The sequence below is a fragment of the Streptomyces sp. NPDC026062 genome, assembly GCF_055568375.1.
Map to the genome: position 1 here is coordinate 343510 of NZ_JBVHOQ010000001.1, position 57071 is coordinate 400580.

The 57071-nt window shown below is 71.0% G+C and carries 46 protein-coding genes (2 of these 46 only partly in view); 16 read left to right on the top strand and 30 right to left on the bottom strand.

Annotation, left to right across the window (positions count from 1 at the left end; all coding sequences use genetic code 11):
- The 5 genes in view from ACZ4LX_RS01445 to ACZ4LX_RS01465 are tightly spaced (each overlapping or abutting the next) and all read right to left on the bottom strand, a layout consistent with a single transcriptional unit that may run on beyond the window.
- Nucleotides 1-934, bottom strand: the 5' portion of a protein-coding gene (locus ACZ4LX_RS01445) for an ABC transporter substrate-binding protein (RefSeq protein ID WP_467636667.1). The gene continues 320 nt to the left of window position 1, outside the view; the window shows 934 of its 1254 coding nt (coding positions 1-934); it begins with the start codon at nt 932-934; the stop codon falls past the left edge of the window.
- Nucleotides 931-2052, bottom strand: a complete 1122-nt coding sequence (locus tag ACZ4LX_RS01450; protein ID WP_467636670.1) for a branched-chain amino acid ABC transporter permease — start codon at nt 2050-2052, stop codon at nt 931-933. Before ACZ4LX_RS01450 ends, ACZ4LX_RS01445 begins: the two co-directional genes overlap by 4 nt.
- Nucleotides 2045-2935, bottom strand: coding sequence for a branched-chain amino acid ABC transporter permease (locus tag ACZ4LX_RS01455; RefSeq protein WP_467636673.1), 891 nt, complete (start codon nt 2933-2935; stop codon nt 2045-2047). The genes ACZ4LX_RS01450 and ACZ4LX_RS01455 overlap by 8 nt, the downstream gene beginning before the upstream one ends.
- On the bottom strand, nt 2932-3735 hold the full coding sequence (locus ACZ4LX_RS01460) for an ABC transporter ATP-binding protein (RefSeq protein WP_467636675.1): 804 nt from the start codon (nt 3733-3735) through the stop codon (nt 2932-2934). Before ACZ4LX_RS01460 ends, ACZ4LX_RS01455 begins: the two co-directional genes overlap by 4 nt.
- Nucleotides 3732-4529 carry an ABC transporter ATP-binding protein gene (locus ACZ4LX_RS01465; RefSeq protein ID WP_467636678.1) on the bottom strand — a complete coding sequence of 266 codons (798 nt, stop codon included), beginning with the start codon at nt 4527-4529 and terminating at the stop codon, nt 3732-3734. Before ACZ4LX_RS01465 ends, ACZ4LX_RS01460 begins: the two co-directional genes overlap by 4 nt.
- Before the next feature lie 340 nt (nt 4530-4869).
- Between ACZ4LX_RS01465 and ACZ4LX_RS01470 the strand changes: the two genes are divergently transcribed.
- Nucleotides 4870-5604 (top strand): PucR family transcriptional regulator, encoded by a 735-nt coding sequence (locus tag ACZ4LX_RS01470; RefSeq protein ID WP_467636681.1) that lies wholly within the window; start codon nt 4870-4872, stop codon nt 5602-5604.
- Nucleotides 5605-5719: 115 nt separating this feature from the next.
- Here the strand turns inward: ACZ4LX_RS01470 and ACZ4LX_RS01475 are convergent, their stop codons facing one another.
- On the bottom strand, nt 5720-6835 hold the full coding sequence (locus tag ACZ4LX_RS01475; protein ID WP_467636684.1) for a glycerate kinase: 1116 nt from the start codon (nt 6833-6835) through the stop codon (nt 5720-5722).
- 142 nt (nt 6836-6977) lie between these two features.
- Here ACZ4LX_RS01475 and ACZ4LX_RS01480 point away from each other — a divergent pair, with 142 nt between their 5' ends.
- The 4 genes from ACZ4LX_RS01480 (at nt 6978) to ACZ4LX_RS01495 (ending at nt 10075) form a co-directional block, all read left to right on the top strand.
- Nucleotides 6978-7469: an NUDIX domain-containing protein gene (locus ACZ4LX_RS01480; protein WP_467636690.1), complete on the top strand. Its 492-nt coding sequence runs from the start codon at nt 6978-6980 to the stop codon at nt 7467-7469.
- Between the two features lie 225 nt (nt 7470-7694).
- Complete coding sequence (locus tag ACZ4LX_RS01485) at nt 7695-8450, top strand: SIR2 family NAD-dependent protein deacylase (RefSeq protein WP_467636694.1); 756 nt, start codon at nt 7695-7697, stop codon at nt 8448-8450.
- Nucleotides 8451-8478: 28 nt separating this feature from the next.
- Nucleotides 8479-9126 (top strand): class I SAM-dependent DNA methyltransferase, encoded by a 648-nt coding sequence (locus ACZ4LX_RS01490; RefSeq protein ID WP_467636696.1) that lies wholly within the window; start codon nt 8479-8481, stop codon nt 9124-9126.
- Nucleotides 9127-9490: 364 nt separating this feature from the next.
- Entirely contained in the window at nt 9491-10075 is a 585-nt protein-coding gene (locus ACZ4LX_RS01495) for a TMEM165/GDT1 family protein (RefSeq protein ID WP_467636698.1), read from the top strand.
- A gap of 81 nt (nt 10076-10156) precedes the next feature.
- Here ACZ4LX_RS01495 and ACZ4LX_RS01500 read toward each other — a convergent pair whose 3' ends face one another.
- Together ACZ4LX_RS01500 and ACZ4LX_RS01505 are read right to left on the bottom strand one after the other, a co-directional pair.
- Entirely contained in the window at nt 10157-10639 is a 483-nt protein-coding gene (locus ACZ4LX_RS01500; protein ID WP_467636899.1) for a methylated-DNA--[protein]-cysteine S-methyltransferase, read from the bottom strand.
- A 128-nt stretch (nt 10640-10767) separates the two neighbouring features.
- Complete coding sequence (locus ACZ4LX_RS01505) at nt 10768-12255, bottom strand: AlkA N-terminal domain-containing protein (protein WP_467636702.1); 1488 nt, start codon at nt 12253-12255, stop codon at nt 10768-10770.
- A 663-nt stretch (nt 12256-12918) separates the two neighbouring features.
- Here ACZ4LX_RS01505 and ACZ4LX_RS01510 point away from each other — a divergent pair.
- Nucleotides 12919-13227, top strand: coding sequence for a UBP-type zinc finger domain-containing protein (locus ACZ4LX_RS01510; protein WP_467636705.1), 309 nt, complete (start codon nt 12919-12921; stop codon nt 13225-13227).
- Nucleotides 13228-13305: 78 nt separating this feature from the next.
- Here ACZ4LX_RS01510 and ACZ4LX_RS01515 read toward each other — a convergent pair whose 3' ends face one another.
- Complete coding sequence (locus tag ACZ4LX_RS01515) at nt 13306-13845, bottom strand: O-acetyl-ADP-ribose deacetylase (protein ID WP_467636708.1); 540 nt, start codon at nt 13843-13845, stop codon at nt 13306-13308.
- Nucleotides 13846-14141: 296 nt separating this feature from the next.
- Between ACZ4LX_RS01515 and ACZ4LX_RS01520 the strand changes: the two genes are divergently transcribed.
- The gene (locus ACZ4LX_RS01520) at nt 14142-15893 is read left to right on the top strand and encodes a glycoside hydrolase family 35 protein (protein ID WP_467636711.1); all 1752 of its coding nucleotides are present in this window, start codon (nt 14142-14144) and stop codon (nt 15891-15893) included.
- Between the two features lie 235 nt (nt 15894-16128).
- Here the strand turns inward: ACZ4LX_RS01520 and ACZ4LX_RS01525 are convergent, their stop codons facing one another.
- Nucleotides 16129-17220 carry a LacI family DNA-binding transcriptional regulator gene (locus ACZ4LX_RS01525; protein ID WP_467721038.1) on the bottom strand — a complete coding sequence of 364 codons (1092 nt, stop codon included), beginning with the start codon at nt 17218-17220 and terminating at the stop codon, nt 16129-16131.
- A gap of 168 nt (nt 17221-17388) precedes the next feature.
- On the opposite strand from ACZ4LX_RS01525, the gene ACZ4LX_RS01530 reads away from it, so the two are divergent.
- The 3 genes from ACZ4LX_RS01530 to ACZ4LX_RS01540 are packed head-to-tail and all read left to right on the top strand — an operon-like array spanning nt 17389 to nt 20671.
- Complete coding sequence (locus ACZ4LX_RS01530) at nt 17389-18315, top strand: carbohydrate ABC transporter permease (RefSeq protein ID WP_467636714.1); 927 nt, start codon at nt 17389-17391, stop codon at nt 18313-18315.
- A 3-nt stretch (nt 18316-18318) separates the two neighbouring features.
- Entirely contained in the window at nt 18319-19281 is a 963-nt protein-coding gene (locus ACZ4LX_RS01535) for a carbohydrate ABC transporter permease (RefSeq protein WP_467636718.1), read from the top strand.
- Between the two features lie 55 nt (nt 19282-19336).
- The gene (locus ACZ4LX_RS01540) at nt 19337-20671 is read left to right on the top strand and encodes an ABC transporter substrate-binding protein (RefSeq protein ID WP_467636722.1); all 1335 of its coding nucleotides are present in this window, start codon (nt 19337-19339) and stop codon (nt 20669-20671) included.
- Nucleotides 20672-20747: 76 nt separating this feature from the next.
- Here ACZ4LX_RS01540 and ACZ4LX_RS01545 read toward each other — a convergent pair whose 3' ends face one another.
- The 3 genes from ACZ4LX_RS01545 to ACZ4LX_RS01555 all read right to left on the bottom strand — a co-directional run bounded on the left by ACZ4LX_RS01545 (nt 20748) and on the right by ACZ4LX_RS01555 (nt 25123).
- Nucleotides 20748-22181 (bottom strand): phytoene desaturase family protein, encoded by a 1434-nt coding sequence (locus ACZ4LX_RS01545; RefSeq protein ID WP_467636725.1) that lies wholly within the window; start codon nt 22179-22181, stop codon nt 20748-20750.
- Nucleotides 22182-22325: 144 nt separating this feature from the next.
- The gene (locus tag ACZ4LX_RS01550; RefSeq protein ID WP_467636730.1) at nt 22326-23153 is read right to left on the bottom strand and encodes an inositol monophosphatase family protein; all 828 of its coding nucleotides are present in this window, start codon (nt 23151-23153) and stop codon (nt 22326-22328) included.
- Between the two features lie 74 nt (nt 23154-23227).
- Nucleotides 23228-25123, bottom strand: a complete 1896-nt coding sequence (locus ACZ4LX_RS01555; RefSeq protein WP_467636734.1) for a gamma-glutamyltransferase family protein — start codon at nt 25121-25123, stop codon at nt 23228-23230.
- A gap of 791 nt (nt 25124-25914) precedes the next feature.
- Between ACZ4LX_RS01555 and ACZ4LX_RS01560 the strand changes: the two genes are divergently transcribed.
- On the top strand, nt 25915-28782 hold the full coding sequence (locus ACZ4LX_RS01560) for a DUF7507 domain-containing protein (RefSeq protein ID WP_467636907.1): 2868 nt from the start codon (nt 25915-25917) through the stop codon (nt 28780-28782).
- A 244-nt stretch (nt 28783-29026) separates the two neighbouring features.
- On the opposite strand, the gene ACZ4LX_RS01565 is transcribed toward ACZ4LX_RS01560, so the two are convergent.
- From ACZ4LX_RS01565 to ACZ4LX_RS01585, 5 genes are all read right to left on the bottom strand, one after another.
- A complete protein-coding gene (locus ACZ4LX_RS01565; protein ID WP_467636737.1) occupies nt 29027-30304 on the bottom strand; it encodes a ricin-type beta-trefoil lectin domain protein in 1278 nt (425 codons plus the stop codon).
- Nucleotides 30305-30725: 421 nt separating this feature from the next.
- Nucleotides 30726-32408, bottom strand: coding sequence for an ABC transporter family substrate-binding protein (locus ACZ4LX_RS01570; protein WP_467636740.1), 1683 nt, complete (start codon nt 32406-32408; stop codon nt 30726-30728).
- A gap of 108 nt (nt 32409-32516) precedes the next feature.
- A complete protein-coding gene (locus tag ACZ4LX_RS01575) occupies nt 32517-34601 on the bottom strand; it encodes a dipeptide ABC transporter ATP-binding protein (RefSeq protein ID WP_467636743.1) in 2085 nt (694 codons plus the stop codon).
- A complete protein-coding gene (locus ACZ4LX_RS01580; RefSeq protein WP_467636746.1) occupies nt 34598-35539 on the bottom strand; it encodes an ABC transporter permease in 942 nt (313 codons plus the stop codon). The genes ACZ4LX_RS01575 and ACZ4LX_RS01580 overlap by 4 nt, the downstream gene beginning before the upstream one ends.
- Before the next feature lies 1 nt (nt 35540).
- Nucleotides 35541-36524: an ABC transporter permease gene (locus ACZ4LX_RS01585; protein WP_467636749.1), complete on the bottom strand. Its 984-nt coding sequence runs from the start codon at nt 36522-36524 to the stop codon at nt 35541-35543.
- Between the two features lie 385 nt (nt 36525-36909).
- Here ACZ4LX_RS01585 and ACZ4LX_RS01590 point away from each other — a divergent pair, with 385 nt between their 5' ends.
- On the top strand, nt 36910-37974 hold the full coding sequence (locus tag ACZ4LX_RS01590; protein WP_467636911.1) for a lipoate--protein ligase family protein: 1065 nt from the start codon (nt 36910-36912) through the stop codon (nt 37972-37974).
- A 179-nt stretch (nt 37975-38153) separates the two neighbouring features.
- Here the strand turns inward: ACZ4LX_RS01590 and ACZ4LX_RS01595 are convergent, their stop codons facing one another.
- On the bottom strand, nt 38154-39605 hold the full coding sequence (locus ACZ4LX_RS01595; protein WP_467636751.1) for an amidase: 1452 nt from the start codon (nt 39603-39605) through the stop codon (nt 38154-38156).
- A gap of 195 nt (nt 39606-39800) precedes the next feature.
- Nucleotides 39801-40163: a hypothetical protein gene (locus ACZ4LX_RS01600; RefSeq protein WP_467636754.1), complete on the bottom strand. Its 363-nt coding sequence runs from the start codon at nt 40161-40163 to the stop codon at nt 39801-39803.
- A 266-nt stretch (nt 40164-40429) separates the two neighbouring features.
- On the opposite strand from ACZ4LX_RS01600, the gene ACZ4LX_RS01605 reads away from it, so the two are divergent.
- The gene (locus tag ACZ4LX_RS01605; protein WP_467636757.1) at nt 40430-41203 is read left to right on the top strand and encodes a hypothetical protein; all 774 of its coding nucleotides are present in this window, start codon (nt 40430-40432) and stop codon (nt 41201-41203) included.
- On the opposite strand, the gene ACZ4LX_RS01610 is transcribed toward ACZ4LX_RS01605, so the two are convergent.
- From ACZ4LX_RS01610 to hydA, 3 genes are all read right to left on the bottom strand, one after another.
- Nucleotides 41166-42716, bottom strand: coding sequence for an NCS1 family nucleobase:cation symporter-1 (locus tag ACZ4LX_RS01610; RefSeq protein ID WP_467636764.1), 1551 nt, complete (start codon nt 42714-42716; stop codon nt 41166-41168). The genes ACZ4LX_RS01605 and ACZ4LX_RS01610 overlap by 38 nt on opposite strands.
- A 79-nt stretch (nt 42717-42795) precedes the next feature.
- Nucleotides 42796-43797, bottom strand: a complete 1002-nt coding sequence (locus tag ACZ4LX_RS01615) for a TIGR03842 family LLM class F420-dependent oxidoreductase (RefSeq protein WP_467636767.1) — start codon at nt 43795-43797, stop codon at nt 42796-42798.
- A 157-nt stretch (nt 43798-43954) separates the two neighbouring features.
- The gene (gene hydA, locus ACZ4LX_RS01620) at nt 43955-45376 is read right to left on the bottom strand and encodes a dihydropyrimidinase (RefSeq protein ID WP_467636770.1); all 1422 of its coding nucleotides are present in this window, start codon (nt 45374-45376) and stop codon (nt 43955-43957) included.
- 536 nt (nt 45377-45912) lie between these two features.
- Here hydA and ACZ4LX_RS01625 point away from each other — a divergent pair.
- Nucleotides 45913-46905, top strand: coding sequence for a hypothetical protein (locus ACZ4LX_RS01625; protein WP_467636774.1), 993 nt, complete (start codon nt 45913-45915; stop codon nt 46903-46905).
- An 83-nt stretch (nt 46906-46988) separates the two neighbouring features.
- Here ACZ4LX_RS01625 and ACZ4LX_RS01630 read toward each other — a convergent pair whose 3' ends face one another.
- The 5 genes from ACZ4LX_RS01630 to ACZ4LX_RS01650 form a co-directional block, all read right to left on the bottom strand.
- A complete protein-coding gene (locus ACZ4LX_RS01630; protein WP_467636777.1) occupies nt 46989-48272 on the bottom strand; it encodes an aspartate aminotransferase family protein in 1284 nt (427 codons plus the stop codon).
- Complete coding sequence (locus ACZ4LX_RS01635) at nt 48269-49111, bottom strand: nitrilase-related carbon-nitrogen hydrolase (protein ID WP_467636780.1); 843 nt, start codon at nt 49109-49111, stop codon at nt 48269-48271. Before ACZ4LX_RS01635 ends, ACZ4LX_RS01630 begins: the two co-directional genes overlap by 4 nt.
- Nucleotides 49112-49293: 182 nt before the next feature.
- The gene (locus tag ACZ4LX_RS01640) at nt 49294-50781 is read right to left on the bottom strand and encodes a hypothetical protein (protein ID WP_467636783.1); all 1488 of its coding nucleotides are present in this window, start codon (nt 50779-50781) and stop codon (nt 49294-49296) included.
- A gap of 150 nt (nt 50782-50931) precedes the next feature.
- Nucleotides 50932-51312: a PPOX class F420-dependent oxidoreductase gene (locus tag ACZ4LX_RS01645; RefSeq protein WP_467636786.1), complete on the bottom strand. Its 381-nt coding sequence runs from the start codon at nt 51310-51312 to the stop codon at nt 50932-50934.
- A 55-nt stretch (nt 51313-51367) separates the two neighbouring features.
- Nucleotides 51368-51637, bottom strand: coding sequence for a helix-turn-helix domain-containing protein (locus tag ACZ4LX_RS01650; RefSeq protein WP_467636789.1), 270 nt, complete (start codon nt 51635-51637; stop codon nt 51368-51370).
- A 41-nt stretch (nt 51638-51678) separates the two neighbouring features.
- Between ACZ4LX_RS01650 and map the strand changes: the two genes are divergently transcribed.
- Nucleotides 51679-52446: a type I methionyl aminopeptidase gene (gene map / locus ACZ4LX_RS01655; RefSeq protein WP_467636792.1), complete on the top strand. Its 768-nt coding sequence runs from the start codon at nt 51679-51681 to the stop codon at nt 52444-52446.
- A gap of 149 nt (nt 52447-52595) precedes the next feature.
- Here map and ggt read toward each other — a convergent pair whose 3' ends face one another.
- Nucleotides 52596-54395, bottom strand: coding sequence for a gamma-glutamyltransferase (ggt, locus tag ACZ4LX_RS01660; protein ID WP_467636795.1), 1800 nt, complete (start codon nt 54393-54395; stop codon nt 52596-52598).
- Nucleotides 54396-54977: 582 nt separating this feature from the next.
- Between ggt and ACZ4LX_RS01665 the strand changes: the two genes are divergently transcribed.
- Nucleotides 54978-56165, top strand: a complete 1188-nt coding sequence (locus ACZ4LX_RS01665) for an IS701 family transposase (RefSeq protein ID WP_467636798.1) — start codon at nt 54978-54980, stop codon at nt 56163-56165.
- On the opposite strand, the gene ACZ4LX_RS01670 is transcribed toward ACZ4LX_RS01665, so the two are convergent.
- Nucleotides 56105-57071, bottom strand: the 3' end of a protein-coding gene (locus ACZ4LX_RS01670; protein ID WP_467636801.1) for a helix-turn-helix domain-containing protein. It continues 1160 nt past the right edge of the window; the window shows 967 of its 2127 coding nt (coding positions 1161-2127); its start codon lies beyond the right edge, outside the window — the gene reads right to left on this strand; its stop codon occupies nt 56105-56107. The genes ACZ4LX_RS01665 and ACZ4LX_RS01670 overlap by 61 nt on opposite strands.

The following is a 57071-nucleotide window of genomic DNA, read 5'->3' on the forward strand; positions in this document are numbered from 1 at the left end:
CCTTGGCGAGCTTCGCCGGACCGGCGCCCGGGTCACCGATGGGCAGGGTGGACGCGGCGACGTAGTAGTCCTTCGCCAGGGCCGGACCTGCCTGGGTCTTCAGCAGCTGGGGCGCGAACGCCGAGTTGTTGCCGACGACCGGGACGTTGAAGCCGGTGGCGGCGGCGACTCCGACCAGCGAGGCCGCCTGCCGCGGGCCCGCGCTGACGACGACGGCCTTGACGCCGGCCTGCTTGAGCGCGGCGACCTGGGCGGTCATGTCGTTGTCGGTGGGCTTGATCTTCTGCTCGACCACGGTGAGGCCCGCCTCCTTCGCCACGTACTCCGAGCCGGCCAGGGCGTTCTCGCCGTAGTCGCCCTCGAAGTAGACATGACCGATCTTGTCGCCCTTGGCGATGCGCTTCTCGGCGAGCAGGTAGTCGATCGCGTTGATCGTCTCGACGTCGTACGTCGCTCCGATGACCCGGATGTACTTGCTGCCGAGCAGATTCGCCGACCAGGCCTGCGGCAGGACGAGCCCCTTGTCCTGGCCGTCGATGCGCTGCTCGACCGCCGACACGAACGGCGAGCCGATGAACTGGACGAAGCCCAGTACCTTCGGCTCCAGTTCGGTGTATGCGGCGATGGCCTTCTGCGGGTCGTAGCCGTGGTCGCGCACGGTCAGTTCGACCTTGCGCTCGCAGATGCCGCCGGCGGCGTTCGTCTGCTTGACCCAGAGCTGCTGGGCCTGAGTGACGCTCTTGCCGAGCGAGGCGTAGACCCCGGTCATGTCGGTCAGCGCACCCAGCGAGATCGTCGAGCCGGTGACGCCGTCGCCGGTCTTCACACCGCTCTTGTCCTGGGCTCCCTCGTCGGAGGACTTGGCCTTCTCGCTGCAGCCGACGAGAGTGAGGGTGAGGGCCGCGCACACGGCCCCGAGCACACGCAGTTTCATTTCTTCTCTCCTGAGTTCTTCATCAGACGTGTCAGGCCGCCGGGCAGGAACAGCACAGCCGCGACCACCGCGGCGCCGTACAGATAGCGCGACGCCTCGCCCGGAGCCAGACCGCCCGTACCGGGGGCCGAGACCAGGGGCAGGGAGTCGCTGTAGTGGGTGAGCAGCTGCGGCAGCAGCGAGACGAACGCGGCCCCGACGACCGCTCCCGCCACGGTGCCGAGCCCGCCGATGACGATCATGGCGAGGTATTCGAGGGAGAGGACCATGCCGAAGTACTCGGGCACGGTCCGCTGGAAGACCAGCGCGAGCAGGACGCCCGCCAGTCCGGCGTACATCGAGGACAGGACGAAGACGCCCGCCCGGTAGCGGGCCACCGGGACGCCCATGACACCGGCCGCGATGCGGTGGTCGCGAATGGCGTTGAGCGCCCGGCCCGGCCTGCCTCGCAGTACTCCGCGGGCGAAGAGGCCGCTCAGGAGCAGCGCGGCGAGCGCGGCGTACCAGAGCTTCTCGGAGGACTGGAACGGTACCCCCGCCACGATGACCTCGGTGTCGTCGAAGCCGAAGCCGAAGAGTGAAAGGGGCGGTACGGAACGGCCGTTGAAGCCCCCGGTGAGGGATCCCGCGTTGAACAGCACATGCTGGCCGATGAAGATGAGTGCGAGGGTCGCGATGCCCAGGTAGGCCCCGCGCAGCCGGCTCGCGATGGGACTGAACAGTCCGCCGGCGGCGCCCGCGAGGAGTACGGCGAGGACGGCGGCGAGCCAGCTGGGCAGGCCGAGTCCGGAGAGCTCGTGTCCGTTCTCCGTACTGCTCTCCCCCGCGAGGACGCAGTAGCCGTACGCCCCCACCGCGAGGAAGAAGGCGTGGCCCATGGAGAGCTGGCCGGTGGCGCCGGTGAGGAGGTTGAGCCCGATGGCGCCGATGGCGGCGGCCATCGCGAACAGTCCGGCCTGGAGCCAGAAACGGTCCAGGTAGAACGGGAACGCGAGCAGCAGGACCGAGCCGATGGCCCAGAGGTATGTACGGGGGTGGCGCAGCCGGGCTGTGAGAGCGGTACCCGGGCCGGTGAGCCGGGTGCCCCCGGCGGTCTCGGTGGTCGTGGTGTCAGACACGGGCGAGCTCCTTCGTACCGAAGAGTCCCGCGGGCCGCAGGAGCAGCACGAGCACCATCACCAGGTAGGGGGCGAGGTCGCCGATGCCCCGGCCCAGGAAGGAGAGGTCGCTCTGGTAGCCGGTGGCGAGCGATTCGGTGACGCCGACGATCAGTCCCCCGGCGAGGGCTCCGGTCGTCGAGTCGAGTCCGCCGAGGATGGCGGCGGGGAAGGCCTTGAGCGCGGCCAGTGAGGTCGCCCGTTCGAGGCCGGGTGTGGGGAATACGGTGAGGAACAGTGCGGCGACGGCGGCAAGTGCTCCGGCCACCGCCCAGGCGGCGAGCGAGACCCGGCCGAGCTTGATCCCCATCAGCGCCGCGGTCTGCGGGTTCTCGGCGGCGGCCCGCATCGATACCCCCCAGGAGGTGAAGCGGAAGGCGAGCAGGAACACGGTGATGAGCAGGCCGGCGGCGAGGAACGCCGCTATCCGGGTCTCGGCGAGGGTGACGCCGCCGATGGTGACGACGCCGTTGCCCCACGGGTCGCCGAGTGCGAGCACGTCCGTGCCCATGCGGCGGGTGAGTTCGGTGGTCAGGAGGATGTCGACCCCGATGGTGACGATCGCCAGGACGCTGTGGTCGCTGCCCCGGTAGCGGCGCATCACCAGGAACTCGACGGCGGCTCCGACGACGGCGGCGCCCGCGATGCCGACGGCGAGCGCGGGCCAGAAGCCGATGTCGTCGTGGAGCACGGCGGTCACATATCCGCCCGCGAGAAGGAGGGAGGCGTGGGCGAAGTTGACGACTTCGGTGGCCTTGAAGATGACGACGAAGCCGAGCGCGATCAGCGCGTAGACCGAGCCGATGGAGAGCCCGCCGAGGAGGAGTTCGATGAAGGTGGTCATTCCTGTGCCCCCAAGTAGGCCTGGACGACGGCCGGGTCGTTCTGGACCTCGGCGGGGGTGCCGCCGGAGATCCTTCGTCCGAAGTCGAGTACGGTCACGGCGTCCGCGAGCCGCATCACCACTCCCATGTCGTGTTCGACGAGCACGATCGAGATGCCGAGGCTGTCGCGCACTCCGGCCACGACCGCGGCGGTACGCCGCCGTTCGTCGGCGGTCATCCCGGCGACGGGTTCGTCGAGGAGAAGGACCTGCGGCTCCATGCACAGGGCGCGGCCGAGCTCGACGAGCTTCTGCTGTCCGTACGGGAGCGCACCGGCCGGCCGGTCCAACTCCTTCTCCAGCCCAACGAATTCGGCGATCTCGCGGACCCGTTCCAGATGGCGGCGGGCCTCGCGGGCGGCTGACGGCAGGCGCAGTCCGCTGGCGAGGAACCCGGCGCGGGTGAGCCGGTGCCGGCCGAGGAGCAGGCTTTCGGCAACGGTGGCGTGCGGAGGCAGGGCGAGGTTCTGGAACGTCCGGGCGACTCCGAGTTGAGCGATTCGGTGCGGGGCGAGTCCGGTGAGTTCCGTCGTGCCGAGGTGGACGGTGCCGGATGTCGCCCGGTACACCCCGGACAGCACGTTGAACGTGGTTGATTTTCCTGCCCCGTTGGGGCCGATGACCGCGTGCACGCTGCCCGGCTCCACGGTGAAGGAGATGCCGTCGAGTGCGGTGAGTCCGGCGAAGCGGACGGTGACGTCACGGACGGCGAGTGCGGCCGGGGCGGTCGCGACCGGGGTGGTCTCCTGGGCGGTCGTCATGCGGACCACCTGCTCAACGTGCGTACGGAACCCGTGGCCCGGCCCGCGTCCTCGGCGGCGGTCTCGTCGACGACGCCCAGGTAGCGGCGGCGTACCTCGTCCGAGGCGGCGAGTTCGCCGGCCGGCCCGTCCAGGGTGACCTCGCCGACCTCCAGGACGTAGGCCGTGGAGGCGAGCTTCAGGGCGATCGCCGCGTTCTGCTCGACGAGCAGGACGGAGGTGCCCGACGCGTTGATCTCCTGCACCGTCTCGGCGATGCGCTGTGCCATCAACGGGGCGAGCCCGAGCGAGGGTTCGTCGAGCAGCAGCAGCCGGGGCCGGGCCATCAGGGCCCGGCCCATCGCCAGCATCTGCTGCTCGCCGCCCGACAGCAGCCCGGCGCGCTGATGGGCGCGCTGGGCCAGGACCGGAAACAGCTCGTGTACGCGCGCCAGCGCGCCCGCCGACGCCTTGCGGCCGCGGCGGGCCCCCAGGGCGCCCGCCCGCAGATTGTCGGCCACCGTCATCCGGGCGAACACCTGTCGCCCCTCGGGCACCTGGACCACTCCGGCGGCCACCACCTGGGCGGGGCGCAGCCCGTCCAGGGGGCGTCCGTCGAAGTGGACGGTGCCCGTAGCCGTCCCGCGGTGGAAGCCGAGGGTCCGCGAGATGGCCCGCAACAGCGTGGTCTTCCCGGCCCCGTTGCCGCCGAGTACGGCGGTTATCGCGCCGGCCGGCACATCGAGGGAGACGTCGCGCAGGGACCGTACCGGGCCGTAGCCCACGGACAGTGCGCGGATCTCAAGCGTTGCCATGCGTCCTCCTCCTTCCGCCTTGTCTGGGAATCGATGTGTCGATTCATGGGTGCTCAGGGCCCCGGCCCGGCTGTGGCCGGCGGTGTCCGCCGGTGCCTGCCTGTGCCTGCCCTGTGCCTCTCTGGGGCCACAGACCAGCAGCGGGCGGGGCGCGCGTCCACGGTCACCGGCCGAAACGCTGCGGGTGCCCCGCGCGGAAGACCGCCCGTTGTGCACGCGCACAGAGGCGGGCGGTGCGCTGTCGCCCCGGGCCCGGACCGGTGCCATCCTCACGACGGCGGTCCGGTGAGGCCGAGACGCGGATGCGGCCCCCCGGGGGCGTGCGGAGGACGGAGCGGGCATGCGGCAGCGCGGGGACGAGCGGGGGCTGGCGCTGCTCGACGCGCTGCTGGAGGACGAGACCGGGCCGGATCTCGCGGCGCTCACCGGTGCGGTGCTGGGGCTCCCGGAACGTGGCAGGTACGCGGTGGCGGTGGTGCCGGCGCGCGGGTGCGCCGGGAACCGTCCCGGTGACGCGCTCGGGATGCGGTTCCTGTGGCGTTCCCGGCCGGACCGGGAGATCGCGGTGGTGGCGCTGGGCGACGCGGATCCGGCGGCCGTGGCCGCACTTCTGTCGGACGGCGGGCCCGGCCCCGGAGGGGTCAGCCCGGCGGTGAACGATCTGGCCGGGCTGGGCACGGCGCGCAGGCTGGCCGATGCCGCGCTGCTGACGTGCGGCCGGGATGGGAGCGGGGTCGTCTGCCTGGACGGCCGGGTCCCGGCGGCTCTGGTGGCGGGAGCGCCCGCCCTCGCGGCCCACCTGGCCGCGGACGTCTTCGGCCCGCTCCTGGCACGCGATCCGTCGGACCGGGCCCTGCTGGTGTCGACGCTGGAGGCGTGGGTGGAGTGCGGGGGGTCGGTGGGGCGGACGGCGGTACGGCTGTGCTGCCACCGGAACACGGTGCTGAACCGGTTGCGCCGGCTGGAGGAGCTGACTTCGCGGTCGCTGTCGCGGCCGCGCGAGCTGGTGGAACTGATGCTGGCCCTGGACGCGGTGCGGCTGGGGCGGGGGGCGGGCGCGGACCGGTCTCCGTGACCGGGGACCGCTCCCGCACCCCGAATCCGCTGTCGCCGGAGGGGACTTGGTTCAGCCTCTCCTCAACGCGGGAGATCCTGCGCGATGGCTTGACGGGGCCTGGTTCAGCCCCTCCTCAGCACAGGAAATCCTGTGCGATGGACTCCGCCGCGCGCTCCAGCAGCGGCCCGGCCTCGGCCATGCACACCGCGGGGTCCGGCTCCAGTTCCGTGAGCGCGTACGCGCGGCGGATACCCGCGCGCTCCAGCGCCTCCGGAGTCAGTACCAGCCGGCCGCAGACGGCGACGACCTCGATGCCCGCCGCACGGGCCGCCGCGGCGACCCCGGCCGGGGCCTTGCCGTGGAGAGTCTGCTCGTCGAGCGAGCCCTCGCCCGTGACGACCAGCGTCGCCCGCGCCAGCGCCGGTGCGAAGCCGAGGACGTCGAGCATCACCTCGATCCCGGGCCGGAACCGCGCACCGAGGGCGACGAGCGCCCCGTATCCGATTCCGCCCGCCGCACCGGCCCCGGGCAGCTGGGCGTGGTCCGGTCCGAGCACGGAGGCGTAGTGCGTGAGCGCCGCGTCGAGCACCGTGATGTCTTCCTCGGTCGCGCCCTTCTGACGGCCGTACACCTGCGGCGCGCCCTTGGGCCCGGTCAGCGGGTTGTCGACGTCGCTGGCGAGGATCAGGTCGACCTCGCCGAGCCGGCCGTCGAGCCCGGACAGGTCGGCCGTGGCGAGGTCGGCCAGTCCACCGCCGCCGGGGCCGACGGGCTTGCCGTCCGCGTCCATGAGGCGTGCGCCGAGCGCGGTCAGCATGCCCGCCCCGCCGTCCGTGGTCGCACTGCCCCCGACGCCGAACACGACGGTCCGCGCCCCCGCTTCGAGGGCGGCGAGCAGCAGCTCACCGGAGCCGTACGTGGTGGCCGTGAGCGGGGCGAACACACCTGCGGGCAGGTGCTGGAGGCCCGAGGCCTCGGCCATCTCGATCACCGCGGTGGTGCCGCGCACCGCGTAGGCCGCGGTCACGGGGTCGCCCAGCGGCCCGGTCACCCGCGCTTCCCGGCGCTCGAATCCGGCGGCCACCGCGGCAGCCACCGTGCCGTCGCCGCCGTCCGCCACGGGCAGGGTCTCGACCCGTACCTCCGGAGCGATACGCCGCAGCCCGGCCGTGACCCGCTCCGCGACCTGCACGGCCGTGAGCGATCCCTTGAACTTGTCCGCCGCGACGAGCACGCGTGCGGTCTCCATCACTGCTCCGTCCGTCACCTTGAATCCCTTTGCTTTCGAACAGGCAGTCGCGCCGCCCCGACCCTAACCGCAGCACCCCCTCCCTGCCCATGGGTGTCCGTGCCGTGGACCTCGTCCCGAGCCCCACCACTACGCTTCTGGCGTGACCACCAATGACTACGCCGTGTACATCGCCGGTCTCCCGAAGGTTCTGGCCGGCGCGGCCTGTATCTTCCGCGACGCGCAGGGACGGGTGCTGCTCGTCGAACCGAACTACCGCGAAGGCTGGACGCTGCCGGGCGGCACGATCGAGTCGGCGCAGGGCGAGAGCCCCCGCCAGGGGGCGCGACGCGAGTCGGCCGAGGAGATCGGCCTCGACCTGGAGCCGGGCCGGCTGCTCGCGGTCGACTGGGCGCGCGGCACCGGGCGGCCGCCGATCGTGGCCTATGTGTACGACGGTGGGGTGCTGGACGAGGAGCAGTTGAAGGCGGTCCGGCTTCAGGAGGAGGAGCTTCTGTCCTGGAAGCTCGTCGAGCCCGCGGAGATCGGCCGCTACCTCCTCGGGTCGCTCCGGGGGCGCGTGCGAGCGGCCCTGGACGCACTGGAGTCCGGCGCGGGCACCGTGGAACTGGAGGACGGCGCCCCCGTCGGCTGACGGACCGGGCAGCGCCCCTTCGGCCGGCGGACCGGGCGGATCCGTCGGCCGGAGGACCGGACGGCGCCCGGCCGGCTGACGGGTGGGACGATGCCCCCGTCGGCCCACCGGCCGATTCCCGGCCTCCGGCCGCCCGGCTGCTCCCGCGGCGCCTGCTCCCGTCCCCACGCACAGCGCGCGAATATGGGCTCGCGAGGTGCGACGGCCGATACGTACGCTCACCGCATGACACTCGTGGCGATCCTCAGCGGCGCCGGCATCTCCACGGACTCCGGCATCCCCGACTACCGCGGGCCGAACGGCCTCTGGCGCAAGGACCCGGAGGCCGAGAAGCTCGTCCGGTACGACCTGTACATGGCCGATCCGGAGATCCGCCGCCGCTCCTGGCAGATGCGGCGCGCCAGCGCGGCGTGGAACGCCGAACCGAACGCGGCGCACCACGCGGTGGCCGGGCTGGAACGGTCGGGCGTCGCCGTGCGGGTGATCACACAGAACGTCGACGGGCTGCACCAGGCGGCCGGGCTGTCCGCGCGCAAGGTCTTCGAACTGCACGGCACCGCACGCCAGGTGGTGTGCACCCGCTGTCACGCCCGCTCGACGATGGCCGAGGCGCTGGCCCGGGTCGAGGCAGGGGAGCCCGATCCGCCGTGCGCCACGTGCGGCGGGATCCTCAAGGCGGCCACGGTCATGTTCGGCGAACGGCTCGACCCGGTGGTGCTGGGCGACGCGATGGCTGTGGCCAAGGGCTGCGAGGTGTTCATCGCGGTCGGTACGACCCTCCAGGTGCAGCCCGCCGCGTCGCTGGCCCTGATCGCGGCGGAGCACGGGGCGCGGCTGATCGTGATGAACGCGGAGCCGACGCCGTACGACGCGCTGGCGCAGGAGACGATCCGGGAGCCGATCGGCACGGCGCTGCCCGCCCTGCTCAAGCGGCTGACCGACGAGGAGGGTCCGGGCGCTGGGGCAAGTACCGGGCCCTGATGCGGCTGGGGCCGGTACGGTCCCGGGCATGACTGCCGTTCCCTCCCTCAGTGCCACGCGGGCCTCGTACGACACCGTCGCCGTCGACTACGCGTCCCTGCTCGCCGACGAGTTGACGGCCAAGCCCCTGGACCGTGCGATGCTCGGCGCCTTCGCCGAGCACGTGACGGCCGACGGAGGCGGGCCCGTCGCCGACCTCGGCTGCGGGCCGGGCCGGGTGACGGCGTATCTGCGGGACCTCGGGCTGCCGGCGTTCGGAATCGACCTGTCGCCCAACATGGTGGCGGAGGCCCGTCGACGCCACCCGGACCTGCGGTTCGATGTGGGGACGATGAGCGCGCTGGACCTGGCGGACGGTTCGCTGAGCGGGGTTCTCGCCTGGTACTCGCTCGTCCACACCCCGCCGGAGGAACTGGGCCGGTTCGTGACGGAGTTCCGCCGGGTACTGGCTCCGGGCGGCCGCCTGCTGCTCGCCTTCAAGGTCGGCGACGAGCGGGTCCGGCTGGAGCGGGCGTACGGGCACCGCGTGGACCTCGATGTGTACCGGTTCGCCCCCGAAGAGGTCGCGGGGCTGCTGGTGCGTACCGGTTTCGAGGTAACGGCGAGGCTGGTCCGGGCAGCGGACCGGGGCGAGGCGACCCCACAGGCGTTCCTGCTCGCGCGGAAGCCGGCGTAGGAGCTCGCCGGTGACCGGGGCGGGACGTCGGGGCCGGGTCCGGTCCCGACGTCCCGCCCCTGGTCGCAGACCTGCCGGACCGCACGTGGACGGCCGACCGGGCGTGACCGGCCTCGGGGCATGCGGTAATATTGACGGCTGCGAAGGGGAGTAGCCCTGCAAACCGGTCGTCGACACACTGGAACCTTCGGGTTCCCGGTGGCCGGGCTCGTGGATCATTGCGGGCGGGCGAGACCTTCGGTCAGGTATGACACGCCCACGCCCCGTGGGCGGCGCCGTCATGCCGGGCCGAGTGGTCCTCCGAAAAGCCCGAACGGCACTTCGTGGAGATCCGGGGCCCGGCTCCTACAGAAAGCCACCCGGAATGCATCTCGACCCCCTGGCGATCATCACCGCTTTCGGGCTGATCTTCCTTGCGGAACTCCCGGACAAGACGATGTTCGCGTCGCTGGCCATGGGCACGCGCATGCGCCCGCTCTACGTCTGGTTCGGCACCTCGTCCGCGTTCATCGTCCATGTCGCCATCGCGGTCGGGGCGGGCGGCCTGCTCGGGCTGCTGCCCGACTGGATCGTCAAACTCGTCTCCGCCTGTCTCTTCGCCTTCGGCGCGTTCATGCTGCTCAGGGCCGACGCGGGCGACGAGGACGAGGAGGGCGGCCCGAAGACGGTGACCGGCTTCTGGCCGGTGTACTCCACCGCGTTCATGGCGGTGTTCATCAGCGAATGGGGCGACCTCACCCAGATCACGACGGCCAACCTGGCCGCGAGCAACGGCGCCTGGTCCACCGCGATCGGATCCGCCGCCGCCCTGATGTCCGTATCGGCGCTGGCGCTGCTCGCGGGGCGGTTCATCGCCAAGCGCGTCCCCCTCAAGACCGTGCAGCGCATCGGCGGGGTGTGCATGCTGGGTCTGGCGATCTGGACCGTCATCGAGATCTTCACCGGCTGACCGGCCGTCCGCCGACACGCAGGGAAGGGCTCCGCGCGGGTGCGCGGAGCCCTTCGCCGTACTCGGTCCGACACGGCCGGTCTAGAAGAGCGCCGGGGCGCTGTCCCGCTTTCCGTTCTCGAAGGCCAGCAGACGATGCTTGCGGTCGAGGCCGCCGCCGTATCCGGTGAGACTCCCCGAAGCCCCGATCACCCGGTGGCAGGGCACGATGATGCCGACCGGGTTCTTTCCATTGGCCAGCCCCACCGCGCGTGAGGCGCCGGGCTTGCCGAGGTTCTCGGCCAGTTCTCCGTACGTACGGGTCTCGCCGTACGGAATCCGCTGGAGCTCGGCCCAGACGGAGCGCTGGAACGGGGTGCCGTCGAGGTGCAGCGGGAGGTCGAACTCCCTCAGCTCACCGGCGAAGTAGGCCTCCAGCTGCTCGACGGCCTCGTCGAAGGGGGCGGGGTCGGCCGCACCGAAGGTCTCCTCGGGCGGCCGGTGTCGCTGACCGGTCATGTAGAGGCCGGCGAGGACCCGGTCCGTGGCGACGAGGGTCAGCGGGCCGTAAGGGCTGTCGATCACTGTGTGCTGCCGGGGCGCGGTGGTGACGCGCGCCTTGGTGGCGGTGCGGGACGTCGTGGCAGGGCGTGGCGTCGTAGCCGTGCGTGATGTTGTGGCGGTGTGTGACGCGGTGGCGGTGCGTGGCGTGGTCACGAGGAACGTCCTTGCGCGGGAAGGTGGTTGATGGGGTGGTCGTCGACGGTCCACAGATACTGCACGGCGTAGGCCCGCCAGGGCCGCCAGCCGGCCGCTCGTGCGGTGAGCGCGGCCGGTGTCGAGGGGAGGCCGAGCTGCTGGGCGGACCGCCGGATGCCGAGGTCCGTCGGCAGGAAGGCGTCCGGGTCGCCGAGCGCCCGCATGGCGATGACCTCGACGGTCCAGGGGCCGAATCCGGGCAGTGTGTTCAGTTCGGCCCGCGTCTTCTCCCAGTCGGTGTCCGTGCCCAGGTGCAGCGAGCCGTCCGCCAGGGCGCCGACCAGCGTGGTGAGGGTGCGGCGGCGGCTGCGGGGCAGCGCGAGCTGCTCGGGATCGAGGCCGGCCAGCGCCTCCGGCGCCGGGAAGAGATGGGTGAGGCCGCCCTCGGAGTCGTCGACGGGAGTGCCGTGAGCGGTGACCAGCCGGGCCGCGTGGGTCCGGGCGGCGGCGGTGGACACCTGCTGGCCGAGCACGGCGCGGACCGCGAACTCGGCACCGTCGACGGTCCTCGGCACCCGGCGGCCCGGCGCCTCGTCGACCAGCGGGGCCAGCAGAGGGTCGGAGCGCAGCTGGTCGTCGACGGCGACCGGGTCGGCGTCCAGGTCCAGCAGCCAGCGGCACCGGCTGATGGCCAGGGTGAGATCGCGGGGGTCGGTGAGCGAGAGCCGGCAGGCGATGTGGTCGGGGTGCGGGGTGAGGGCGACGATTCCGTGCCCGTGGGGAAGGCCGAGCGTGCGGCGGTAGGCCCCTTCGCGCCATTCCTCGACGCCCGGGACGGCCGTCGCGGCAAGGTGCCCGAAGAGGTTGCTGGGGTTGAGCGGAGCACGGTACGGGAGCCTCAGCGCTATCACCCCGGGGGTGGCCGGCGGCCGTGCCGACCGGGCCGCGCGGCTCCGCAGCTCTCCCGGCGCGAGGGCGAACACTTCACGGACGGTGTCGTTGAAGGTACGGATCGAGGAGAACCCGGCCGCGAAGGCCACCTCGGCCATGGGCAGCCCGGTCGTCTCGATCAGCACCCGTGCGGTCTGCGCCCGCTGCGCCCGGGCCAGCGCCAGCGGCCCCGCACCCAGCTCCGCGAGCAGCTGCCGTTCGATCTGCCGGGCCGAGTACCCGAGACGGGCGGCCAGTCCCGGGACGCCCTCCCGGTCGACGACCCCGTCCCGGATGAGGCGCATCGCGCGGGCCACGGAGTCGGCGCGCGCGTTCCACTCGGGCGATCCGGGGCTCGTGTCGGGACGGCACCGCTTGCAGGCCCGGAACCCGGCCTGCTGGCAGGCGGCCGCGCTCGGGTAGAACGTCATGTTCTCGACCTTGGGCGGCACGACGGGGCAGCTCGGCCGGCAGTAGATCCGGGTGGTCAGGACCGCCGTGAAGAACCAGCCGTCGAACCGGGAGTCCCTGGACCGGACGGCCCGCACGCAGCGATCGGTGTCGGTGTGCATGGTTCAAGCATGGGGCACGGTCCGGACCTGCCGCTGGCGAGAATCCGACATCAGCCTCGCGCCACCGGGGCACGTCCCCGCTCACGCCGTTCCTCGCACCACCGGGGCCCTACTCACATCCCCGCTCACGCCGTTCCTCGCACCACCGGGGCCCTACTCACATCCCCGCTCACGCCGATCCTCGCACCACCGGGGCCCTACTCACATCCCCGCTCGTGCCGATCCTCGCACCACCGGAGCATCGCCCCGGCCCCGGGGCATCGCTCACGCCCGGCAAGCGCGGTCGGGAGGCGGTGGCGAAGTACGCGGCGGCGGCATCGACGAAACGGTCGTGCGCATCGCGCACTGCGCCCTGTGCCGCGATGAGCTCCTGCCTGCTCGTGGCGGCGTCGACCAGATCCCGTCCGCAGGCCGGGCCGGGGAACAGCGGATCACGACCGGCCCCGGGCCCCCGCACCGACCGCGCTTGGTCATGAGTTGACAGGCGACACCGCGGTGAGAGGCTTGAGGAAGCTCCGAAGCCCCCACGGGCGGCCCCGGCACCTGTCGTCCCGCGCGGTCGGCGGCCCCTGCCGCGTCCGCTCGACGACGGCCCGGTCCCACGCCGTACGGGAACGTCTGAGCGTGGGAGCGGCGCCGGTCGAAACGTAAGGGAGAAGCGGTATGACGGACAGTTCGTCCGCGCCGATCTGTTCACACCTGGACCAGGTCAGGCGCGTCACCCCGGACAGCCCCGACTCGTGCCCGCAGTGCGTCGCGCAGGGAGACACCTGGGTGCATCTGCGTGAGTGTCAGAGCTGCGGCCAGGTCGGCTGCTGCGACTCGTCCCGCAACCAGCACGCCACCGCGCACCGCGAGTCCACGGGGCACCCCCTCATCCGCTCCTACGAACCGGGCGAGACCTGGTGGTGGTGTTACGAGGACCAGGTGACGTTCGACGTCGAAGGCGTAGGTCCCGCCCGGACGGCCTGAGCGCGAGTCTCCGGACCCGGGCGTCGGCGCTACCGGCCGGCCGGTCCGCCCACGGCCCCGGCGGTCAGGCCTTCGCCCTCACGCCCGCGCCGCCGCCAGCGCCTCTTCGAACTCCACGTACGCGTGCGCGTCGAAGAGTACGAACCGCACCTCCTCGACGGGCGCGGCGGCCTCCGCCAGTACGGTACGGACGGCGATGCGCGCGCCGTCGTCCATCGGCCAGCCGTAGATGCCGGTGGAGATCGCAGGGAACGCGACGGTCCGCGCCCCCAGGTCCGCGGCGACGCGCAGGGCTTCGCGGTAGCAGGATTCCAGCAGCCCCGAGCGGTCCTCGGCGCTGCTCCAGACCGGGCCGACCGTGTGCACCACCCAGCGGGCGTCGAGCTTCCCGGCCGTGGTGGCGACGGCTTGGCCCGTACGCAGCCCCTTGCCGTACTGCGAAGCACGCAACTCCCGGCAGGCTGAAAGGATTTCGGGTCCGCCGCGCCGATGGACCGCGCCGTCGACCCCGCCGCCACCGAGCAGCGAGGAGTTCGCGGCGTTGACGACGACGTCGACGGACTGCTGGGTGATGTCGCCCCGTACAAGAATGACGGTGACGGCGGACGGTGTACGCATGGGGCCATCATGCCGGTACGGGCGGACGCGCGTGCAGTGGACCGAGCGCACCGGACCGAGCGCACCGGGCCGACGACCGCCGGCCGGGTCCACGGCGAGGTTCGCAGCGAGCTCAGCGGCGAGGTCAGCAGTCCGCAGCGCGCGGTCGGCGGCGGACCCCCGTCGGCCGCCCGCGCTCCGTCACTCCCGGCGAGGGGTTGCCATCCTTCTCATGTTTACGCAAACATATGGACTGGTGCTCCCGCCGACGCGCGCCCGGACCACCGCACACCCCCTGAGCACAGGAGCAGCAGTACATGTCCGTTCTTCAGATCGACGACGACGGATTCCGGCTCGACGGCGAACCCTTCCGGCTCGTGTCCGGCGGGCTGCACTACTTCCGGGTCCATCCCGCGCAGTGGGCCGACCGCCTCCACAAGGCACGCCTCATGGGCCTCAACACCATCGAGACGTACGTCCCCTGGAACCTCCACCAGCCGAGGTCGGACCGGTTCGACATGGACGGCGGACTCGACCTGCCCGCCTTCCTCGGCCTCGCCGCAGCCGAGGGACTGCACGTGCTGCTCCGCCCCGGCCCCTACATCTGCGCGGAATGGGAGGGCGGGGGCCTGCCCTCCTGGCTCCTCGCCGAGCCCGGCATCCGCCTGCGCACCCGCGACCCCCGCTATCTCTCGGCCGTCGACGACTACTTCACCCGGCTCCTCACCCCGCTCCGGCCCTACCTCTCCACACAGGGCGGCCCGGTGCTCGCCGTGCAGGTGGAGAACGAGTACGGGGCATTCGGCGACGACACCGCCTACCTGGAACACCTCGCCGGTTCGCTCCGCCGGTGCGGGGTCGACGTTCCGCTGTTCACCTGCGACCAGCCCGCCGACCTGGAGCGCGGCGGATTGCCCGGTGTCCTCGCGACGGCCAACTTCGGCAGCGGCTCCGCCCGGAACCTCGCGTCCCTGCGCGCGCACCGGCCGGCCGGACCGCTGCTGTCCACGGAGTTCTGGATCGGCTGGTTCGACCGCTGGGGCGGTCACCATGTGGTCCGCGAACCGGTGGAGGCGGCACAGGAGCTGGACGAGGCGCTGGCGGCCGGGGCGTCGGTCAACCTCTACATGTTCCATGGCGGGACGAACTTCGGCTTCACCAACGGCGCGAACGACAAACACACCTACCGGCCGACCGTCACCTCCTACGACTACGACGCACCCCTCGACGAAGCCGGTGATCCCACCGAGAAGTTCACCGCCTTCCGCGAGGTCATCGCCAAGTACGCGCCGGTCCCCGCCGAACCCGTTCCCCCACGCGCCGACAAACTCACCCTGGAGGCAGTCGCGTTGACCGAGAGCGCCGGGCTGCTGGTGAGCGCCCCGCTGCTCGGTGAGGCCGTCGGGTCCTCGAATCCGCTGACGATGGAACAGCTGGGCCAGGCCTTCGGGTTCGTCCTCTACGAAACGGCTCTGCCGGCCGCCGGGCCGGCCCTGCTCGAACTGGAACAGGTCCGCGACCGTGCCCAGATCTTCCTCGACGGCCAGCCCGTCGGGGTTCTGGAGCGGGAGAACCACGAGCACGCACTCACCTTCACCGTGCCCCGGGCCGGCTGCGTCCTCAGCCTGCTCGTCGAGAACCAGGGCCGGGTCAACTACGGGCCCGGCATCCACGACCGCAAGGGGCTCCCCGGCCCGGTCAGGCTCAACGGCACGGAGCTCACCGGCTGGACCAACCGGCCGCTGCCGATGGAGTCGCCCGAGGCTCCGGACTTCTCCGAAACCACCGCCGCACCGATCGGTCCGGCCTTCCACCGGGGCACGTTCGAACTCGCCGGAACGGCGGACACCTTCCTCCACCTCGACGGCTGGACCAAGGGCAACGCCTGGATCAACGGCTTCGCCCTGGGCCGCTACTGGTCCCGCGGGCCCCAGCGGTCCCTGTACGTACCCGCACCGGTCCTCCACGGGGGCACCAACGAGATCGTGGTGCTCGAACTGCACGCACCCCACCGCACCCGTACCGTCGCCTTCCGGGAGACCCACGATCTCGGCCCCACCGAGGAGTAGGGCGGCGTCGCCGCCACTACGCCTGATCCCGCACCCCACGGCCGGGCACACCTGTCCCCCGACCGCCGGCCGGCCGTGGGGAGCCGTCCGGTGTGCGCGACCACGCACGCCTGGGCGGAGCCGGGACGTGCCTCCCCATGCCGGCCAGGAATCCCGGCGGAGGCTCCGGTCGTCGGCGGTCCCGGCCGGGGCGTCCCCGCGGACAGCCCTCCCGGGCGGCCCGCAGCCGGGAACCTCAGGCGCCGCGTCGCGGAGCCGTGCTCGCGCGCGCGACGAGGCGGGTGGGCACGAGCGTCGTACCGCCCTCGACGGCCTCGCCTCCCAGCTCCCTCAGGATGGCGTCCACACACAACTCCCCCACGCGGGCGAAGTCCTGATGGACCGTGGTCAGCGGCGGGATGAAGGAGGAGCTTTCGGCGATGTCGTCGAAGCCCACGACGCTGATGTCCCCGGGGACGCGTCTGCCGCGCTCGTGGAACGCCCTCAGCACACCGAGCGCCATCTGGTCGTTCGCCACGAACACCGCCGTGCAGTCGGGCTCGTCCGCCAGCCGGAGGCCCGCCCGGTAACCGGATTCGGCGGCCCAGTCGCCCCGCAGCGGAGGTGGCACCGCCCGCCCCTCCTCACGCAGCGCCGCCTCCCAGGCGGCCGCCCGGCGGCCCGCCGCGAACGACTCCTCCGGGCCGGCCAGGTGCCAGACCGTGTGGTGCCCGAGTCCGAGCAGATGACGCACCGCCGTGCGGGCACCCTGATGCTGGTCGGTGTCCACCACATGGAACCGGTCACCGGCGTCGGAGTCCACGACGACGACCGTCACATGGGGCGGCAGGGTCAGCAACGCCGTGTCGAGCAGGTGCACTTCCATGATCAGCACCACCGCGTCGACCGCGAGCTCGTCGAGCCGCGTGAAGGCGCCTCTGACGTTGTCCTGCGTCGGGGCGTCGATGGGGATCAGTGTGACCGCGTACCCCGCCCGTGAGGCGAATTTGGCGATGGCTTCGAGGGTCCGCACATTGCCCGTGGTGGAGAGGCTCATGGTGATGACGCCGATGGTCCTGAACTCACCGCGTTTGAGTGCGCGGGCGGCGCTGTTGGGCCGGTAGCCGAGTTCCTTCATGGCGTCCCGCACCTTCTGCCGGGTCCGCTCGATGACGGCCGGGTCCCCGTTGGACACCCGGGAGACCGTCTGCGACGAGACGCCCGCGACCCGGGCGACGTCGGCCATCGACACACGGGGCCGCCTGCCTTTCACCGCACGCGGGCCGGCGCCGTCGGCCGTCTTCGCGCGTGCGGCCGCGTCCTTCTCCGTCACCGTTCTTCCTTCCATCGACTCTCACTCCATGCTTGACGACCCCCACCGGGAGTGTCACCATCACGCTACCGATGATTACGTAAACATTTCTCGTCGGACACTGCCTGATCCGGCCGCTTCCGGCCCGAAGGCCCTCGTCTCCGCCACACAGACCGGTCGGTCACCGACACAAGGAAACCAGTCATGACGCTCCTGCCGACTCCGGCGAAGGCACTACCACCGCCCCGCCCACGAGCGCGCTTCCGCCTCCGCAAGCAGGCCATCGCCGGGTGGGGATTCGCCGGGCCGTTCGTCGCGGTCTTCGGCCTCGTCTTCCTGGCACCGATCGGCTACGCGCTCTACCTCAGCTTCTTCCGCGACCGCCTCATCGGCGGGAACTCCTTCGTCGGCATGGACAACTACCGCCAGGCGCTGACCGATCCGCAGTTCTGGGAGGGACTGGCCAGGGTCGGACTGTTCCTGGCCGTGCAGGTGCCGGTCATGCTGGGCATCGCGCTGCTGGTCGCGCTGGCCATCGACAGCGGGCGGCTGTACGGCAAGGCCTTCTTCCGGATCTCGGTCTTTCTGCCCTACGCGGTCCCCGCCGTCGTCGCCAGCCTGATGTGGGGCTTCATCTACGGCACCCGGTTCGGCCTGGTCGGCAACATCAACGACGCCTTCGGCGTCACCCTCCCCGACCCGCTCTCCCCCTCACTGGTGCTCGCCTCCATCGGCAACATCGTGACCTGGGAGTTCGTCGGGTACAACATGCTGATCTTCTACTCCGCGCTGAAAGTCGTGCCGCGCTCGCTCTACGAGGCCGCGGCGATCGACGGCGCCGGAGAGTGGCGGGTGGTGACCGCCGTCAAGCTGCCGGCCATCCGCGGCGCCCTGGTCATCGCGACGATCTTCTCGGTCATCGGCAGCTTCCAGCTCTTCAACGAGCCGAGCATCCTCCAGAAGCTCGCCCCGAACGCGATCACGAGCGACTTCACGCCCAACCTCTACACCTACTCGCTGTCCTTCTCCGGCCAGCAGCACAACTACGCGGCAACGGTGGCCATCGTGATGGGTGTCATCACCGCGATCATCGCCTACACCGTCCAGCTGCGCGGCATGCGGAAGGCCTGAGCCATGACCACGAACCTCGCCGGCGTCACCTCCAACGACGCGGGGCCCTCCGGCACCGCCCGGACCCCGGGCCCCTCCGGGCGCCCCGTCGCACGGCTCCGCCACCGCCCCCACACCCCGCTCAACCCCCGCCGCAGCATCCCGCTGACCCTGCTGACCGGACTGGTCCTCGTATACACACTGCTTCCGCTCGCCTGGCTGGTCATCAACTCGACCAAGGACCAGAAGGGCCTGCTCGGCTCCTCCGGCCTGTGGTTCGGCGACGACTTCAGCCTCTGGGACAACATCACCCGCACGCTGGCCTACGACGACGGCGTCTTCGTCCGCTGGCTGCTGAACACCCTGCTGTACGTCGCCGCCGGCGCGGGCGGCGCCACCGTCCTGGCCGTGCTGGGTGGATACGCACTGGCCACATACGACTTCCCCGGGCGCCGGGCCGTGTTCGCGGTCGTCATCGGAGCCGTGGCCGTGCCGGGCACCGCCCTCGCGGTGCCGACGTTCCTGATGTTCAGCAACATGGGGCTGACGAACACTCCATGGGCCGTCATCATCCCCTCCCTCATCTCCCCCTTCGGGCTCTACCTGATGTGGGTGTTCGCCCGCGAGGCGGTGCCCGCCGAACTCCTCGAAGCGGCCCGTGTGGATGGCTCCGGCGAACTGCGCACCTTCTTCCGTATCGCGCTGCCTCTGCTCATGCCGGGAACGGTCACCGTGCTGCTCTTCTCCATGGTCGCGACCTGGAACAACTACTTCCTGCCGCTGATCATGATCAAGGACCCGGACTGGTACCCGCTCACTCTCGGGCTCAACGCCTGGAACGCCCAGGCCCAGACGGCGGGCGGCGAGGCCGTCTTCGACCTCATCATCACCGGCTCCCTGCTCACGATCGTGCCGATCGTCGTGATCTTCCTCCTGCTCCAGCGGTACTGGCAGTCCGGCCTGGCCGCGGGCAGCGTCAAGGAGTGACTCCGTCCCCACTCGCGCCCTCTCTTCCCCGAACACACGACCAGGAGCCCCACGCATGAGGACACACACCACTCGCCGGCTGCTCGCCGCCGTCACCGCGCTCTGCGCCATCACCCTGGGCGCGACCGCCTGCGGTTCCTCCGACCCGGCCGACGACGGCGGCGGTGCGAAAGACGTCGAGTCGGCGCTGGCGAAGGGCGGCAGAATAACGGTGTGGGCCTGGGAGCCCACTCTCAAGAAGGTGGCCGCCGACTTCGAGAAGAAGTACCCGAAGGTGGATGTCGAACTCGTCAACGCGGGTACCGGGGACAAGCAGTACACCGCCCTGCAGAACGCCATCGCCGCCGGCTCGGGCGCCCCCGACGTGGCGCAGATCGAGTACTACGCCCTCGGTCAGTTCGCGATCGGCAAGTCCGTGGAGGACCTGGCCGGATACGGCGCGGCCACGCAGGACAAGACCTTCACCACCGGCCCCTGGAACGCGGTGAAGTACGACAAGGCCGTGTACGCGCTGCCCATGGACTCCGGCCCGATGGCGCTGTTCTACAACAAGAAGGTCTTCGACAAGCACCACATCGAGATCCCCACCACCTGGGACGAGTACGTCGAGGCAGCGCGCGCCCTGCACAAGGCCGATCCCAAGCTCTTCATCACCAACGACACCGGTGACGCAGGTGCCACCACCAGCCTCATCTGGCAGGCGGGTGGCCGCCCCTACAAGGCCGAGGGCACCGACGTCACCATCGACTTCAAGGACGCCGGCACCACGACGTACACCCGCACCTGGCAGAAGCTGCTGGACGAGGACCTGGTCGCGCCCATCAGTTCCTGGAGCGACGAGTGGTACAAGGGCCTGGCCGACGGGAGCATCGCCACGCTGTCCATCGGTGCCTGGATGCCCGCCAACTTCACGTCTGGCGTCGCCTCCGCCTCCGGTGACTGGCGGGTGGCCCCGCTCCCGCAGTGGACCAAGGGCGAAACGGTGAGCGCCGAGAACGGCGGCAGCTCACTCGCCGTGCCGAAGGCCGCCAAGAACAAGGAACTGGCCTATGCCTTCACCGAGTACGCCACCACGGGTGCCGGCGCCTCGGCCCGCGTCGCCGAGGGCGCCTTCCCCGCCACCCGCGCGGACCTGGACTCGAAGGCGTTCCTGGAGACCCGGTTCCCCTACTTCGGTGGCCAGCAGGCCAACAAGGTCTTCGCCGCCTCCGCCCGCGACGTGGGCACCGGCTGGTCGTACCTGCCGTACCAGGTGTACGCGAACTCCGTGTTCAACGACACCGTGGGCAAGTCGTACGTCTCCTCGACACCTCTGTCGCAGAGCCTGGACGCCTGGCAGCGGTCCAGCGTCAAGTACGGCACCGATCAGGGCTTCACCGTCAACAAGTAGTCCGCGGGCCACGGATACGGCTGTGCGGGACGGTCTCCCGCACAGCCGGCGCCGTACACGGCCCGAGGGGCGGCCCTCACCGGCCGCCGGACGGCCCCGTCTCCCGCAGCCTGCGCCATACCGCCTTCGCCGCGTGGTGGCCCGACATGCCGTGCACTCCGGGGCCGGGCGGGGTCGCCGACGAGCAGATGTAGACCGACGGGTGCGCGGTCGCGTACGGCACCCGGGCGAGCTTGGGCCGGATCACGGTCTGGAACCCGGAGTAGGCACCGCACGCGATGTCCCCGTCCACGTAGTTGGCGTTGCGCACGGCGAGCTGGGGCGGGCCGGTCACGGCACGGGCGAGCACGAGGTCGCGGAAACCGGGGGCGAACCGCTCCAGTTGCCGTTCGATGACCTCGGTGGCGTCTCCCTCCCAGCCGGCCGGGACATGCCCGTACGCCCAGAAGACCTGCTTGCCCTCGGGGGCCCGGGACGGGTCGGTGAGGCTGGGCTGGGCGGTGATCAGGAACGGCACCTCCGGGTCACGGCCGGTCACGGCGGCACGCAGGGCGGAGTCGATCTCGCCGGCCGTCGGACCGATGTGGACCGTGCCGGCCCTGCGGGCCTCCTCGGCGGTCCAGGGGACGGGGCCCGACAGGGCATAGTCGATCTTGAAGCAGGACGCGCCGTAGCGGTAGCCCCGGTAGGAGTTGCCCAGACCCGCGATCCTGGCCAGCGCGGTGGGCGAGGTGTCGAAAATGTAGGCGCGGGCAGGCGGCAGTTCGTCCAGCCGCTTGACCTCCGTACCGGTACGGATGACACCGCCCTGCTCCCTCAGATACGAGGCGAGGGCGTCGGAGATGGCCTGGGAGCCGCCGCGCGGCACCGGCCAGCCCTTCTCGTGCGCGGCGAGCGCGAAGAGCAGGGCGATGCCGCCGGTGGCGATGCCGCTGGTGGGAGCTATGGCGTGGGCGGCCAGTCCGGCGAAGAGGCCGCGCGCCTTCTCATCACTGAAGCGGCGGGACATGAGCGTGGCGGGCTGGAGCGCGTCGAGCCCGAAGCGCACCCATCGGTACGGGTCACGGGGCAGGCCGTCCCACGGGGTGCGCAGGAAGTCCTGGGCAAGGGTGTCCCAGTGGCCGAGGTACGGCGCGACGAGCCGCCGGTACGCTCCCGCGTCCCTCGGCCCGAGCGCCATGGCCGTCTCCCCCACCGAGGTGGCCAGCACGGCGGCGGTGCCGTCCGGGAACGGGTGGGCCAGGGCCAGTTGCGGCTGAAGCCACTCCAGCCCGTGCCGGGCGAGCGGCATGTCACCGAAGGCGGGCGAGCCGATGCCCAGCGGGTGGACCGCCGAGCAGGGGTCGTGCCGGAAGCCCGGCAGCGTCAGTTCTTCGGTACGGGCTCCGCCGCCGACGGTCGGCTCGGCTTCGAAGACCTCCACGGCGAAGCCACGGCGGGCCAGTTCAACTGCGGCGGTCAGTCCGTTGGGTCCCGCCCCCACGACGACGGCATCGAGCATCGACGGCACCTTCGGACTCCTTTGTCAGCCGACGGTCTGAGCACCCAGGATATTCGCAGGCGCTGACAGTCCGGGCGCGGGTAGGGGTCTCCGTCCGGCCCGTACCGGGACCCCCGCGCGGCAGCGCTCACACCCTCGCGGAATCCCGCCCGCTCACGCCCCGGCGCGCAGCGCGGCCAGGATGCGTTCGGCCGTCGCGCGGTCCCGGGCAGCGGTGAAGGGCAGGTCGTTGCCGCCGGTGATACGGAACGGCGTCCCGGACAGCGTGGCCTGGGCGCCGCCCGCCTCCGTGACCAGGAGGAGCCCGGCCGCGTGGTCCCAGGCGTACTCCCAGTTGAAGGCGAGCGCGTCCAGGTCGCCCCGGGCGATGCCGAGGTATTCGAGGCCCGCCGAGCCGCAGGGGCGGGCGTCGATGCCTTCGGTGCGCAGGCCCAGCAGGGCGTGCTTCTGTGCGTCGGTGGTGTAGTCGGGGTGGGACATGGCCACCCGCAGTACGGCGTCGGGCGCGGGCGAGCCGGAGCGTATCGGAGCGCCGTTGAGCGTGGCCCCCCGGCCGCGTACGGCCACGGCCATCTCGTCGAGAGCGGCGGCGTACGTCCAGGAGGCCAGCAGCTCGCCCCGGTGGGCCAGGGCGACCAGGGTGCAGAACCCCGGTTCGCCCCGGACGAACTGGCGGGTGCCGTCGACCGGGTCGACGATCCACACCGGGGCCTCGCCGCCCAGCGCCTCGTACACCTCCGGGTCGGCGTGCACGGCCTCCTCACCGACGACCACCGAGCCGGGCAGGAGCCGGCTCAGGGATCTGGTGAGGTGTTCCTCGGCGAGCCGGTCCGCGGTGGTCACCAGGTCGTGCGGACCGTTCTTCTCGACGATCTCGTGTGCGGCGAGCTGCCGGTGGCGCGGCATGATCTCGGCGGCGGCCGCTGCGCGGACCGCCGCCTCGACCTCGGTCAGGTCACCGGCAAGGAAGTCATCGATCATGCCTCCAGCTAAGCACGGGCTGTCCGGACACCGACGACCTGGTCATGACGGGGACGTGGCCGGCCGGTGGCCGGTCAGCGCCCGACCGCGTACCCCTGCATGCCCCGGGGGTTGGCCGCCGCGGACAGCACCCCGGTCGCCGGGTCGCGGGCGACCGCGCACATCCGGCCCTCGGACCAGGGGTCGCCGACCGTGACGTCGTGGCCGCGCCGGCGCAGTTCCTCGATGACGCCCGGGTCCATGCCCTCCTCCACGGTGACACTGCCGGGTCGCATCCCGCGTGGGAAGAAGGAGCCGGGGAAGCTCTCGTTGTGCCAGTTCGGGGCGTCGATGGCGCCTTGGAGGTCGAGGCCGCCGCGGACTTCGGCGCGCAGCGCCACGGCGAGGAAGAAGTGCAGCTGCCACTGGTCCTGCTGGTCGCCGCCCGGCGTGCCGAACGCCATCACCGGGACGCCGTCGCGCAGGGCGAGGGACGGGGTGAGGGTGGTGCGGGGGCGGCGGCCGGGGGTGAGGGAGTTCGGCAGGCCCTCGTCCAGCCAGGCCATCTGGAGGCGGGTGCCGAGCGGGAAGCCGAGCTCGGGCACGACCGGGTTGGACTGGAGCCAGCCGCCGCTGGGGGTCGCGGAGACCATGTTGCCCCAGCGGTCGACGATGTCGAGGTGGCAGGTGTCACCGCGGGTCGCGCCGTCCCGGGCGACGGCCGGCTCGCCCGTGCGGTCAGCGGTGGCTGTCGGCTCTCCCGCGCCTTCCTTCGCGACCTCCGGCTCTCCAGCCCCTTCCTTCGCGACCGTCGGCTCACCGGCACCGGCGGCCGGTATGCCCATGGCGCCGAGGCCGGGCTCACCGGCGGCGAGGGCGTGGGCGTGCCCGCTGAGGACGGGGGTGCGGCCGTCGGGGCTGCCCGGACGGAGCTCGTACGAGGCCTGGCCGGTGACCAGCGCGCGGCGGGCGGCGTTGTACGGCTCCGACAGCAGCGTGCCGAGCGGGACGTCCGCGGCGTCGCCGTACCACGCCTCCCGGTCGGCCATGGCGAGCTTGCAGCCCTCGATGAGCAGGTGGACGTACGCGGCGGAGCCGTACCTCGGCAGTTCGGCGGGGAGGAGGGCGAGCTGCTGGAGGAAGGCGGGGCCCTGGCTCCAGCTGCCGGCCTTGGCGAGCGTCCAGCCGTTCCAGTCGTAGGTGGCGGGGGCCTCGTACGACGCGGACCAGCCGGCCAGGTCGGCGGCGGTGAGGGTGCCGGTGTGGCGGGTGCCGCTGGTGTCCATGGTGGGGACGGCTGCCTGACGGACCAGGGCCTCGGCGATGAAGCCCTCGCGCCAGATCGCGCGGGCGGCCTCGATCTGCGCGATGCGGTCGTCGCCGCCGGTCTCCTCGGCCTCGGCGATCAGGCGGCGCCAGGTGGCCGCGAGAGCGGGGTTGCGGAACAGTTCACCCGGCTTCGGGGAGTCGCCGCCTGGCAGGTAGACGTCGGCGGAGGACTGCCACTCGGTCTCGAAGAGCTCGCGCACGGTCTCGACGGTCCGACCGACGCGCTCGACGGGGGCGTGGCCGTCCTCGGCGTAGCCGATGGCGTACCGCAGCACTTGGGCGACGGTCCTGGTGCCGTGGTCGCGCAGCAGCAGCATCCAGGCATCGAAGGCGCCCGGTACGGCGGCGGCGAGCGGTCCGGTGCCGGGGACGAGATCGAGGCCGAGCGAGCGGTAGTGGGCCACCGTGGCACCCGCCGGGGCAGGTCCCTGCCCGCAGAGGACCTGGACGTTCCCGTCCCGGGGCGCCAGGATCATCGGCACCTCGCCGGCGGGGCCGTTGAGGTGCGGTTCGACGACGTGCAGGACGAATCCGGCGGCGACGGCTGCGTCATAGGCGTTGCCGCCGTCCTCCAGGACCGCCATCCCCGACTGTGAGGCGAGCCAGTGGGTGGAGGAGACCATGCCGAACGTGCCCTGGAGGGTGGGCCGGGTGGTGAACATATAGGGTCTCGCCTCGTTGTTTACGCGCCTCGGACGGTCGAATCCGTACTCAGGATCCGGCCCTATGGAGAATTTGGGGAGACTGGACCGGAACTCTCCTCCGCCCGCTCCCCCAGCAGACTATCGATCGCCCTGCGCCCCTTCTTCCCCCGCCTCCGGCATGAGGGATGTGTACGTGTGCCTCAGCGCGTGGAACCCGTCCTTCGGTGCCGCTTGCCACGGCCAGGGTTCAGCCACCTTGGCAGGCGGAGGAATGACACCTGCCCGGCCAGGGCGGCTTCCGGATCTCGGTGTTCCACGTGCTGGCGGCGATCGCGGTCCCCTGCTTCGGTGTCGGTACGGGGCCAAATACTTCGTTGTCGGTACGGGGGCCGAACCGCCTCCGCGCCCTGTCCGATTCAGGACCGTACGCCGACAGGTCTTCGAACGATGCCATGCTCCATTGGAGTCCATTAAAACGCTATTCAGTGCGAAATGATATGCATTTTCTGCAACCCATGTTGGATTCGCGGAGAACCGTGTCCTCGGCTTTCTGGGAGTTCTCTGTGAATCGACTGCGCCGGTGGCTGCTGAGCGGCGTGTGCGCCGGGCTCATGGCCACCGCCCTCCCGCCTGCCGGATCCCCGGCGCAGGCCGCGCCCTCTCCGGCCCCGCGGGCGGACACCCCGTGGCCGTGCCGGGCAGACGGAGTCCTGTTCCAGCACCCGGAAACCGGTCAATAGCCGCCGGTCAGACTGCTGTCCCCGGCCGACGGCAATCAGCACGATCTCGGCCGCATCGACGACTACCGCATCGACGCCGCCGGGTTCGACCTCGCGGACGGATTCATCTACGGCTTCGACACAGTGGGCCGTCAACTGGTGCGCGTGAACGCCGAACTCGGGGTGACCACGATCGCACTGCCCGCCGGCATGCCGGCGGACGTGGACTACGACGGCGGTGACTTCGACGACGACAACCACCTGTGGCTGACCGACTCCGTCACGGGCGCCTATGTCGAGCTGGAGTTCGCGGCCGACCGCGCGACGCTGGTGTCCGGCGGGTCCTTCGGGCTGCCGGACGATCTGACGGCGCTGCCCTCCGACTGGGCATACATCGAAACGGCTCCCCAGGGGCCCGGGTTGTACGGGATCGCGCCCGGAAGGTACGCCGCCGCCCGGCTCGTGCGACTGGATCCCTCGACCAGGCGCGTCGAAGCCCTCGCCCACCTCTCGATGCCCTCCGACGGTGTGGGGGCGACGTACAGCGACGCCAACGGCTACCTCTACACGCTCAACTCAAGCGACCGGGTCGTCCACCGCCTCGACCTGCGTTCGGTGACGACCACCGAGGTCGGCACCGCGCCGACAGAGGCGGTGAACGACGGGGCGGGATGCCGCCAGGCGGGGGTCCCGACGGTGACGCTGATCAAACGGGTGGAGAACCGGGCTTTCCCGGACGACGAATTCGTGATCTCCCTGAACGACGCCGGCGGCCAGGAGCTGACGTACGCGAAGACCCACACCCACGACCCCTCCGAGGAGATCCGTACGGAGCCATGGCCCGTCGTCCGCGGCGAGGAGTACCTGATCACCGACCGCAAGTACAACGGTCCGGGCCACGAGCTGGAGTTCTACGATGTGCACCTGGGCTGCTTCGAGTCGGCGACCGGCGCCTATGTACCGACCCGACAGGTCGGCGAGGGCGCGTGGCTGCTGCCGGTGGACACCGACAGGGAGATCGAGTGCCGGATCGACAACCACGGCCGTGACCTCGTGCCCAAGCTGCACCTCGACAAGGCCGTGGAGGCGTCCTCGTCACCGGTGCGTGCCGGAGACCGGGTGAGGTACCGGTTCACCGTCCACAACGTCGGCGAAGCGCGGGTGCAGGACCTCAAGATCGCCGAGCGGAGCTTCGACGGAGCCGGCACGCTGGACAACGTCACCTGCGAGCACGACGTGCTCACGCCGTGGCAAGTCACCGAGTGCAGCGCCGGTTATACGGTCCAGCAGGCGGATGTGGACCGGGGCGGCCTGCACAACACCGCCGTCGCGCACGCCACTTCGTCCGTCGGGGCTCCGGTCGAGTCCAACGACGCCTCGGCCGAACTGAAGATCGACCCCGTGGCCCGCCTGACCATCACCAAGCAGGCCGCCCCGACGACCGTGCACGCGGCCGGCGAGAAGGTCACATACACCTACACGATCGCCAATACGGGCAACCTGGTCACCACGAACACCCTGCCCACGGAGGAGCAGGGCTCCTTCACGGGTCACGGGCCCCTGCCCGTGCCGAAGTGCGAGCAGAGCGAACTTCACCCCGGCAGTTCCATGACGTGCACGGCCGTCTACGAACTCACCCAGAAGGACATCGACCAGGGCTCGCTCGCCAACGCGGCACACGCCACCGGCACCGCCGCCGGCACCGCGGTGACCAGTGCGCCCGACGACGCGAAGGTCGACGTCGTGCACACACCGCAACTCGCCCTGGTCAAGTCCGTCACCCCGACGTACTACAGCGCCCCCGGCGGCGAACTCCGCTACCGCTACACCGTGACCAACAACGGCAACACGACCGTGCGCGGCATCGCGGTGAGCGACACCTCCACCGCCTCCGGCAGCGCACCGCGCATCAGCTGTGGTGCGGGCGCGGACGTGCTGGCGCCCGGCGACAGCGTCGAGTGCACCGCCACGTCCACGGTCGTGGCGGATGACGTGAGGCGCGGCACCGTCGAGAACACCGCCACCGCGACGGGCCGGGCGGGCGACCAGGACGTGGTCTCTCCCCCGGCGGACGCCCTGGCGGGCGTCGCGCCGGCGGGACTCACCCTGAACAAGGAGGCGCGTCCGCAACTCGCCGCGGCAGGTGACGACGTGAGCTACTCGTTCGAGGTCACCAATTCGGGGCAGATCGCCCTCACCGGTCTGACGATCGACGAGTCCGCCTTCCCGGACTCGCCCGCACCGACGGTCGACTGCCCGCAGGACACACTCGCCGTCGGCGCCAGCACCACGTGCACCGCGACCCATCGGGTGACCGAAGACGACGCGCGGCGTGGCGAGATCATCAACACCGCGACCGCCGTGGGCAAGGCTCCCGACGGCTCCGCCGTGCGCTCCGGTCCGGCGACGGCCCGTGTCCAGGTACCCTCGGTGCGCTCCTCACTCACCCTGAAGAAGACCGCCTCGCCCGCGACGGTCACTGCGGCCGGGCAGCGGATCACCTACGGCTTCACGATCACCAACACGGGGGAGACCACGCTCCACCAGGTCCGTCCCCGCGAAGTGGACTTCTCCGGGACCGGCTCCCTGCCCGAACCCACATGCCCCGATACCGCTGAAGAGCTGGCGCCCGGAGCCGTGGTGCGTTGCACCGCCGTCTATCGCGTCACGAAGGAGGACGTGCGACACCCCTCGGTGAACAACACCGCGATGGCGACCGGGACCACCGATTCGGGCACGGCGATCGAGTCCGAGACCGACACGAGCAAGGTCAAGATCCAGTCGCCGCCCCGGCCCGGGAGCACTCCTCCCGGTGTACACCCGGGTCACGGGAATGAGTCCGGCCACGGTCATCTCGCCGAGACCGGCAACACCGTCCTGCCCTACCTGCTCTCCACGTGCGCCGCGCTTCTTCTCGCCGGCGTCACACTGCGGGCCAGGCGGCGCCGTCGTGGGTGACGCTCCCGCCTGACCATCCGTCGCACCCGAGGCCGGGCCCGCGTCTTGCGGGCCCGGCCTCACGGGCCGGTACACCCGGAGGATCAGCCCCCTGGCGGTCGCTGATCGTGGTACCGGGCGGACATCGTCGTGAAGTCCGAAGACTGCCGGGAGACGCCTGCGCGGCGGTGTCCGCCGCCGGTGTCCGGACGATCGCGGGACGCCCGCCCGAGGCACGGGTGAACGGCTGCGAGAGGCGTGTCCGTCAACCGCCCACGTTCCACTTCTGGTTCGCGGCTCCGGTGCAGGTCCAGATCTGCAGCCGGGCCCCGTTGGCCGAACTGTTGCCGGTGACGTCCAGGCACTTGTCCGCCTGCGGATTGACGATGTCGCGCGCCCCGCTCACGGCCCAGCGCTGGGCCGCCGACCCGTTGCAGTCCCACAGCTGTACGAGGGTGCCGTCGGCCGTGCCGCCCGATGCCACGTCGAGGCACTTGCCGAGGGCCCGGATCGTACCGTCGGGGTTCACGCTCCACTTCTGGGCGCTGCTGCCGTTGCAGTCGTAGAGCTGGACCGGGGTGCCGTTGGCGCTGTTCGCCGCGGCGACGTCCACGCACTTGCCGGCCAGGCCGGTGATCCGGCCGCCCGTCTCCGGCTGCTGGGTGTCGCTGGTGGTGACGCGTACATGGTCGACGACGAGCTGCTGGGGGAAGGTGGTGTTGCCGTCGGGGTCGCCGGGCCAGTAGCCGCCGACAGCCAGGTTGAGGATGAGGAAGAAGGGCTTGTTGAAGGCCCAGGTGTTTCCTCCGGTGTCGGCGGGGGTGCGGTGCTGGTAGACGTTGCCGTCGACGGACCAGGTGACGGAGTCGGGGGCCCAGTCGATGGCGAAGGTGTGGAAGTCGTCGGCGAAGGCCTGCCCGTTCGGGAGGGTGTACCCGGCGCCGATGCCGGCGGAGCCGGAGTAGCCGGGGCCGTGCAGGGTGCCGTGGACGGTGGAGGGCTCGAATCCGACGTTCTCCATGATGTCGATCTCGCCGGAGTTGGGCCAGCCGACCTGTCCGATGTCGTCGCCGAGCATCCAGAAGGCGGGCCACATGCCCTGGCCGCGCGGGATCTTCATCCGTGCCTCGACGTGGCCGTAGGTCTGGGAGAACTTCCCCGAGGTGTTCAGCCGGGCCGAGGTGTACTGACAGGTTCCGTACCAGCACTGGTAGTTGTTCGGGTTCTCCTTGCGCGCGGTGATGACCAGGTGCCCCTGGCCGTCCAGCGCGGCATTGCTGTTTCCGGCCGTGTAGTACTGCCGCTCATGGTTGTTGACGTTGTCGCCGGTCTCGATCTGCCACTTGGCGCCGTTCACGGCCGAGCCGGCGGAGCCGTCGAACTCGTCGGAGAACGTCGTGACCGCGGCGGCGGTCGCGGTGTCAGCCGTGGGGGTGGCGGCCGCCGGTCCACCGCTGCCCGCGAGGGCCGTGGTGACCAGGGCAAGCGTGAGGACCGAGAGTACGGAGTGCAGCAGGCGCCGCGTACGGCGTGGGGAGTCCATGACTCTCCCTTCCGGTGTATGAGGGGGGAGGAAGGGGAATCCGCCATGTATATGACAGGCATACATATGACGGATACGGGGCGCGGGGGGTGCGGGAGCCGCGCCGACCAGGGGGTGCCGTGTGAGATACCGCGTGCGGGGTGCGGCAACGAGGCCGCTTTGTTCACTACGTGATTTAAGAAGTGAACTAACCAGGTGTCAAGGTCTTGGTACGTACCACTGACCGATCCCCCCGAGATGCGCCTCCGGGGTGCGAAAACACCCCTGTCCCCGCTCCCGCGACCCGCCGGGGCGGCGGACTCATCTGCCAGGAGTCGAAGCGACAGCGCAGGAGAACGGTGACGCCGGCCCGCAGGCATTCAGCCAATGCCTGCGGACCGGCGTCACCTCCGGGCCGCTGGGCAGCCCAGAGGACGGAGCGTCACTTCTGCCAGCCGACCGTCTCGGGGAGCGGGGTGTAGAAGATGGTCGCACCCACGTTGGCCAGGCCCTTCTTCACTCCGTAGGTCGAGGGGCCGCTGAACAGCGGCAGGAAGGCGTACTGCCGCAGCGCCTCCTGCTCGACCTTGTTGACCGCCGCGGCCTGTTCGTCCAGGTCGGCGATCCTGGTGGTGGCACGGATCTTCGTGTCCAGCGCCGACGTGCCCGCGCCGGTGAGGTTGGAGTCACGGTCCGAGCAGTAGAAGTCGCACAGGTAGCGAGCCCCGAACGGGTCCATGGAGCGGTTGCCCGACAGGAACAGGTCGAACCTGCGATCGCTGAGGATCTTGGAGAAGTCCGCGTCGTCACCCTTCTTGATGACGAGACGGACGCCGGCCGGCTTCAGCATCGCGGCGAAGGCGCCCGCGGTGGCCTTGCCCAGCGGGTCGTCTCCCAGGAGCGTGTAGCCGACTTCGAGCTTCTGGCCGTTCTTTACGCGGATGCCGTCGTCCCCGGGCTTCCAGCCAGCCGCGTCGAGGGTCTTCTTCGCCTCGTTGGGCGCGTACTTCAGAACGGCCGAGAGGTTGTCCTCGTAGCCCTTCTGGAAGCTGTAGAGCACGGCCGAGCCGGGCAGCGGCTCCGTGTAGTCGAGCCCCTGGAACTGGATCTTCGCGATCTGTGCCCGGTCGATGCTCTCCTGGATGGCCTTGCGGACGGCCTTGTCCGAGAGGACCGCGGACTTCGTGTTGAAGTAGAGGGAGTACTCGAAGGGGCTGCCGCCGCTGCGGATCTCCGTGCCTTTGAGCCCCTTGACCTGCTTGAGGCTCTCCGCGTCGACGGCGGACGTGTAGTCGATCTGGCCGTTCTTGAAGGCGTTGACCGCCGCGGTCGACTCCAGATTGACGTAGACGCGCTTGTCGAGCCTGCCCTTCCTGCCCCACCACTTCGGGTTGCGGACGAAGGTGATGTTGCCGGAGTGCGTGTCCCACTTGCCGACCGTGTAGGGGCCCGCGCCCCACTCCGGGTGGGCCTTCTTCACGTACGCCTTGTTGAAGTTCCCGACGGTGGCGGCCTCGGGGTGCAGGAAGGTGGTGAACAGCGTGGACCACGCGGCGTTGACGCCCTCGAAGGTGATGACGGCCTGCTTGGCGTTCTTGCCCTTCACGACCGAGGTGATCCGGTCGTAGCCGTCCGTGGACGATGCCGCGAACTCCTTGTCGGAACCGTTGTTGGCCTTCCAGGTGGCCTCGATCGCCGTCCAGTCGATCGGGGTGCCGTCGTTGAACGTGGCCTTCGGGTTGATCGTCAGTGTGACCTTCTGACGACCGCCCTCGACCGCGACCTGCACATCGCTGTAGTAGTCGGGGTTGTACTGCACCTCACCGGTGGGCGAGTAGGTGATCGCGTCCGCGTTGTACCAGCCCCAGACCCGGGACGCGGTCAGCGTGGCATTGACGTTGAACGGGTTGCCCTGGTCGTCGAACGTGCCGACCGTGGTGTACGTCCCGCCCTCCTTGACGTTCTCGTACGGCTGGGGGTTGTAGTCGACCGCGGCAGACGCCGCCTTGGGGGCGTCCTTGCCGCCCGTGTCCGCCCCGTCCTTGCCCGGGGAGGACTGGCACGCGGTGGCGGTGGCGGAGAGGGCGGCGATCAGCGCGACGGGCAGGGAAAGTCTTGCTCGCATGGCGAAGGGTTCCTTCTGATTCGGTGGGTGTACGGGAAGGCCCGGTGACGGGCGGGGGTGAGCCGCCCGGGGCCGGACCGGCGGATCACGGCCCCGGGCGGGGCGGCCTCAGACGGCGTGACAGGCGTACCGGTGGCCGGGCCGGCTGGCCACGGAGGACTGCGCCGGACGTTCCGTACGACAGCGCTCGCGCACCGCCTCGTCGGCGACTCGGTGCAGGGGGCAGCGGTCGACGAAGACACAGCCCGTCGGCAGCCGGGCGGCGCTGGGCTGTTCGCCCTCCAGCACGACGCGTTCCCGGGCGCGCTCCCGCCTCGGGTCGGGGACCGGGATCGCGGACAGCAGCGCCCGGGTGTACGGGTGCTTCGGATCGGCGAAGATCGCCTCGGTGTCGCCGGTCTCCACGATGTGCCCCAGGTACATCACCGCGACGCGGTCGGAGATGTACCGGACCACGGCCAGGTCGTGGGCCACCACGAGGTGGGCGAGCGCGTACTCACGCTTCAGCCGGGCCAGCAGGTTGATCACCCCCGCCTGCACCGAGACGTCCAGGGCCGAGAGCGGCTCGTCGAGCACGAGGAGTTTCGGCTCGGTCGCCAGGGCTCGGGCGATGCCGATCCGCTGGCGCTGACCGCCCGAGAGCGCGGCCGGGAAACGGTCGCGCACCGAGGCGTCCAGACCGACCAGCGCGAGGAGTTCGTCGACGCGGGTACGGATCGACTCGCGGTCCCGCCCGATGGCCCGCAGAGGCTCGGCAAGCAGCTGGAAGACCGGGAGCCGCGGATCGAGGGCCCCCATCGGATCCTGCATCACGATCTGGACGTCGCGCCTCAACTCCCGCACGCGCGCCGCGGATCCAGCCGCACCGACCTCCGTGCCGGCGATCTCGATCCGCCCGCCCTCGGGCTTTCTCAGTCTGAGGATCTCCAGCAGCGTCGTGGTCTTTCCACTGCCCGACTCGCCGACGAGACCGAGGGTCTCCCCCGCCCGCAGCTCGAAGCCGACGCCGTTGACGGCCCGCAGCGTGCCGACCCTGCGCTTGAGGACCGCACCCCTGGTGACGGGGAACGTCCTGACCAGGTCCTCGACGCGGAGCACCACCTCACCGACGGCGCGGGCCTCCACGGGACCGGACTCGACCGGCTCGGCGACGCCGGCCGGATCCAGCGTCCCGTCGGCGATCTCGTCCGCGCGCAGGCAGGCCACATCCCCGTGGCCGGTGACCTCGCGCAGCCCGGGTTCGTCGGTGTGGCACGCCGCGACAGCGACCGCGCAGCGGCTCGCGAAGGGGCAGCCGGCCGGGAGACCGACCAGGACGGGCGGTTCCCCTCCGATCGGGACCAGGGGGCGGTGGACTCCGCTGTCCACGGTCGGCACGGCTGCGAGCAGTCGCGCGGTGTACGGCATGACGGGACGGGCGAAGAGCTCGTCGGCGCCCGCCCGTTCCACGATCCGGCCCGCGTACATGACGGCGATGTCGTCGGCGTGGCCCGCGACGACTCCGAGGTCGTGCGTGATGAGGACGAGTCCGGCTCCGGTCTCCTTCTGCGCCAGCCTCAGCACGTCGAGGATCTGGGCCTGCACGGTGACGTCGAGGGCGGTGGTGGGTTCGTCGGCGATGAGCACGGACGGTCTGTTGGCGATCGCCATGGCGATGACGACGCGCTGGCGCATGCCGCCGGAGAACTCGTGCGGGAAGGACGTGGCCCGGCCGCGAGGGTCCGGGATGCCGACGAGGTCGAGCAGTTCGACGGCTTGCTCCCAGGCGGCCCGCTTCGTCAGATCCTGGTGGATCCGCAGGGTGTCGGAGAGCAGCCGGCCCACGGTGAAGATGGGCGTGAGTGCGGACAGCGGGTCCTGGAAGACCATGCCGATGGCGTTGCCCCGTATCCGGGAGAGGGCCTTGTCCCCGAGGCCGGTCAGGTTCTGGCCGTCGAGCAGCACCTGGCCCCGCAGGCCGGCCGAGGGCGGCAGCAGCCCCATGATGCCCATGGCGGTGGCCGACTTTCCCGAGCCGGATTCGCCGACGATGCCGAGGGTCCGGCCCGGCAGGAGATCGAAGCCGACGCCGCGCACCGCCTCGACGGGGCCGGCCTCGGAGGGGAAGGTGACCCGCAGGTCCCGCACCGAGAGCACGGGGGCGGCGGCGTCACCGAGCCCACGTTCGGGGGACGTGGTCGTCGCGAGCGTCATCGTCGGCCTCCTGCCGCACCGGTCACGGATGTGGGGTCCAGGGCGTCGCGCAGCCCGTCGCCGACGAAGGTCATCGACACGGTGAGCAGGACGACCAGGCCCGCGGGGAAGGCGAAGAGCCAGGGGGCGCTCGTGACGGTGCTCGCCCCGTCCGCGAGCATCGTGCCGAGGGAGACGTCCGGGGTCTGGACACCAAACCCGAGGAAGGACAGGGCGGTTTCGCTGAGCACGGTCGCGACGACGCCGAGCGTGAGGTTGACGATCAGCAGCGAGCCGAGGTTGGGGATGATGTGCCGCAGGATGACGCGCAGCGGGCCGACTCCCATGAACTCGGCCGCGGTCACGTAGTCCCGCTCGCGCAGGGAGGTCGAGACGGACCAGATCACTCGCGCGGTGGACATCCAGCCGAAGAGCGTCAGCACGACGACGAGGATCCGCCAGTCACCGGCCAGGCGGTTGGAGACCAGGGCGAGGATGAGGAAGGAGGGGACGATCAGCAGGAAGTGGATGACGGCGAGCGTCGCCTTCTCCGTCCTGCCGCCGAAGTACGCGGCAGCGGACCCGACGACGGCGGCGACGGCGACCGTCAGGACGGACACGCTCACGGCGATCACCAGGGAGCGCCGCAGTCCGTGGACGGCGCAGGCGTAGATGTCGTTGCCGCCCTGGTTGGTGCCGAACCAGTGTGCGGAGCTGGGCGGCCCGGTGAGTGCGGCGAAGTCGGCGTCGGAGTACCCGTACGAGGTGAACAGGCCGCCGAACGCGCTGAACAGCACCAGGGCGACGAAGATCACCACGCCGACGACGGCGAGCCGATTGCGCAGGAAGCGCCTCAGATAGAGCCGGGCGAGACCGGGCCGGCGCGCGGAGCGTGTCACCTCCGGCAGCCGGCCTGCGGGCACCGGGGCGGTCGGGTCGGCGGACAGATCGGTGGTCATGTCAGCTCACCCTCACGCGTGGGTCGAGGAAGACCGTGGCGATGTCCGCGAGGATCGCGCCGATCGCGGTCAGCGCGGCGGCGAAGGCCGCGGTCGCGACCGTGCCGTGCACGTCGTTCTTGCTGATGGTCTGGATGAAGTAGCGGCCCATGCCGTTCCAGCCGAAGATCGTCTCGGTGATGATGGCGCCGGTGAAGATGGCCGGGACGCTGAACGCCACGGACGTCGCGGTCGGGATCAGCGCGGTGCGCAGGGCGTGTCTGCGGATCGCCTGGGCCCTGGTGAGTCCGGTGGCCCTGGCGGTGCGCACGAAGTCGGCGTCGATGGTGTCGAGCAGGAGCGAACGCTGCGTCAGGTGGTAACCGACGTATCCCATCAGGGTCAGCGTCAGGGTCGGCAGGATCAGATGGAGCATGCGGTCGCCGATGGTCGGGAGCAGCCCTTCGACGTTCGGCGAGTTCTCCCCGGCGACGTAGAGGAAGTGCAGACCGGCATGCTGGTTCAGCCAGATGGCTACGAAGACCACACCGAGTGCGGCGACGGACGTGGGCACGTTGAACACCGCGATGGACACGGCCTGCGCGACCCGGTCGGCCCAGCCGTACTGTCGCGATGCCGTGTACACGCCCAGCGCGACACCGAGTACGACGGAGAGGACCGTCGCGACGACGACCAGCTCCGCGCTGACGAGCGAGCGGTAGCCGATCTCCCCGTTGACGGAGACGCCTGTCGGTGACCTCCCCCAGTCGAAGTGGACGATCACGGAGGTGAACCAGTCCCACCACCGCTCCACCACCGGAACCCGGGGATCCAGGTTGTAGGGCGCGAGCGCCCGGCCGATCTGGTCCTCGCTGCGGACCGGCCGCAGCTCCTTGAAGTTCGACCGAGGGTCCAGAAACCAACTGGCCAGGAAATAGGTGGCGTTGGTCGAGACCACGATCATCAGGAGCCAGCCCGCGGCCTTGCGCGTCACATAGCGCAGCACGGGCGGCACCTCCTCACCGCGTACGGGAAGTGCGCCGAGGGGGCGCCGGGTCCGGGGGGCGTATGCATGTGCGGTGGAGCCTTCTGAGGGAACGGGAGGGGAGCACAGACGTGCGAGCGTCAGTCTGGTCCGCGGTCCGGAACCCTCACCAGGTCCTGGCCCGTCCCGCCACGACGTCGCAATACCGCCGTAGCAATCGGCCGGGACAGATGATGACTTATCAGGGAACACGCTTCGTCCGGAGGGCGGGCCCTTCACTTCGCCCGCCGCGGACGAGGCGGGCCCGTTGCGGTGCCGGCCGCGGATTAATCGTCGCGGTTGCGGCGTTGTGCCTGGTCGGAGCCGATTCGTAAGCAGGAGAAGCGGCGGAACTGGAGGCATGGCTGTGCACGGTGAGTACAAGGTCCCCGGCGGCAAGCTGGTCGTGGTGGACCTGGACGTCCGGGGCGGGGCGCTGCGTGACGTACGGGTGGCGGGTGACTTCTTCCTGGAGCCGGACGAGGCGATCCTGAGCATCGACGCGGCGCTGGAGGGGGCCCCCGCCACCACCGACACCGCGGGACTGGCCGCCCGTATCGACGCGGCCCTGCCGGAGTCGACGGTGATGCTGGGGCTCACGTCGGAGGGTGTCGCCGTCGCCGTGCGCCGGGCGCTGGCCCACGCCACGGAATGGAGCGACTACGACTGGCAGCTCATCCACGACGCCCCGCAGTCCCCGGCACTCCACATGGCCCTCGACGAGGTCATCACGGCCGAGGTCGCCGCGGGCCAGCGCCCGCCGACGCTACGGGTGTGGGAGTGGGACTCCCCCGCGGTGATCATCGGCAGCTTCCAGTCCCTGCGCAACGAGGTCGACCCGGCGGGCGTCGACCGGCACGGCGTCACGGTGGTCCGGCGCGTCTCCGGGGGCGGGGCGATGTTCGCGGAGCCGAGCAGCACGATCACCTACTCGCTGGCCGTGCCCCAGTCCCTCGTCTCCGGCCTCTCCTTCGCCGACAGTTACGCCTATCTGGACGACTGGGTGCTCGAAGCGCTCGGCGATATGGGGATCAAGGCCTGGTACCAGCCGCTCAACGACATCGCGACCGAGATCGGGAAGATCGCGGGAGCGGCGCAGAAGCGCATGGTCGGGCCGGACGGAGGGCCCGGCGCGGTGCTGCACCACGTGACGATGTCGTACGACATCGACGCCGACAAGATGCTCGATGTCCTGCGCATCGGCAAGGAGAAGATGTCCGACAAGGGCACGAAGAGCGCCAAGAAGCGCGTCGACCCCTTGCGCCGGCAGACCGGGCTGCCCCGTGAGGCCGTCATCGAGCGGATGATCGAGTCGTTCCGCGCGCGTCATGGCCTGAGCCGGGGCTCGGTGACCCCGGACGAGCTGGCCCGCGCCAAGGAGCTCGTCCGCACGAAGTTCGGCACCCCCGAGTGGACCGCCCGGGTGCCGTAGGGCCCGGGCGGGGTCGCGGCGTCGACCGGGTGCGGTGGGGCCGGGTCGGCGGCGCGTATGCGCGGGACGTCAAGGCTCGCGCGGGGGAACCGGACACGTGCCCTGGTCCGGGCCGTCCCGGGCGGTGTGAACCCGTCCCGGGAAGAAGGCCGGGCAGGCCCGGGTACCGTGCACAGGCCTCAGGGCGCGGCAGGCGGGCGGTGCTCGTACCACCGCCGGTCGGCCTCCAGCTGGGCGGCCAGCGAGATGAGCCGCTCCTCGCTGCGGGAGGGACCGAGCAGCTGGGCCCCGACCGGGAGGCCGTGGGGGGTGAAACCGGCGGGGACGTTGATGCCGGGCCAGCCCAGGACGTTCCAGGGCCAGGCGTACGGGCACGCCTCGGCGATCGCCACATCGGTGCGCCACGCGCTCAGTCCGTCGAACCTGCCGATACGGGGAGGCGGCAGGGCTGTCGTCGGGGTGAGCAGAACGTCGAATCCCGGTCCGGACCGGCCGCGGGAGGGGTGGAACAGGGCGCCGATCCGCCGGTGCTGGCGCACCTCCCGCCCCCTTGCCGCCCGTACCACCCGGCCGCCGAGCCGAGTACCGGTGCGCAGGACGCTGCGGGTCCGGGGGTCCAGGAGCGCGGGTTCGGGGTGCCGAGCCGCGAGTTCGGCGATTCCGGCGGTGGCACGGGGCACGAAGCCGAGACCGATCAGCCCGTAGCGGGGCCGGGCCTCCTCGACGTGGTGTCCGAGCCGGGCGAGCGCCTCGGCGAGTTCGGTGACGGCCCGGCGGATGTCGGGGTGCGGGGCCGTACCGGTGAGGGTGAGCGGGGGACGCCAGGCCAGGGCGATGCGCAGCCGGCCCGGGTCGCGGCGGGCAGCGGCCGAGGCATCGACGGACGGCGGGCGGTGCGGGTCGTCGGGGTGGGCCCCCGCGACTGCGTCCAGCAGGAGGGCGGCATCGGCGACGGTCCTGGCCAGCGGGCCGTTGACGGTGAGCCCCTGGAAGGCGTCGCTGTGGGGGTGCACGGAGATCCGGCCGCGCTGCGGCTTGATGCCGACGAGGTGGGTCCAGGCGGCGGGGATGCGGACGGACCCGGCGCCGTCGGAGCCGAGCGCCGCCGGCACGAGTCCGGCGGCCACCGCGGCCGCCGAACCGCCGGATGAACCGCCCGGGGTGTGATCGGTGTTCCACGGATTACGGGTGGCACCGAAGGCGGCCCCCTCGGTGAACGGCCACTGCCCCAGTTCGCAGGAGTTGGTCTTCCCGACGATCACGGCTCCGGCGGCGCGCAGCCGGCGTACGGACTCGCTGTCGGCGGTCGCGTCGGGCAGCTCGCCCGCGCAGCCGAAGTGGGTGGGCATCCCCGCGACGTCGGTGTCGTCCTTGACCGCGACGGGCACTCCGAGCAGCGGCAGCCGCTCGCCCGCGGCGAGCCGGCGGTCGGCCTCGGCGGCCTCGGCGAGTGCGGCGGTCCCCCGCAGGTGCCGGAAGGCGTTGAGGGTGCCCTGGCTCGCCTCGATCCGGGCCAGGGCGTCGGTGACCAGCCGGGTGGCGGTGGTGCGGCCGTCCGCGAGGGCCCGTGCGCTCTCGGCCAGTCCGGCCGGGGCCTCGACATCCGTTCCGGTGGTCTGTGCTGAGGACATGGGCTGCCCGCCTCCCTCGTACCGTCAGGTGCGTACACCTGTCCGCCCGAACGAACTTACTGAAAGGTAACGAGTTCGGGGTGCTCCCTCAACCGTTCAGCGGCTGATAAGGCCGGCCGTGTCGCCCATTCGCCGTCCGCAGCGCCCGGACGGCGCCGCTCCGGCCCGGAAACGGCACCGCACAGGCGCCTGGTCCTACGGCTGGACCGTGATCTCACCGATTCCCGTGCCGAGTCCGGCGCAGTGCGCGGTCGACTGGCCGGACTGGCCCGGGTTCAGCGTGACGTGCTCACCGTCCACGTCCGGGGACCAGCCGCAGACCAGGTGGACCCAGAAGGTCTGCGTCGCGGAGCCGTTGTTCCGGCACAGCGCGTAGCCGGTGTAGTCGTCGATGGCATGCTTGCCCGTCTCACAGGACAGCCCCGGCGGCGTCGCGGTCGGTGCGGCGGCCGATGCCGCGGTCGCCAGGCCGGTGGAGACGGCGAGTGCCGCGGTGAGACCGGCGACAGCGATGCCGCGCAGCACGGCCCCGGACAGGCTTCCCATGGACTTCTTCATGATTCCCTCTCGGTGATTCACGGTGGTTCTCGGTGGTCACGGTGGTTCACCGCGGTTTCGCGGTGATCCCGTTCCCGGTGGCGGGGTTCCGCGCCGTGGCGGCCGGGCCCGTCTCCCCTAACCGGAAGCGGGCGGAAACGACACGCTGCGTACCCGCGCCCGGGGTACCGCTCCCTCCACCGGGCGCCCTCTCCTCCCCCGGCGTACGCTCGAACGATCGGGCCGCAGACCCGGACAGTCCCGCCACGACCCTTCGAGGAGGCGACGTGACCGGTCCACACCTCGGCACACGCCCGGCCGCATGGACTGCGGCGCTTGTACTCTCCGTCACCGGCAGCGGCCTCATCGGCAGCGGCGTGGCACATGCGGAGGACATCGACCATCTCACCGCCCAGCAGATCGCCGACCGCTCCCGCGACGCGTTGCTCGGCGCGGAGTCCCTGCACCTGAGCACCAGAGGGGACCTCGGCAGGGGCAGTACCCCCATGTCCCTGGAACTCACCCTGGACCGGGCAGGCAACTGCAACGGCTCGGTGGACCTCGGCAACAGCCAGGGCTCGGCGCTGATCGTGAAGCGGGGCGACGACATCTGGATCAAGCCGGACGCGGACTTCTGGAAGAACCAGGTCCCCAACGGCGGCTCCACCTTCGCCGCGATCCTGGGTGACCGCTACATGAAGGGGTCGGCCGACGACCCCCGGCTGAGCACCCTGACCAGGACCTGCGACCTCAACACCTTCCAGAAGCTGGTCAGCGACAACGCGAACGACAACACCGGCACCCTCAACAAGGGTGCGAAGACCACACTCGGCAAGGCCTCCGTCGTACCGCTGACCAGGATGCGGGACGGCACCACACTGACGCTCGATGTGGCGGCCACCGGCAAGCCGTATCCGCTGCGGCTCACCATCAAGGGCAACGGTGCGAACGCGGTCGTGGGCTTCTCGGCCTTCGACGAGCCGGTGCCCAGGACCACGCCGCCGCCGGACGAGACATTCGATGTCAGCGCGCTGCTGGGCCGTTCGACGAGCCCGGTGTGACGCTCCCCCGTCCGGTGAGTACCACGTAGAGCAGCAGCGAGGATGCCAGGCCGACCGCCCAGCCGTAGTCGGCGAGGGGTTTCAGGAACGGCACCAGACCGTCCGCCGGGAACGGCCCCTTGCCCGGCTCCGAGTGCGAGCCACCGATCGCCAGGACACCGCCGACGGCGAAGGCGGCGACGGCCCGCCAGTTCCAGCCGTTGGTGTACCAGTAGCGGCCGCCGGGCCGGTACAGGGCGGCGAGGTCGAGCACGGTGCGCCGGACGATCCAGTAGTCGGCGATGAGGATGCCCGCCACCGTACCGAGCAGCCCGCCGACGAGTCCGAGCCAGGTGAAGATGTAGAGCTCGGGGGTCTCGGTGAGCTTCCACGGCATGATCACGACGCCGACGACGCCCGTGATCAGCGCGCCCGTACGGAAGTTGATCAGCTTGGGCGCGAGGTTCGCCAGGTCGTAGGCGGGTGAGACCACGTTCGCCGCGATGTTCACGGAGACCGTCGCCACCAGCACCGTCACCAGGGCGTAGAGGAGCCCGAAGACATGGTCCGTGCGGGCGACGAGCAGCACCGGGTCCCAGATCGCCTCGCCGTACACGGCCTGCGAGCCGGAGGTCACCAGGACGGAGAGCAGCGCGAAGAGCGTCATCGTGGTGGGCAGACCGAGCGACTGGCCCCGGATCTGGGCGCGTTGACCGGCGCCGAAGCGGGTGAAGTCGGGGATGTTCAGGGAGAGCGTGGCCCAGAAGGCGATCATGCCCATCAGGGAGGGGAAGAAGACCGGCCAGAACTCCTTGCCCCAGCCGAGCTTCGAGGGCTGGTCCAGCAACGGCCCGAAACCGCCGGCCTTGACGGCGACCCAGACCAGCAGCACCAGCGCGCCGACGATGACGAAGGGAGCGGCCCAGTTCTCGAACCGGCGCAGGGTGTCCATGCCTCTGTAGATGATGGCGAGTTCGAGGGCCCAGAACAGGATGAAGCAGAGCCACAGCGTCCACGGCTGCCCGCCGATCTCGCCGGCGTCCGCCCAGCCGCCGAAGATCTTCCCGAGCAGGGTGAAGATGCCGACGCCACCGATCCAGGTCTGGATGCCGAACCAGGCACACGCCACCGCGGCGCGGATCAGAGCGGGCAGATTGGCGCCGCGCAGCCCGAAGGAGGCGCGGGCCAGTACCGGAAAGGGGATGCCGTACTTGGGCCCGGCATGACCGGTGAGCAGCATCGGCCCGAGCACGATCAGGTTGGCGAGCGCGATGGTGAAGACCGCCTGTTTCCAGTCCATGCCGAGGGCGACGAGGCCGGACGCGAGGAGCCAGGACGGGATGTTGTGGGCCATGCCGACCCAGAGGGCGGCGAAGTTGTACGTGGTCCAGTTGCGCCGCTCCAGGGGTACTGGCAGCAGGTCCTCGTTGACGAACCGGCTGTCGTCGGGAGCGGTACCGGCGGGGAGTTCGACACGGTCCGGGGGCTCGGGTATCCGGTTGCTCGATGGTGGTGGCGGTGCGGTCGATGTCATGGCGGCTGGACCCTTCGCTCGGGGGCGGTGCCGTGCGGGGCGGGGCGCGGGGGGGTGCGTACGGTCTGAGGCGGCGGCGTCAGTCGGACAGGGCGGGGATGATCTCGGATCCGTAGGCGTCGATGGTCGCCTCGCGGGCGTCGTGCATGTTGTACACGGCGAACTGGTCGACACCGAGATCGCGCAGGGCCCGCAGTTTCTCGATGTGCGCCTCGGGCGGGCCCAGCAGGCAGAAGCGGTCGACGATCTCGTCGGGGACGAAGGTGGTGTCGGGATTCCCGGCGCGCCCGTGGTGGCTGTAGTCGTATCCCGAGCGCCCTGCGATGTACGCGGTCAGGGCCTCGGGGACGAGCCCGGAGTGTTCGCCGTAGCGGGCGACCAGGTCGGCGACGTGGTTGCCGACCATACCGCCGAACCAGCGGCACTGCTCGCGGGCGTGGTCGAGGTCGTCGCCCACGTAGGCGGGCGCGGCGACACAGATGGTGACCGAGTCCGGGTCGCGTCCGGCCTCGGCCGCCGCATCCCGTACGGCCTTGATCATCCACTCGGTGAGGAAGGGGTCGGCGAGCTGGAGGATGAAGCCGTCGGCCTTCTGCCCGGCGAGTGCGAGTGCCTTCGGTCCGTACGCTCCCATCCAGACGGGCAGTTGGCCGTCCTTGACCCAGGGGATCTGGACCGGCTGACCGTCGACGACCGCCTCGCGCCCCTCCGCGAGGTCACGGATGACGTCGATGGCCTCGCCGAGCCGGGCCAGGGTGTTGGGGCTGCGCCCGGCGACGCGCATCGCGGAGTCGCCGCGGCCGATGCCACAGACCGTGCGGTTGCCGTACATGTCGTTGAGCGTGGCGAAGGTGGAGGCGGTCACCTCCCAGGTGCGGGTGCCCGGGTTGGTCACCATGGGGCCGACCACGAGGTGTTCGGTGTGTTCGAGGATGCTGCTGTAGATGACGAAGGGCTCCTGCCAGAGCACCGCCGAGTCGAAGGTCCATCCATAGCGGAAGCCGTTGCGTTCGGCGCGCCGCATCAGGCCGACGACGGCCGAGGCGGGCGGGTCCGTCTGCAGGACGAGTCCGAAGTCCATGCCAGGTGCTCCTAGGGGGTGTCTCGTCGGCCGGGGCCGGACAGGCCTCGGCATCCGGGTGCGGTGAGCTGCCGGGGCGCCGGAGCGCCTTGGCAGCGGGGCCGTCAGGGAGATCCGGTGACACGGTCAGGTGCCGCGCCCGGTGTCCCGGACCGGGTCATGACCGGTGCGACGCACCCTGCTCCAGGTACTGGCAGGTGGCGCGCGGGGTGTACATGCCGTGCCCGGCACGGCCGGTGAACGTACGCCGGTCGATGACGACCTCACCGCGCGAGAGCACGGTCTCCACCTGCCCGGTGAGCCGCTTGCCCTCGTACGCCGAGTAGTCGACGTTCATGTGGTGGGTCTCGGCGGAGATGATCTGTTCGGCCGCCGGGTCGTAGATGACGATGTCGGCGTCGGCCCCGGGCGCGATGGTGCCCTTCTTCGGATAGAGGCCGAACATCCGGGCCGGTGAGGCGCACGCGATCTCGATCCAGCGGCGGCGCGAGATGTGGCCGTCGATGACCGCCTGGTGCAGAAGGTCCATCCGGTTCTCGACGCCCGGCATCCCGTTGGGGATCTTGGAGAAGTCTCCGCGGCCCATCTCCTTCTGGCCGGAGAAGCAGAAGGGGCAGTGGTCGGTGGAGACGACCTGGAGTTCGTTGTTGCGCAGGCCCCGCCAGAGCGCTTCCTGGTGTTCCTCGGGGCGCAGCGGTGTGGAGCAGACGTACTTGGCGCCCTCGAAGTCCGGCTCGGCGAGGTTGTCCGTGGAGAGGAAGAGGTACTGCGGACATGTCTCGCCGAAGACGGGCAGGCCCTTGTGCCGGGCGGCGGCGATCTCGGCGACGGCCTCGTCGGCGGAGACGTGCACGACGTACAGCGGGGAACCGGCGACACGGGCGAGCTGGATGGCGCGGTGCGTGGCCTCCGCCTCCAGCGCCACCTTCCGTACGTCTCCGTGGTAGCGGGGATCGGTACGGCCGGCGGCAAGGGCCTGCTCGACGAGGACGTCGATGGCGATGCCGTTCTCCGCGTGCATCATCATCAGGCCGCCGTTGGACTCGGCCCGCTGCATGGCGCGCAGGATCTGTCCGTCGTCGCTGTAGAAGACGCCGGGGTAGGCCATGAACAGCTTGAAGGAGGTGATGCCTTCGGCCACCAGGAGATCCATCTCCTTGAGCGACGACTCGTTCACATCGGCGAGGATCATGTGGAACGCGTAGTCGATGGCGCAGTTGCCGTCCGCCTTCGCGTACCAGGCGTCGAGCCCCTCGCGCAGGGAACGCCCCACGGACTGGATGGCGAAGTCCACGATCGTGGTGGTTCCGCCCCAGGCCGCGGCACGGGTGCCGGTCTCGAAGGTGTCCGCGGCGTAGGTGCCGCCGAACGGCATCTCCATGTGGGTGTGTGCGTCGACACCGCCCGGGATGACGTACTTCCCGGTGGCGTCGATGGTCCGGTCGGCGGTCCAGCCCGCTGCGGCCTCGGTGCCGTGCGCGGCGAGCGCCGCGACGCGGCCGCCTTCGACGAGTACGTCGGCGTGGATCTCGTCGGACGCGGTGACGACGAGGCCGCCATGGATGACGGTGCGGCTCATGTCCCCCTCCTCAACTCTGGCGGAATGGGTCTACGCACGTAGACAAGGTGCGTGATGAAGAACGTAGAAGTGGGTTACCCACTGTGGCAATACCGCTGCGGCTAACCGCTGAAGACGTTTCTGTTTCCCCCGTCCGGCACTCAACCGGCCCAGCGCGCGGCGCGGTTCCGCCGGCCGGGCCGTACTGTCCGCGTTCCGTATACGCGCCGTACCCGAGGGGCGGAGGGCTCGGTTGCCCCGGAGGACGCACCGGCCGGCGAACCGGCCTGCTCCGGACGGGCGAGTCACGCGGCCCTTGCGGAGGGAATCTGTCCGGCAGACAGGCAGCGGCAGTTCATCGCGGACCGGGGCACCGGCCCAAGGGCCGTCCCGCAATTCCCCGCGGGCGCACGGCGACAGCCACGGCGCCGCTCGCCGCGTTGTCGAACATCCCGCACACCTCCCGGATGCGGGCGTCTCTCCGCCCGGCGATGCGCCGCATCCGACGCCGCGCGCTGATCCACCGGAAAGCGCTGGACAGCCCTTAGCTTCATTCCATGATCAGAAACGGAATCATCGTCTCGGCCGCCCTCTGCGCCTCCCTCGCCGCCACGGCCATGAGCGCCGCGGCCGCCCCCGACGGCTGGCAGCGGGTCGGCTCCGGGATCCGGGGCGGCGTGAGCGGCATGGCCCTCGTCGAGGGTGCCCCCGCGGGCCGGGGGCTGGCCGACGCCGTCGTCGTACGGGACAACAAGGGCGACGGCGAGAGCAGGCTGGCGACGGTGGGCCTGCGGCCTGGCCACGCGCCCGTCGTCGAGGAGCTCCCGTGGACCGGGATCCTGCCCGCCGACCTGGAGGCCCTCGACGCGGTGCCGGGCCGCCCCGGCCACTACGTCGCCGTGGCAAGCCGCGGCGAGGCCTACCACGTCGTCGTCGCGGACGGCAGGGCTACGGCCGAGCACGAACCGACCGCCCTGCCGAGCCGACGCGACGGCGACAACTACGAGAGCTTCGCGCTGCACCGGGACGGGTCGGGGAGGACCTACGCCGTATGGGCGACGCGTGGCAGCGGCGACGAGAAGGCCGTCGTGCGCGCCGCCTCGGTGCGCATCGGCGCGGACGGCCTGGAGTTCGGCGTGGTCTCGGCTCGGCAGGAGTTCGCCGTTCCGTTCCCGGACGAGGACGAGGTGCGCCACATCAGTGACCTGAAGGTGCTCGACGACGGCACCGTACTGGTGTCGGCGGCCTCGGACCCCAACGTGGACGACGGTCCGTTCGCCTCCGCCGTCTACGACGCGGGCCGGCTCACCGTGAACCAGGCCCATGACGCGGTACTGCGCCTGAAGCCCGCGCGGGCGCTCGTTCCGCTGAGCCGCTTCACCAAGCAGGACAACCGGAAGATCGAGGCCATCGCCGTCGTGCCCGGGGGGCTGGGCCTCTGGGGCACCGACGACGAGAACTTCGGCGGTTCGGTGACGTTCGAGCCCGTCGGGGGCCAGGGCGTCACGGGCGGTTCACGGCCGGCCCGACGCATGGGTGGGGTGCGGTGAACGGCCGGCCGGGCGCGGGGGTGCGCTGACCGGCCGGCCGGGTGCGGGGGCGCGGTGAACGGACGGCCACCGCACCCCCTTTCTCACCCCACCGAACGCAGCGCCTCGGCCAGGATCGACGCACCCTCCTCCGCCTCCGGAATGGACAGCGAGAGGGGCGGAGCGATACGCAGCACGCTGGTGTCGTGGCCACCGCCCTTGCCGAGGAGCAGCCCACCCTCCCGGGCCGCTTCGAGCACGGCCGCGGCCGCTTCGGGGTTCGCCTCGTCCGTACCCGGCTTGACCAGCTCGATGCCGATCATCAGGCCGCGCCCGCGCACCTCCCGTACGCACTCCGAGGCGGCGCCGATCGCACGCAGCCGCTCGATGAGCAGACCGCCGACGCGACGGGCATTGCCCTGGAGGTCGTGTTCGAGGAGGTACGAGAGGTTGGCGAGTCCGGCGGCCATCGTGACCGGGGAGCCGCCGAACGTCGAAATGGAGTTGGCGTCCAGGCAGTTCATGACCTCCGCACGGGCGATCACACCGCCGATCGACATACCGTTGCCGATGCCCTTGGCGAAGGTGACGATGTCCGGCGGGCCGTTCTGTCCGTGCGCCTGCCAGCCCCAGAAGTGCTCGCCCGAACGCCCCCAGCCGGTCTGCACCTCGTCGGAGATCCACAGGATGCCGTGCCGGTCGAGGACTTCGCGGAATGCCGCGTAGAGGCCGTCGGGCGGTGCGGTGAACCCGCCCACGCCCTGGATGGGTTCGGCGATCAGCGCGGCGGGGGCCCGGGTGTGCCCGAGCAGGTCCTCCAGGTCCGCGACACAGGCGGCGATGAACTCCCCGTCGCCCAGGTGCGCGTAGGGTCCTCGGCCGCGGACGCCCCCGTGCACGTACAGCGTCTGGAGCGGGGACAGACTGGTGGGTGACCAGGCGTTGTTGCCGGTGATGGAGACGGCGGAGAAGGACCTGCCGTGGTAGCTGTTGCGCATCGCGAGGATCTGGTTCGACCTGCGGTACGTGGTGGCCAGCAGCAGCGCCGTGTCGTTGGCCTCGGTGCCGGAGGTCGTGAAGAAGACCCGGGCGTCCGGGATGCCGGAGAGCGTGGCGACACGCTCGGCCAGTTCGACCATCGGCCGGTTCAGATAGAGCGTGGAGGAATGGATGATCCTCCCGGCCTGCTCACTGACCGCCTTGGTGACTTCGGGCAGTGCGTGGGCGGTCATCGTGGTGAGGATGCCGCCGAAGAAGTCGAGGTAGCGTCTGCCGTCCGCGTCCCAGACATGGCGGCCCTCGCCATGGGTGATCTCCAGCGGATGCCGGTAGTAGAGCGCCAGCCATTCGGGACTGACGGCGAGATGACGGTGGTGCAGGCTGCTCACGGCTCCACCAGTCCCTCGTACGCGTCGGGGCGGCGGTCCCGGTAGAAGGCCCACTGCTGACGGACCTCCTCGATGAGTCCGAAGTCCAGGTCACGGACGAGGAGTTCCTCGGCCTTGTCGCTGGCGACCTCACCGACGAACTGACCGCGCGGGTCGACGAAGTAGCTGGTTCCGTAGAAGTCGTTGTCGCCGTACTCCTCCTGGCCGACGCGGTTGATCGCGGCGACGAAGTACTCGTTGGCGACAGCGGACGCGGGCTGCTCCAGCTGCCAGAGGTAGCTGGAGAGGCCGCGCGACGTGGCGGACGGGTTGTACACCAACTGGGCTCCATTGAGTCCGAGTTGGCGCCACCCCTCGGGGAAGTGCCGGTCGTAGCAGATATAGACGCCGACCTTGCCGACGGCTGTGTCGAAGACCGGCCAGCCGACGTTGCCGGGCTTGAAGTAGTACTTCTCCCAGAATCCCTTGACCTGCGGGATGTGGTGCTTGCGGTACTTGCCGAGATACGAGCCGTCGGCGTCGATGACCGCGGCGGTGTTGTAGTAGAAGCCGGACTGCTCGACCTCGAAGACCGGGACGACGATCACCATGCCGGTCTCACGGGCCAGCTCCCGCATCCGCTGCACGGTCGGTCCGTCGGGAACGGCCTCCGCCCAGCGGTAGTGCTCGGGCTCCTGCACCTGGCAGAAGTAGGGGGCGTTGAACACCTCCTGGAAGCCGATGATCTGCGCCCCCTGCCGGGCGGCCTCGCGAGCGTGTTCCTCGTGTTTGGCGATCATGGATTCGGTGTCGCCGGTCCAGGTCGCCTGGACGAGTGCGGCGCGTACGACGTGGGACATGACTGCTCCTTCGACGCGGCGTCAGAGAGCCTCTTCGCGTTTCTACGCCCGTAGACACGGGCGTAGAGGAGAACGTAAGCCCCGGCACACAGCGGGACAAGACCATCGCAGTGAACCGGCGGAGTCGATCATGTTTCACACCCGTGCGGTCCATTGCCCCGGGCACGGCCGGATGGCCCAGCTCAGCCGAGGCCCGCGACCCGCAGCGCGTGCTCGACATCGCGCTCCCGCGCCTCGGACACCGTCCGGGCCGCCGCGAGCAGCCGCGGTACGAGGTGACGCGGGTCGCTCTCCGCGATCCTGGCCGCGTCCTGCGGTGTCCGCAGCCGGACGAAGGCGCCGAGCAACGTCTGCGCCTGGTCGCCCCGGCCTGCCCGGTCCAGGGCCACCACCGCATCGGCGATCTCGGCGGCCGGACGGGCCACCCCCTGGCGCAGCAACTGCACGCAGTCCTGCGGGCGACCCGCCGCCGCCAGCGCGTCGGCCGCGGCCACGAGCTGGTCCGGGGACAGCGAGGACACCTCCCACAGCAGGGTCGACCAGTCCGCGCCGAGTCCCGCCCGGTGGAGTTCGACGGCGAGGACCGGCAGCAGCCCGGCCGGGCGGCCCGCGACCTCGCAGAGCACGCCGTGCGCCTCACCACTGCGCCCCTCCGCCCGGAGCCGCGTCAGCGTGGCGACGACGGTCCGCGCGAAGCGGAGCGCGGCCGGGTCCGGAGCCGCCCCGGCATGCTCGGACGGGTCGCCGCCGGTGCCTGAGGCGCTGTCGGAGCCCGGGGGGCCGTCCGAACCCGCACCACCGCCGAAGCGGGCTCCTCGGGGCTGGGCGGCCGCCATGGGCAGGACGGGCGCGGTGGCCACGGAAGGCTCGTCCTCGGCCTCCAACCCGGCAAAACGCGCACCACGCGGCTTCCTGCGGGCCGGTTTGCGTGCGCGGGGCGGCGACGGCTCGGCGGGCCGGTCCGCCGCCGGTACGGGTCCGGCGGACTCGTACGCCATCGGTACCGGTCCGGCCGACTCGTACGCCATCGGTACCGGTCCGGCCGATTCGTACGCCATCGGTACCGGTCCGGCCGACTGGTGCGGGACCGTGGGCCCCGGCGCGGGGACCCCGGGCGGCGTGACCCCGGACTCCGGTGCCCGCCCGGGCGGGAGTTCGTCCTCCGTACGGAACCAGCCCGTCGGTGCCGACACCGCGGCCAGTCTCCCGCGCAGCTCGGCGCAGCGGGCCGACGCCCTGGCGTGGTCGTCGCGCGCCCAGGCGTCCGCCTCCGCATCCCCCGCGCCCGCGTCGCCACCCCTTCGCACAACACTCAGCCGCCTGGCCGCGTCCGCCTGCTCCCGCAACATCATTTCCAGCCGGTCCAGCAACTGCTGCCGCCCGCCGGGGCGTCGGTCGTGAGCGACGGCGGAGGCCGCGTACAGCTCCGCCGCACGCACCGACTCGCGCTCCGCGAAGGCGTCGCCCCGCATCGACGCAAGGTCCGTGAAAAGCGACTCCATGACGTCCCAGGGCGGTATCTCGGCACCCGTCAGACAGGCCCGCATTCCGTCGGGGTCACGTCGGCAGAAGACGCCGTACCACCCCCGCCCGGGATCGAGCAGCGCCGTCAGCTCTCGTAGATAGCGCGCGAACTCCCCTATGGACACCGCCTGCTGATGCACCGTCATCGTCGCCCTCGGCCGCCGTGGTCTGGAGCCTTCCAGTCCGCAGGCATTCGACCGCAGCCGTGTTACAGAACGGCTACGCGCACTTTTCGGCCTTGGTGCGAGCGGTGCACGACCAGGGCGCGAGCGCCCCCGCAGCGTGCGGCCCGGCACTCAGAAGGTGATGGCGATTCCGGTGTGCGGCCGCTTGCCGAGCCGGACGATCATCGCCGGGTAGTCGAGGAGCCAGTACTTCCAGGTGTACTTGCGGGCGATCACCCGGCGCACACCGGCAGTGCCCTGCTCGTCGAGCAGCCTGCCGGTCCCCTCGGCGCTCGGGGCACCATCGGCGATCCGCCCGCGCACATCACAGACGGTGACACGGACGCGGCTGTCGTTGCGCAGGCGCTTGACCTTCCACGCGTCACTCCTGGTCCAGACGTACAGCTCGTTCCCGTCGGCCGCGGCCCACACCGGCGTGGCGACGGGCGTGCCGTCCTTCCGGTACGTGGTGAGGCTGACGTACTCGCTGCGGGCGAAGTCCTGGAGGCTCATGGCCCCACCCTACGCAGGCCACCGCTCCCCGCTCCGCTCCCGGGCGGGCCCTCCGCTACCCGGCGAGCGGGACGGTGTCCGGCTCCGCGGCGCACCGGGGAAGCAGCTCGTCCATGGAAAGGCCGAGCGCCCCCGCGAGTGCCGCGACGGTGAAGAAGGCGGGGGTCGGCGCACGGCCGGTCTCGATCTTGCGCAGCGTCTCGGCCGAGATTCCGGCGCATCCCGCGATGTCGGCCATGCTGCGGCGGCCGCGCGCCTCGCGCAGCAGCCGGCCGAGCCGTTCGCCGCGCAGACGCTCTTCAGGGGTGAGGGGAGTACGAACCATGCCGTCATTCTAATACCGCTCGGACCGGTATAGTAATTGGCATGGTGCAACTCAAGACAGACCCGTCCATCGAAGCCATGCGCGCGGCCGGCCGGGTCGTGGCGCAAGTACTGACCGCCGCGCGCGAGGCAGCGGCCGTCGGCGTCTCGCTCCGCGACCTCGACGAAGTGGCCCGAGGGGTCCTGCGGGAGGCCGGCGCGGGATCGCCGTTCCTGAACTACCGTCCGCACTTCGCGCCGACCCCCTTCCCCGGCGTGATCTGCGCCTCCGTGAACGACGCGATCGTGCACGGCATTCCGAACGATCTGCGACTGCGTGACGGCGATCTGGTGAGCATCGACGCGGGCGCGACGCTCGACGGCTGGTGCGGCGACTCGGCGATCAGCTTCATCGTCGGCCGCCCCCGGCCGGCGGACACCCGCCTCGTCGAAACGGCCTTCCAGGCGCTGGACGCCGGCATCGCGGCGGCCGTCGTCGGCAACCGGATCGGCGACATCGCGCACGCGATCGGCACGGTCTGCCGTACGGCCGGCTACGGCATCCCGGACGGATTCGGCGGCCACGGCATCGGCCGCGCCATGCACGAGGACCCGGGCGTCCCCAATGAGGGACGGCCCGGCCGGGGAATGCCCCTGCGGCACGGCATGGTGCTGGCCATCGAGCCGATGCTGATCGGCGGCGGCCGGGACGAGTTCCATCCGGACCGGGACGGCTGGACCCTGCGTACGAACGACGGCAGCCGGGCAGCGCACGCCGAGCACACGGTGGCCATCACGGACGACGGCCCGCGTGTCCTGACCGCCCTCTGACGACCGCCTGCCGGGAGGCCGAAGCGCCCCGCCCCTTGCCCCGCCGAGGCTGCGGGGGCCGGGCCTGCCGAAGCCGTGGGGCCGGCTCCGCACGGATCTCACCGCGAGCGAACCGGCCCCGCCCGTAGCGCTGGTGACGCCCCATCAACTCACGCGGCCGGCCTCACCACCATGGCCGAACCGCCGCCCCGCCGCTCCGGCTCGGCGGCTGCGAGCCACCGCCCGTCCGGCAGGCGCTGCACACCCGTCGCCGCCCCGATCTCCGGGTTCGCCTTGAAGACGTGCCCCAGAGCCTCCAGTCGCGCGCGAACCGGGCTGTTCCAGAGGCCCGGTTCGAGCTCCGTCGCCGCCGCGTTGCGCTGGCTGGCACGGGGCGCCGCGATGGCGTCCACCAGCGGCAGGCCCCGGTCGACCACTCCGACCAGCGACTGGAGCACGGTCGTGATGATCGTGGCGCCGCCGGGCGACCCCAGGGCCAGTACCGGCTTCCCGTGCTTCAGCACGATGGTCGGGGAGATCGACGACCGGGGCCGCTTCCCCGGTCCCGGAAGATTCGGGTCGTGGACGGCCGGGTCGGCCGGAGCGAACGAGAAGTCCGTCAGCTCGTTGTTGAGCAGGAAGCCGCGTCCCGGCACCGTGATGCCGCTGCCACCGGTCTGCTCGATCGTCAGGGTGTAGGCAACGACATTGCCCCACTTGTCGGCGGTGGTGAGGTGCGTGGTGTTCTCGCCCTCGTACGTCGTCGGAGCGGCCGTCCCCCCGGCGGCGCAGTCACCGGGGTGGCGCGGGTCCCCCGGGGCCAGCGGGCTGGTGAGCACCGCGCCGTCCTTGATCAGGCACTCCCGCGAGTCGGCGAACCGCTGACTGAGCAGTTCCCTCGTCGGCACGTCCTCGAACGCGGGGTCGCCGACCCAGCGCCCCCGGTCCGCGAAGGCGATCCGGCTCGCCTCGATGTACCGGTGCAGGTACTGCGCCTGGCTCGCCTTCGAAAGGTCGGTGGACTCAAGGATGTTGAGGGCCTCGCCCACCGACGTACCACCCGACGAGGACGGCGCCATGCCGTAGACGTCGAGCCCTCGGTATCCGGTTTTCGTAGGGGTCCGCCGCAGCACCCGGTAGGACCGCAGGTCCTTCGTGGTGAGATCGCCGGGACGCACGACCCGGTCCGACGCGGGATCCACGGGGGGGTTGCGTACGGTCCGCACGATGTCCTCGGCCAGCTTGCCCCGGTAGAGCGTGTCGACCCCCTTGCTGCCGACCTCCTCGTACGTACGCGCCAGGTCCGGGTTCTTGAAGACCGAGCCGACCACCGGGAGCGCGCCGCCGGGCAGGAAGAGCTTCCGGGTGGCGGGGAGGTCGGCGAACCTGGCCTGGTTGCCCTCCGTCTGCGAGCGGAACGTGCCGTCGACGACGAAGCCTTCGCGGGCCAGGCGCTCGGCCGGTTTCAGGACCTGCCGCAGCGACTTGCTGCCCCAGGCGTCCAGCGCCGCGTCCCAGGTGGCAGGGGTGCCCGGCGTGCCGACGGCCAGGCCGCTGGTGCCGGCGGACTCGAACGTGAGGGGCTTCCCGTTCTCCAGGAAGAGCGAGGAGTCCGCACTGCGCGGCGCGGTCTCGCGGCCGTCGATCGTCTCCACCGTACGGGTGCGGGCGTCGTAGTGCACGAAGTAGCCACCACCGCCCAGCCCTGCCGAGTACGGTTCGGTGACCCCGAGGGCCGCCGCTGTCGCGACCGCCGCGTCGACCGCGTTGCCGCCCTTGCGGAGCACCTCGATACCGGCGGCCGTCGCATCGGCGTCGACACTGGAGACCGCTCCCCCGTATCCCACCGCGACAGGGGTTTTGGGCGGTGGCGACACCGGCGGGGACGAGGGCGGGGCGGCTGCCCCGACCGACACCACTGCGGCGAGAACACCTAACAACGACACATTCCGCGCGACGGAACGCCTCATGCGCACCTCCAGTGAAGGATCGTCCGCGCAGGGTAACGCCGCCCCGGCCACGCCGTCAGGACCGCCTCGGACTTGACGCCGAATGCCCGCCGGCATTCCCCGCCGCCGGCTGATACGTACGCGGCATCGCGCTGGGCGTGACAGCCGCCGGCATCTGCGGATTTCGTCCGACGCACCACCGTGGCCCGCTGGTTGACGGGAGCTGTCCCGGAGACCTCGCGCGCATCCGGAAGGGCGCGGAGGCCGGCGTGGTCGCGCGCGCCGACGCCGACGGAGCGGCGGGTTTCGTCCGCGTCTCCACCGTGATCGAACACTCGGGGCAGGGCTCGCCTTCAGGCACCCCCGTACCTCTTCATGAGCATGGCGATCGCCGAAGCCGGGGCCGATCATCAGCGACGATGGTGACCGGATCACCGTCCTGAGCCCGCCATGCATCCTTTGGTGCCGTCGGCAGGGCGGACCGTGGTGACCACGTCACCATGCGGGCCGAGCACGGTGTCGCCACCGCACCTCGCCGCCGGACACGAACGACCCCAAGGCTGAAGTGGTGCTCAAGCACCGCATGTCCCAGGAGGCGTCCTCATGATCAACAGCACAGCCCCTCAAGAAGTACGCCGGCTCACTCCAGGTCGACGCCGCAGCCATTCCGCCCTGTCGGCCCGGCGTATCACCAGCCCCGGCACCGACTGCGTCACCGATCTCTGCACCGCTCTCTTCTCCGAGTTCCGCGGCTACGACCAGCGCGTCCTGGCACGGCAGTACATGGACGGGCTGATCAAGGCCGAGGGCCGCAAGTCGATCGCCAACATCGCGGCCACGGTGGGTGCTCACGGTGACGGCCAACGGCTGCACCACTTCGTCAACAGCGCGCGGTGGTCGGTGGGCCCCGTGCGCAGAGCACTCGCGGCGTTTCTCGACAGACACGCGCCGGCCGGCACCTGGGTGGCGCTGCCGGTATCGATCCCCAAGACCGGCCGCCATACCGTGGGGGTCTCCCAGCACCTTTCGACGGACGGCGACCGATGGGTGACCGGCCAGCGGGCCTACGGCTTGTGGTACGCCTCCACGACATTCGTCGCACCGGTCAGCTGGCGGCTCGCCCTGCCCGGCGACGGCACGGGCCCCGGCCAGGAACCGCCCGCGCAGGACTGTCTCCATGGTCTGCTCCACGAGATCCAGTCGTGGGTGGGCATGCCGCGCCTCAGCGTGTTCGATGCCCGTGGCGACGGCGAGCGAGAAACCGCTGCCAGACTGCTCGGCGGAAACGTACGCCTGGCTGTGCGCGTCAGCGGGCGCACCCTCGTCGGTATGAACCAGGGGCACTCCGGATCTCCTCACTCGCCTCGTCTCGTACCCGCCCGTGAAGCCCTCGGCTCGGCCTTTCGGGTAAGCCATGCGAACTTCCTTCCGCATGACATGCGTGGTGGGCGTCCTCCCGTGACCGCGTTGGCCCCCGTCCGCCTTCCGGGGCTCAACGCGACTGGCGGACTGAGTCTTCTGGGCACATGGAACGGTCCACAGCGCACCCCTGACGAGTTGTGGCTGACCAACGCCGAAAACCCGTCCCAGTCGGCCCTTCTTCGAACGACCCGGCTGGCGCACACGGTGAAAGCCGGCTGGCTGGCGCGGGGGCGGACAGTCGGTCTGCGGGACTACGAAGGGCGTTCACTCGCGGGCTGGCACCGGCACATCACGCTGTCGTCCTGCGCCTACGCGCTGTCCGAATTGAGGTCCGCGAGCGAATCGGCGGGCATCGCATCGGCCGGATGAAGGCTCTGTACGTCGGCGGCGCCCCGCACGTCCCGTGCCCCAGGTGCGCCTCGACCGGACGGGTCCTGCGCCTGTCCTTGTCCCTGCGCCTGTCCCTGCGCCTGCGCCTGCGCCTGTCCCTGTCCCTGTCCCTGTCCCTGCCCCTGCCCCTGCCCCTGCCCCTGCAACACCTTGTGCGTGCGGTGGAGTTTCAGCGCCAGCTGAACCTCCAGGGTGCGTTCCGGCGCGCCCCAGTCGTCGCCGAGCAGTTCGGTGACGCGCTCCAGACGACGCGAGACCGTGTTCGGATGAACGTGCAACGCCTCCGCGGCACGGCGAGGGCTGCAGCCGGCGGCAAAATAGGCGTGGAGAGTCCTGGTGAGTTCGGTCGAGCGCTGGATGTCGTAGTCGAGGACCTCACCGATGGTCGCGTTGATGAAGCTCGCGGCATCCCGGCTGTCGGAGAGGAGCACACCGAGAAACCCTAAGTCCTCCGCGGAGGCGTGAGCTCCCACGCTGTCCAGGGATACCAGTGCGTCAACGCAGCGCAGCGCCTCCTGATGGGCTTGCTGGATCAACGCAGGACTGGACACCGGACCCGCCGCGCCCACTGTCACCGGATAGTCGAGCAGGGGGCCGAGTTCCGCGGAGACAGCGGCGGCGGAGAGGCTGGAGTCCGTGGCAGGCAGCAGCAGGGCGATGCAGCCGTTCTGCATGCTCCTCAGCCCTCCCATCCGGCGTGCGTAGGCTGCGGCCCACCCCGTGGCCCGGCCCTGTGCCCTGCCCTCGATCCGCGCCACGACAACGACGTGCGGACGTTCAAGGTCGATACCCAGCCTCTGCGCTCTCTGGACGAACTGCCGGGCGGAGCGGTGCGGCGACGCCAGCAGATCCTCGAAGAGCTCGTCCCGGAAGGGACTTGCCGCG

Bases quoted from the DNA above. Each gene is read 5' to 3' on its own strand.
- ACZ4LX_RS01455 (WP_467636673.1), bottom strand. From the start codon at position 2,935: ATGACCACCTTCATCGAACTCCTCCTCGGCGGGCTCTCCATCGGCTCG.
- ACZ4LX_RS01460 (WP_467636675.1), bottom strand. From the start codon at position 3,735: ATGACGACCGCCCAGGAGACCACCCCGGTCGCGACCGCCCCGGCCGCA.
- ACZ4LX_RS01465 (WP_467636678.1), bottom strand. From the start codon at position 4,529: ATGGCAACGCTTGAGATCCGCGCACTGTCCGTGGGCTACGGCCCGGTA.
- ACZ4LX_RS01470 (WP_467636681.1), top strand. From the start codon at position 4,870: ATGCGGCAGCGCGGGGACGAGCGGGGGCTGGCGCTGCTCGACGCGCTG.
- ACZ4LX_RS01475 (WP_467636684.1), bottom strand. From the start codon at position 6,835: ATGGAGACCGCACGCGTGCTCGTCGCGGCGGACAAGTTCAAGGGATCG.
- ACZ4LX_RS01485 (WP_467636694.1), top strand. From the start codon at position 7,695: ATGACACTCGTGGCGATCCTCAGCGGCGCCGGCATCTCCACGGACTCC.
- ACZ4LX_RS01490 (WP_467636696.1), top strand. From the start codon at position 8,479: ATGACTGCCGTTCCCTCCCTCAGTGCCACGCGGGCCTCGTACGACACC.
- ACZ4LX_RS01495 (WP_467636698.1), top strand. From the start codon at position 9,491: ATGCATCTCGACCCCCTGGCGATCATCACCGCTTTCGGGCTGATCTTC.
- ACZ4LX_RS01505 (WP_467636702.1), bottom strand. From the start codon at position 12,255: ATGCACACCGACACCGATCGCTGCGTGCGGGCCGTCCGGTCCAGGGAC.
- ACZ4LX_RS01510 (WP_467636705.1), top strand. From the start codon at position 12,919: ATGACGGACAGTTCGTCCGCGCCGATCTGTTCACACCTGGACCAGGTC.
- ACZ4LX_RS01515 (WP_467636708.1), bottom strand. From the start codon at position 13,845: ATGCGTACACCGTCCGCCGTCACCGTCATTCTTGTACGGGGCGACATC.
- ACZ4LX_RS01520 (WP_467636711.1), top strand. From the start codon at position 14,142: ATGTCCGTTCTTCAGATCGACGACGACGGATTCCGGCTCGACGGCGAA.
- ACZ4LX_RS01525 (WP_467721038.1), bottom strand. From the start codon at position 17,220: ATGGAAGGAAGAACGGTGACGGAGAAGGACGCGGCCGCACGCGCGAAG.
- ACZ4LX_RS01530 (WP_467636714.1), top strand. From the start codon at position 17,389: ATGACGCTCCTGCCGACTCCGGCGAAGGCACTACCACCGCCCCGCCCA.
- ACZ4LX_RS01535 (WP_467636718.1), top strand. From the start codon at position 18,319: ATGACCACGAACCTCGCCGGCGTCACCTCCAACGACGCGGGGCCCTCC.
- ACZ4LX_RS01540 (WP_467636722.1), top strand. From the start codon at position 19,337: ATGAGGACACACACCACTCGCCGGCTGCTCGCCGCCGTCACCGCGCTC.
- ACZ4LX_RS01550 (WP_467636730.1), bottom strand. From the start codon at position 23,153: ATGATCGATGACTTCCTTGCCGGTGACCTGACCGAGGTCGAGGCGGCG.
- ACZ4LX_RS01555 (WP_467636734.1), bottom strand. From the start codon at position 25,123: ATGTTCACCACCCGGCCCACCCTCCAGGGCACGTTCGGCATGGTCTCC.
- ACZ4LX_RS01565 (WP_467636737.1), bottom strand. From the start codon at position 30,304: ATGGACTCCCCACGCCGTACGCGGCGCCTGCTGCACTCCGTACTCTCG.
- ACZ4LX_RS01570 (WP_467636740.1), bottom strand. From the start codon at position 32,408: ATGCGAGCAAGACTTTCCCTGCCCGTCGCGCTGATCGCCGCCCTCTCC.
- ACZ4LX_RS01575 (WP_467636743.1), bottom strand. From the start codon at position 34,601: ATGACGCTCGCGACGACCACGTCCCCCGAACGTGGGCTCGGTGACGCC.
- ACZ4LX_RS01580 (WP_467636746.1), bottom strand. From the start codon at position 35,539: ATGACCACCGATCTGTCCGCCGACCCGACCGCCCCGGTGCCCGCAGGC.
- ACZ4LX_RS01595 (WP_467636751.1), bottom strand. From the start codon at position 39,605: ATGTCCTCAGCACAGACCACCGGAACGGATGTCGAGGCCCCGGCCGGA.
- ACZ4LX_RS01600 (WP_467636754.1), bottom strand. From the start codon at position 40,163: ATGAAGAAGTCCATGGGAAGCCTGTCCGGGGCCGTGCTGCGCGGCATC.
- ACZ4LX_RS01610 (WP_467636764.1), bottom strand. From the start codon at position 42,716: ATGACATCGACCGCACCGCCACCACCATCGAGCAACCGGATACCCGAG.
- ACZ4LX_RS01615 (WP_467636767.1), bottom strand. From the start codon at position 43,797: ATGGACTTCGGACTCGTCCTGCAGACGGACCCGCCCGCCTCGGCCGTC.
- hydA (WP_467636770.1), bottom strand. From the start codon at position 45,376: ATGAGCCGCACCGTCATCCATGGCGGCCTCGTCGTCACCGCGTCCGAC.
- ACZ4LX_RS01625 (WP_467636774.1), top strand. From the start codon at position 45,913: ATGATCAGAAACGGAATCATCGTCTCGGCCGCCCTCTGCGCCTCCCTC.
- ACZ4LX_RS01635 (WP_467636780.1), bottom strand. From the start codon at position 49,111: ATGTCCCACGTCGTACGCGCCGCACTCGTCCAGGCGACCTGGACCGGC.
- ACZ4LX_RS01640 (WP_467636783.1), bottom strand. From the start codon at position 50,781: ATGACGGTGCATCAGCAGGCGGTGTCCATAGGGGAGTTCGCGCGCTAT.
- ACZ4LX_RS01645 (WP_467636786.1), bottom strand. From the start codon at position 51,312: ATGAGCCTCCAGGACTTCGCCCGCAGCGAGTACGTCAGCCTCACCACG.
- ACZ4LX_RS01650 (WP_467636789.1), bottom strand. From the start codon at position 51,637: ATGGTTCGTACTCCCCTCACCCCTGAAGAGCGTCTGCGCGGCGAACGG.
- map (WP_467636792.1), top strand. From the start codon at position 51,679: ATGGTGCAACTCAAGACAGACCCGTCCATCGAAGCCATGCGCGCGGCC.
- ggt (WP_467636795.1), bottom strand. From the start codon at position 54,395: ATGAGGCGTTCCGTCGCGCGGAATGTGTCGTTGTTAGGTGTTCTCGCC.
- ACZ4LX_RS01665 (WP_467636798.1), top strand. From the start codon at position 54,978: ATGATCAACAGCACAGCCCCTCAAGAAGTACGCCGGCTCACTCCAGGT.